At 56.6% G+C, this 41,157-nt stretch carries 43 protein-coding genes and 2 tRNA genes; 14 read left to right on the top strand and 31 right to left on the bottom strand.

The window, feature by feature from the left end; all coding sequences use genetic code 11:
* Positions 1-313: hypothetical protein (locus A5774_RS11630; RefSeq protein ID WP_231892302.1), on the top strand; the 313-nt coding region annotated here is incomplete at its 5' end.
* Here the strand turns inward: A5774_RS11630 and A5774_RS11625 are convergent.
* From A5774_RS11625 to A5774_RS01430, 3 genes are all read right to left on the bottom strand, one after another.
* Positions 314-811 (bottom strand): tyrosine-type recombinase/integrase, encoded by a 498-nt coding sequence (locus A5774_RS11625; RefSeq protein ID WP_255364698.1) that lies wholly within the window; start codon positions 809-811, stop codon positions 314-316.
* Positions 812-1,646: 835 nt separating this feature from the next.
* Positions 1,647-2,438, bottom strand: a complete 792-nt coding sequence (locus tag A5774_RS01435) for an enoyl-CoA hydratase-related protein (RefSeq protein ID WP_064833099.1) — start codon at positions 2,436-2,438, stop codon at positions 1,647-1,649.
* 65 nt (positions 2,439-2,503) lie between these two features.
* Positions 2,504-3,850, bottom strand: coding sequence for a glutaminase (locus A5774_RS01430; protein ID WP_021354081.1), 1,347 nt, complete (start codon positions 3,848-3,850; stop codon positions 2,504-2,506).
* 108 nt (positions 3,851-3,958) lie between these two features.
* Here A5774_RS01430 and A5774_RS01425 point away from each other — a divergent pair, with 108 nt between their 5' ends.
* Positions 3,959-4,543, top strand: a complete 585-nt coding sequence (locus A5774_RS01425; RefSeq protein WP_064833098.1) for a nicotinamidase — start codon at positions 3,959-3,961, stop codon at positions 4,541-4,543.
* 39 nt (positions 4,544-4,582) lie between these two features.
* Here the strand turns inward: A5774_RS01425 and A5774_RS01420 are convergent, their stop codons facing one another.
* Positions 4,583-4,864 carry a DUF3618 domain-containing protein gene (locus tag A5774_RS01420; RefSeq protein ID WP_021354079.1) on the bottom strand — a complete coding sequence of 94 codons (282 nt, stop codon included), beginning with the start codon at positions 4,862-4,864 and terminating at the stop codon, positions 4,583-4,585.
* A gap of 223 nt (positions 4,865-5,087) precedes the next feature.
* Here A5774_RS01420 and bcp point away from each other — a divergent pair, with 223 nt between their 5' ends.
* Together bcp and A5774_RS01410 are read left to right on the top strand one after the other, a co-directional pair.
* Positions 5,088-5,558, top strand: coding sequence for a thioredoxin-dependent thiol peroxidase (bcp, locus tag A5774_RS01415; RefSeq protein WP_064833097.1), 471 nt, complete (start codon positions 5,088-5,090; stop codon positions 5,556-5,558).
* Between the two features lie 75 nt (positions 5,559-5,633).
* Complete coding sequence (locus tag A5774_RS01410) at positions 5,634-6,254, top strand: TetR/AcrR family transcriptional regulator (RefSeq protein ID WP_021354076.1); 621 nt, start codon at positions 5,634-5,636, stop codon at positions 6,252-6,254.
* 37 nt (positions 6,255-6,291) lie between these two features.
* Here the strand turns inward: A5774_RS01410 and A5774_RS01405 are convergent, their stop codons facing one another.
* Genes A5774_RS01405 through A5774_RS01390 form a run of 4 tightly spaced genes read right to left on the bottom strand, consistent with a single transcriptional unit; the run spans position 6,292 to position 9,819 of the window.
* Positions 6,292-6,696 (bottom strand): holo-ACP synthase, encoded by a 405-nt coding sequence (locus A5774_RS01405; RefSeq protein ID WP_023018320.1) that lies wholly within the window; start codon positions 6,694-6,696, stop codon positions 6,292-6,294.
* A 4-nt stretch (positions 6,697-6,700) separates the two neighbouring features.
* Positions 6,701-7,378, bottom strand: a complete 678-nt coding sequence (gene bioD / locus A5774_RS01400; RefSeq protein WP_021354074.1) for an ATP-dependent dethiobiotin synthetase BioD — start codon at positions 7,376-7,378, stop codon at positions 6,701-6,703.
* Complete coding sequence (locus A5774_RS01395; RefSeq protein ID WP_082936044.1) at positions 7,375-8,895, bottom strand: adenosylmethionine--8-amino-7-oxononanoate transaminase; 1,521 nt, start codon at positions 8,893-8,895, stop codon at positions 7,375-7,377. Before A5774_RS01395 ends, bioD begins: the two co-directional genes overlap by 4 nt.
* Positions 8,896-8,898: 3 nt before the next feature.
* Positions 8,899-9,819, bottom strand: a complete 921-nt coding sequence (locus A5774_RS01390) for an SPFH domain-containing protein (RefSeq protein ID WP_021354072.1) — start codon at positions 9,817-9,819, stop codon at positions 8,899-8,901.
* A gap of 239 nt (positions 9,820-10,058) precedes the next feature.
* On the opposite strand from A5774_RS01390, the gene A5774_RS01385 reads away from it, so the two are divergent.
* Positions 10,059-10,880, top strand: a complete 822-nt coding sequence (locus A5774_RS01385) for an SDR family oxidoreductase (RefSeq protein WP_064833103.1) — start codon at positions 10,059-10,061, stop codon at positions 10,878-10,880.
* A gap of 134 nt (positions 10,881-11,014) precedes the next feature.
* Positions 11,015-11,626 carry a class I SAM-dependent methyltransferase gene (locus tag A5774_RS01380; protein ID WP_021354069.1) on the top strand — a complete coding sequence of 204 codons (612 nt, stop codon included), beginning with the start codon at positions 11,015-11,017 and terminating at the stop codon, positions 11,624-11,626.
* Positions 11,627-11,743: 117 nt separating this feature from the next.
* Here the strand turns inward: A5774_RS01380 and A5774_RS01375 are convergent.
* A tRNA-Leu gene (locus tag A5774_RS01375) sits at positions 11,744-11,825 on the bottom strand.
* Positions 11,826-11,897: 72 nt separating this feature from the next.
* Between A5774_RS01375 and A5774_RS01370 the strand changes: the two genes are divergently transcribed.
* Both A5774_RS01370 and A5774_RS01365 read left to right on the top strand, forming a co-directional pair.
* Complete coding sequence (locus A5774_RS01370) at positions 11,898-12,335, top strand: hypothetical protein (protein WP_064833102.1); 438 nt, start codon at positions 11,898-11,900, stop codon at positions 12,333-12,335.
* Positions 12,335-12,697, top strand: a complete 363-nt coding sequence (locus A5774_RS01365) for a DUF3817 domain-containing protein (protein WP_021354068.1) — start codon at positions 12,335-12,337, stop codon at positions 12,695-12,697. Before A5774_RS01370 ends, A5774_RS01365 begins: the two co-directional genes overlap by 1 nt.
* A 63-nt stretch (positions 12,698-12,760) precedes the next feature.
* Here the strand turns inward: A5774_RS01365 and A5774_RS01360 are convergent, their stop codons facing one another.
* From A5774_RS01360 to clpS, 8 genes are all read right to left on the bottom strand, one after another.
* Entirely contained in the window at positions 12,761-13,402 is a 642-nt protein-coding gene (locus A5774_RS01360; protein WP_064833096.1) for a non-canonical purine NTP pyrophosphatase, read from the bottom strand.
* Positions 13,402-14,181, bottom strand: a complete 780-nt coding sequence (gene rph / locus A5774_RS01355) for a ribonuclease PH (protein WP_064833095.1) — start codon at positions 14,179-14,181, stop codon at positions 13,402-13,404. Before rph ends, A5774_RS01360 begins: the two co-directional genes overlap by 1 nt.
* 29 nt (positions 14,182-14,210) lie before the next feature.
* A complete protein-coding gene (locus A5774_RS01350) occupies positions 14,211-14,984 on the bottom strand; it encodes an MBL fold metallo-hydrolase (protein WP_064833094.1) in 774 nt (257 codons plus the stop codon).
* A 68-nt stretch (positions 14,985-15,052) separates the two neighbouring features.
* Complete coding sequence (gene murI, locus A5774_RS01345; protein WP_021354064.1) at positions 15,053-15,886, bottom strand: glutamate racemase; 834 nt, start codon at positions 15,884-15,886, stop codon at positions 15,053-15,055.
* A gap of 162 nt (positions 15,887-16,048) precedes the next feature.
* Positions 16,049-16,759 (bottom strand): rhomboid family intramembrane serine protease, encoded by a 711-nt coding sequence (locus A5774_RS01340; RefSeq protein WP_064833093.1) that lies wholly within the window; start codon positions 16,757-16,759, stop codon positions 16,049-16,051.
* Positions 16,760-16,774: 15 nt separating this feature from the next.
* On the bottom strand, positions 16,775-17,860 hold the full coding sequence (locus A5774_RS01335; RefSeq protein WP_034645398.1) for a P1 family peptidase: 1,086 nt from the start codon (positions 17,858-17,860) through the stop codon (positions 16,775-16,777).
* Positions 17,861-17,874: 14 nt separating this feature from the next.
* Positions 17,875-18,408, bottom strand: coding sequence for a DUF2017 domain-containing protein (locus A5774_RS01330; protein ID WP_021354061.1), 534 nt, complete (start codon positions 18,406-18,408; stop codon positions 17,875-17,877).
* Between the two features lie 51 nt (positions 18,409-18,459).
* Positions 18,460-18,771, bottom strand: a complete 312-nt coding sequence (gene clpS, locus A5774_RS01325; RefSeq protein WP_031268667.1) for an ATP-dependent Clp protease adapter ClpS — start codon at positions 18,769-18,771, stop codon at positions 18,460-18,462.
* 224 nt (positions 18,772-18,995) lie between these two features.
* On the opposite strand from clpS, the gene A5774_RS01320 reads away from it, so the two are divergent.
* Both A5774_RS01320 and A5774_RS01315 read left to right on the top strand, forming a co-directional pair.
* Complete coding sequence (locus tag A5774_RS01320) at positions 18,996-20,339, top strand: nicotinate phosphoribosyltransferase (RefSeq protein WP_023018331.1); 1,344 nt, start codon at positions 18,996-18,998, stop codon at positions 20,337-20,339.
* Entirely contained in the window at positions 20,340-22,478 is a 2,139-nt protein-coding gene (locus A5774_RS01315) for an ATP-dependent DNA helicase (RefSeq protein WP_064833092.1), read from the top strand.
* A gap of 51 nt (positions 22,479-22,529) precedes the next feature.
* Here A5774_RS01315 and serB read toward each other — a convergent pair whose 3' ends face one another.
* The 3 genes from serB to nrdF all read right to left on the bottom strand — a co-directional run bounded on the left by serB (position 22,530) and on the right by nrdF (position 27,212).
* Positions 22,530-23,831, bottom strand: a complete 1,302-nt coding sequence (serB, locus tag A5774_RS01310; protein WP_064833091.1) for a phosphoserine phosphatase SerB — start codon at positions 23,829-23,831, stop codon at positions 22,530-22,532.
* 240 nt (positions 23,832-24,071) lie between these two features.
* Positions 24,072-25,814, bottom strand: a complete 1,743-nt coding sequence (gene ctaD, locus A5774_RS01305) for a cytochrome c oxidase subunit I (protein ID WP_027018046.1) — start codon at positions 25,812-25,814, stop codon at positions 24,072-24,074.
* A 414-nt stretch (positions 25,815-26,228) separates the two neighbouring features.
* Entirely contained in the window at positions 26,229-27,212 is a 984-nt protein-coding gene (gene nrdF, locus A5774_RS01300; RefSeq protein ID WP_064833090.1) for a class 1b ribonucleoside-diphosphate reductase subunit beta, read from the bottom strand.
* A 195-nt stretch (positions 27,213-27,407) separates the two neighbouring features.
* Here nrdF and A5774_RS01295 point away from each other — a divergent pair, with 195 nt between their 5' ends.
* Complete coding sequence (locus tag A5774_RS01295; RefSeq protein ID WP_064833089.1) at positions 27,408-28,148, top strand: FadR/GntR family transcriptional regulator; 741 nt, start codon at positions 27,408-27,410, stop codon at positions 28,146-28,148.
* Positions 28,149-28,200: 52 nt separating this feature from the next.
* Here the strand turns inward: A5774_RS01295 and nrdE are convergent, their stop codons facing one another.
* The 5 genes from nrdE to A5774_RS01270 all read right to left on the bottom strand — a co-directional run bounded on the left by nrdE (position 28,201) and on the right by A5774_RS01270 (position 33,477).
* The gene (gene nrdE, locus A5774_RS01290; protein WP_275434996.1) at positions 28,201-30,390 is read right to left on the bottom strand and encodes a class 1b ribonucleoside-diphosphate reductase subunit alpha; all 2,190 of its coding nucleotides are present in this window, start codon (positions 30,388-30,390) and stop codon (positions 28,201-28,203) included.
* A gap of 65 nt (positions 30,391-30,455) precedes the next feature.
* The gene (gene nrdI, locus A5774_RS01285; protein ID WP_021354051.1) at positions 30,456-30,896 is read right to left on the bottom strand and encodes a class Ib ribonucleoside-diphosphate reductase assembly flavoprotein NrdI; all 441 of its coding nucleotides are present in this window, start codon (positions 30,894-30,896) and stop codon (positions 30,456-30,458) included.
* A gap of 144 nt (positions 30,897-31,040) precedes the next feature.
* Positions 31,041-31,286, bottom strand: a complete 246-nt coding sequence (gene nrdH, locus A5774_RS01280) for a glutaredoxin-like protein NrdH (RefSeq protein ID WP_021354050.1) — start codon at positions 31,284-31,286, stop codon at positions 31,041-31,043.
* Positions 31,287-31,748: 462 nt separating this feature from the next.
* Positions 31,749-31,871, bottom strand: a complete 123-nt coding sequence (ykgO, locus tag A5774_RS01275; protein ID WP_021354049.1) for a type B 50S ribosomal protein L36 — start codon at positions 31,869-31,871, stop codon at positions 31,749-31,751.
* Positions 31,872-32,055: 184 nt separating this feature from the next.
* Positions 32,056-33,477 (bottom strand): sugar porter family MFS transporter, encoded by a 1,422-nt coding sequence (locus A5774_RS01270; RefSeq protein ID WP_081820605.1) that lies wholly within the window; start codon positions 33,475-33,477, stop codon positions 32,056-32,058.
* Positions 33,478-33,518: 41 nt separating this feature from the next.
* On the opposite strand from A5774_RS01270, the gene nadE reads away from it, so the two are divergent.
* Positions 33,519-34,373 carry an ammonia-dependent NAD(+) synthetase gene (gene nadE, locus A5774_RS01265; protein ID WP_082936042.1) on the top strand — a complete coding sequence of 285 codons (855 nt, stop codon included), beginning with the start codon at positions 33,519-33,521 and terminating at the stop codon, positions 34,371-34,373.
* A 7-nt stretch (positions 34,374-34,380) separates the two neighbouring features.
* On the opposite strand, the gene A5774_RS01260 is transcribed toward nadE, so the two are convergent.
* On the bottom strand, positions 34,381-35,139 hold the full coding sequence (locus A5774_RS01260; protein ID WP_064833087.1) for a fructosamine kinase family protein: 759 nt from the start codon (positions 35,137-35,139) through the stop codon (positions 34,381-34,383).
* Positions 35,140-35,196: 57 nt separating this feature from the next.
* Between A5774_RS01260 and A5774_RS01255 the strand changes: the two genes are divergently transcribed.
* Complete coding sequence (locus tag A5774_RS01255; RefSeq protein ID WP_021354045.1) at positions 35,197-36,039, top strand: hypothetical protein; 843 nt, start codon at positions 35,197-35,199, stop codon at positions 36,037-36,039.
* Between the two features lie 51 nt (positions 36,040-36,090).
* On the opposite strand, the gene A5774_RS01250 is transcribed toward A5774_RS01255, so the two are convergent.
* A complete protein-coding gene (locus tag A5774_RS01250; protein ID WP_082936041.1) occupies positions 36,091-36,633 on the bottom strand; it encodes a hypothetical protein in 543 nt (180 codons plus the stop codon).
* A gap of 96 nt (positions 36,634-36,729) precedes the next feature.
* Between A5774_RS01250 and A5774_RS01245 the strand changes: the two genes are divergently transcribed.
* The gene (locus A5774_RS01245) at positions 36,730-37,920 is read left to right on the top strand and encodes a cytochrome P450 (RefSeq protein ID WP_064833086.1); all 1,191 of its coding nucleotides are present in this window, start codon (positions 36,730-36,732) and stop codon (positions 37,918-37,920) included.
* A gap of 563 nt (positions 37,921-38,483) precedes the next feature.
* On the opposite strand, the gene A5774_RS01235 is transcribed toward A5774_RS01245, so the two are convergent.
* The 4 genes from A5774_RS01235 to A5774_RS01220 form a co-directional block, all read right to left on the bottom strand.
* A tRNA-Ala gene (locus A5774_RS01235) sits at positions 38,484-38,556 on the bottom strand.
* Between the two features lie 182 nt (positions 38,557-38,738).
* Positions 38,739-39,458, bottom strand: coding sequence for a thioredoxin domain-containing protein (locus tag A5774_RS01230; RefSeq protein WP_064833084.1), 720 nt, complete (start codon positions 39,456-39,458; stop codon positions 38,739-38,741).
* A gap of 65 nt (positions 39,459-39,523) precedes the next feature.
* On the bottom strand, positions 39,524-40,003 hold the full coding sequence (locus tag A5774_RS01225) for a MauE/DoxX family redox-associated membrane protein (RefSeq protein ID WP_064833100.1): 480 nt from the start codon (positions 40,001-40,003) through the stop codon (positions 39,524-39,526).
* Positions 40,004-40,046: 43 nt separating this feature from the next.
* Positions 40,047-41,157: ABC transporter permease (locus A5774_RS01220; protein ID WP_231892301.1), on the bottom strand; the 1,111-nt coding region annotated here is incomplete at its 5' end.

The following is a 41,157-nucleotide window of genomic DNA, read 5'->3' as shown; positions in this document are numbered from 1 at the left end:
GCCCGACAGTTTTCTACGCAATGCTACTCAACTGCTACAAGCCCAGCAGCACGCACCGAGAGAAATCACCATAAGCGACGAAAAGGAAGACCAAATTAAAAAGCCGCTTGAAAAGCTTGCATTCAAGCGGCTGTTTAACCCGATCGAGGATTCGATAGCCTTTTCTATCGACGACGGTCGTGATAATTCCGACCCGGTAAGACGCTTATACGGTACTAGGTTTCTCTATTCGCCTATTGGTGGACGTTTACACGTTACGCGAAAAATTACACGCCACCACATGACATGCATTATCACTGGCGACGACTCATAGCTAGCCCGCGATAGTCCACGCTGCCCTCGCCGCCGACTCGACCTGGTCGTCACTAGTAGATACGTAGATCTGAGTGGTCGCTATCGACGCATGACCTAGGGCAAGCTGAACCGCTCGCAGATCACGCCCGCCGTCCGAATATGCTGTTGATGCAAACCGGTGCCGAAGCTTATGCGGAGTCCAGCCCTCTGGCAGATAGCGGGTTACCCTTTTGCCTAGCCATGCTGGTGATATATGCCCGTGGTCATCGCCAGGAAAAAGCCACGCACCCGCTCCACTAATCCGTCGTGCTAAACGCGCTGGGCACGGAACCCGCCGTATGTGCCCGCCTTTCCCCTTTACCCTTAGCGTCCACCCCTTGCCTACCGGCTCGACATCACGCGCATGCACGCACGCGCATTCAGCGCGTCGAAGTCCACAGACTGCCATGATTTCGATTGCAAGCCTTACGTCATGGGGTGCTGCTTGTAGTGCATCTGCAATTAGTGCGTCTGGCATTGGGCGCGGTGTGGCACGAGGTATAGCAACCGCCGGAAGTTTAGCAGCAGGATTAGTCTCTAGCAGGCCATCATCTACGCACCATGAAAAGAACGCCCTTAGCGAAGCACGTGCCGAGCGTTTAGCAGATGGCCCTACGTCAAGGGAAGCTAGCCATCTCACAAGGTCGCTAGGCTCAAGCGATGTTATTGGCTTATTGGAAAATTCAAGGCAACGCCGTACATGTGAAGCTCTAAGGCTGATCGTGCCGCGCGCCCTACCCCCGGCAACCTGAAATTCCTTGAATGAGTCAATGACATCATTGTGATTATTACTTGCTAACACGGGATATCTTAGCAGTTAGTTAGGCTACCATCATTAAACAGTGGGTTCGGGGTTCGATTCCCTGATGGCGCACAATACAAGCAGGTCAAGCGGTTGTGAATTCAATCACTTGACCTGCTTCTTCGCTTTCCAGTGCACTTTCTCCTGCGCGGGGTATGCGAGGGTTAAACAACAAAATATGTTGTTTAAGCCGATTAATAACAGTAAGGCACTTGCAAAGTTAATAGCTTCAATCGCTAGCCTAATAGCTGCGGTAGTCGGATACCGTAACCTAGACAAGCGAAAGAAGTAACCTTAGATAAACCCCTAAGGGTCGGGATGTCCGGGAATACGGCCCGGGCACCTTTTATCCTAGCAAAGGAATTTTCACCATGGATCGCTATATTTATCTCATGACGGCAATCTGCGCTAGTGCCGTACTAATTACAGGTGCCAGCGCGTGGGTGCTTATCCCACTGGTCGCCGTGGCAGGGGTTACTTACGGTCGTGCCCAGGTTACTAGCCATAGTAGCTAAAACCTGGGCGCACGACGCTCCACGAAAGCCTGCACCCCCTCGCGGTGGCCGTCAGTGCGCAGCAACTTCGGCTGCTGGACCGCCTCATCCTCCAACGCTTGCGACAACTGCCCCAGGCAAGCCGCATTCACTCCGCGCTTAGTAGCAGCCAGCGCTTCCGGCGAAGAGTTGTACAGCACTGCCGCGCATTCACGGGCCACGGCCGAGGCAGCGCCATCGTCGGCAAGCTCCGCTAGCAAACCGGCGCTCTGGGCAGCAGGCGCCGGCAAAGGCTGCTGCAACAAGGCCATGCGCATCGTCACCGCACGCCCCAAAGACGCCGACAGTGTTTGCATCACGCCACCGTCGGGAAGCAAACCAATCCGACCGAAGGGCAGCACGAAAAACGCACTCTGGGCTGCTACCACTAAGTCGCAAGCTAAAGCCAACGACGCCCCCACCCCGGCGGCAGCGCCTTCCACCGCTGCAATGACCGGCACCTCGGCCTCAACGACGGCTCGGATCATGGCATTGAGCTCCCCCATGGACGTCTGGATTTGTTCGTCACTAGCACCAGTCAGAGATTCCCCTGCGGTCAAATCCAACCCGGAGCAAAAATGCGCTCCAGCACCGGTAATCACAATGGCACGAACAGACCCTTCGGCTGCTGCATCCGTGATGGATTTCGCAACCTCCCCGAAAGCGGTGTGCGTAAGAGCATTGCGTTTATCTGGGTTATGCAGCGTAATTATTGCCAAATTGTCAGCAATTTCTTGCTGCACGAGCTGCTGGGGCTGCTGTTCGGGCATTATGTTCACTCCTAGTGTGGGCTGCTTTGCACCACACCAGCAAAGAATTAGTGACCCAACACACATTAGCCTTCCCAGGCGGGAGGCTGCGGTCCTTCGTCTGGGTCCGGGCAATCGTCGTCATGATAACGATCGTCTTCCCGCTCAGTAGCAAACGGCGCAGATTCCTGCTCATTGACATGAATCTCCGTGCCATCCACCGTGCGGTAATCCGGCACATGATCGTCTGGGTCCACAATCGAGATTCGGAAACCTTTTTCTTCCAGCAGGTGCATACCTTCTTTGAGCAAGAACCGGCCCATGCGGCGAATACCCGACACGCGCGTCATATCGAAAATAACGTGGTCCCCGGAAATCTCGTGCTGCGACAACTCGTACAAGATGGATTCTGCAGAGTTGAAGTTAATCATGCCCTGCAACGTGACGACGGTGTCTTCCTGGTAGGTCACGATCGAGCGCACCGCATCCACTCCGGCGCGGTCATCCGCTGCCATCAAGTGCAAGCCCATGTCTTTCGAAAGCAGTTTAAAAATACGGACGCCACGAACAGAATTACCGTATTCATTCAAGCGCGGAGAATATGAGGCAAAGCCCAACTGCCCAGGCAAAGTACCCAGCAAACCACCCGAAACACCAGATTTTGCGGGAATGCCCACATGCGCCATCCAACGCCCAGCCTGGTCATACATTCCCGCTGAGCTCATCACAGCCAAGGTTAAGCGGCAGACATCTGGCTCCAGGACACGCTTGCCGTTCAGCGGATGCACGCCACCATTGGCTAACACTGCGGACATGAAGGCCAAATCGCGGGTCGTCACCATGACCGAGCATTGCGCGGTGTAACTAACGACGGCATCGTGGGCGTCGTCCTGAATAATGTCGTAATTGCGCAGCATGTGTGCCAATGACAAGTTACGGTCAGCATATTGCAGCTCGGAATCGCAGAGATCATAGTCCACCCGCAGCTGGCGGCAGGCCATCTCAGACAAGAAAGCGCGGATCATTTCAATCCGGTCTTCCACCGTAGCGCCAGTCCCGCCGATCAACTGGGTCACGGCAATCGCGCCCGCGTTGATCATCGGGTTTACCGGGCGGTGGCCTTCCCGGTCCAGGGAAAGCTCATTGAACGCTTCACCCGACGGTTCCATGCCGACGATCTCACTGACCACGTCGATGCCATGCTCTTGCACAGCCATCGCATAAATAAACGGCTTAGAGATCGATTGGATGCTGAATTCCACCTCGGCATCACCGGCGCTATAGATATGCCCTGAGGTGGTACACATCGCCGCACCCAAGGAATTTGGGTCTTTATTCGCCAGTTCAGGAATATAGTCGGCATTAGAACCCGCGTCTTGGTAGCGAACCTCGTCCAGGATGGTGTCGAGGTAGGAAGAAATTGGTGCTTTCACAATCACTCTCCTGGATAAATTAAATCTACTGAATCGGCAAAAATCTCGTGCCAGAATACGCCCCACTACAGGCGGGCAAACACCCGGGGAATACTAGACTGAGAAACTATGAGCAACAACACTAAGCAAAACCGCACTGCCCTGATAGTGGTGGACGTGCAAAATGACTTCTGTCCAGGCGGTTCTTTGGGTACTGCGCGGGGCAACGAAGTCGCCGAGCACATTGGCACACTGGCCACCGACGATTATGACTATGTCGTAGCGACCATGGACTGGCACATTGCTCCAGGCTCGCATTTTGCCCCAGAAGGCGAAGAACCGAATTTCACTACTACCTGGCCGGTGCACTGCGTGGCGGATTCCCATGGCGCACAGTTGCACCCGGCAGTAGCGGAGATGAAATTCGACGAGACCTTCCGCAAAGGCGAATACACCGCGGCGTATTCCGGTTTTGAGACTACGAGCGCTAGTGGCACCGGGTTGGCCGATTGGCTGAACGAACGTGACATCGCGCAGGTCGACGTCGTCGGTATTGCCACGGATTATTGCGTACGCGCAACGGTACTGGATGCCTGCACACAGACAAAAGCCCGCGTGCGCGTGCTACGTGAGCTGTGTTCACCGGTAGCGGAAGACACAGAACGCAGCGCTATCGAAGAGATGCGCAACGCGGGTGCAGAAATCATCGACTAACGCCGATTTTCACCAACACGACGTATAAAACCTAAGGTTTTATACGTCGTGTTCCACAATCATGCGCTTAAGCTCTTGAATGTCATTCTTGCGCTGACGCCCCTTGAACACGTTGAATGCGATGCCAGCAGCCACAACGGCACCCACACCAGCCAAGATCTTCTGCACCTGCGGGTCTTGCAGCTTTTCCAGGAGGTTGGACTTGGCATCGTTGACTAAGTTGCCAGGTTTGGTGCGCTGCGCAAGCTCGTCAAGCGTTCCCGCCAGCTGCTTACGGGTGCGTTCAATGTCACGCTGAATATCGTCAATTTTCCGTGCCACGTGGACTCTCCTAATTATTCACTGCGTTTTATTCACAACGTTTTATTCACTGCCCTAGTTCGCCGCACCGGTTCACGACACCGGTTCGCTGAGCCGGTGCGATACGCCGGTTCACAACACCGGTGCGATGCTCACAGTTTCCTGGCAATTGTGTTAGCTAGTCTACGTCAGACTACCCTTGCACGCCTACCCGGCGGCCTGCCAAGCCGGTATGGTGTTAGGTATGAGCAATATTCAACTTGGCGTAGGAGATGCTGCACCCGATTTCGAGCTGCCTAACGACGAGGGCGGCACCACGAAACTATCGGATTACTCGCGCGTACTGGTCTATTTCTACCCCAAGGCCAATACCCCAGGTTGTACAAAACAAGCCTGCGATTTCCGCGACTCCTTGAGCCAGCTCAATGATCTGGGCATCGACGTCGTTGGTATCTCACCGGACAAGCCAGAAAAACTCGCGCAGTTTAAAAAAGACCACGACCTGAATTTCCCGTTGCTTTCCGACGTCGACAAGAAAGTCATGGAAGCCTACGGCGCTTTCGGCGAGAAAAACAACTACGGCAAGAAGGTGCAGGGCGTTATCCGTTCCACCTTCCTCATCAACAACGGTGCTGTGGCACTCGCTCAGTACAACGTCAAGGCCACGGGCCACGTTGCGCGCGTAGTGCGTGATTTGCCAAAGCTGGAAAGCTAAACGGCGCCACATCGCTGGTTCTGTTAAGCAAACACTAAAAACTCACGTAGTAGACAAGTCAGGGCGTAGAAGCCGATGTCAGAGATTCTGGTGCCACGGCGTCGGCCGTCGCAAGCACGCAGCCGGGAGCGTTTCCATCGCATTTTGCAGGCCGCACGGGCTGTGCTTGTCGACGTCGGTTTCGAGTCCTTCACTTTCGATGAAGTCGCCCGCCGTGCCGAGGTACCCATCGGCACGATCTACCAATTCTTTGCCAATAAATACGCAATGATCTGCGAACTTGATCGCGTCGACACCGCAGAAACCGTTGGTGCTCTGCAATCATTTTCTGCACAAATCCCCGCTCCACAATGGCCCGAGGTGTTGGAAGGTTTCATTGACCACCTCGCACATATGTGGAGTGAAGATCCCTCCCGCCGTGCTGTCTGGCACGCCATCCAGTCCACGCCGGCTACGCGTGCCACAGCCGCGGATACCCAGCAAGAAATGCTGGCGATTATCGCACAAGCCCTGCGCCCGCTGGCACCAGAAATGGGGGAAACGGCCCGCCATGAGATGGCCGGGCTGCTCGTGCACACCGTGGTCTCCCTGATGAATTTTGGTGTACAAAGTGACGATGCCAAAGCTTTTTCCCGCACCGTCGACGAAACCAAACGGATGCTGGTCGCCTACCTATTCAGCGTGGCCACTCTATAGCGCTGCTAATAATCGCTGGGCAAACACGAGTTTTACGCTAGTAATAGAGCACGCAGCTCGCGGTGGCGTAATCACCATCGTGGCTGATGCTGATGCTGTGCTGAAACTGCCCGATCGCCGCCGTGATCTCATGCGCCAAATCCGGGGCGAAATCCAGTGCTAACCTGCCCCAGCGGTCCGGGCGCACCGTGATTGCCGACCAATCGATGTCTTCTTCCCGCAACCACGGCGCACTGCCATAACGAGCCTGCGCCCAGGCCTTCAAAAAAGCCTCTTTCGCGGCCCACCGCCCCGCCAAGTGCACATACTGCCCGTGGGCGCTGGCCTGGGCGCTACGCCACTCAAAATCACTGAATACACGACGGAAACGTGAACCAGGGATCTCTAATTGCTCACGCAATCCGGGCACATGAACCAGGTCCGTCCCAATGGAAATCTGCACTGTTTTACATCCCCAACATTGGTAGCCCGGCTACCGTATGAAACGCCGGAACCCCCAGCTTGTCGACGCGCTCGCGAAACTCTTCTGGGGAGCACTCCCCCATTGCTTCCGGCAGGCTAAACCACAATTGCTTGCCCGTTACCCGCGGCAATTCTTGCACGTTCAATTCCGTTGCCAAATCTGGCTGCTCCGGCATGCTCCCACCAATCAATCCGGCGACTTCCACCCCGGCGGCTTCTGCGGTGCGCACCGTCAACTCAGCCATGTTCAAGCTGCCCAAGCCGGTGCTCGTCACCACCACCAACTTTTCCCCAAGGTCTTTGGCCAGGTCCAGCACACTAAACTCCCGCCCATTGCGGTCATTGCCTAAGCGCACTAACAAACCTCCAGCGCCTTCCACTAAACAAATTCCGTGTTCCGCGCGGAAGTCAGAGATCCACTGGCCCACTGCGTCGCGGTCTGCCTGCGTGAGCCCGGCGCGCTTGGCTGCCAGGTTTGGTGCCAGTGGGTCTGGGTAACGCCGGTACACGTCACCGGCAATGCCCGTGAGTTTGGTGACCACGGCGGCGTCATCGTCGTCACCAGTTTGTAGTGGCTTCAGCACCGGTTGCTGCCAAGCCCATCCGAGCGTGGCGGCTGCGATGGTTTTGCCCACTCCGGTTCCAGTACCGGTAATGATCATGCGGTTTCCTTTGGCGTGGTTGGTGCGGTTGCTGTGGTCCGTGTAGTTGATGTGGTTGCTGGCGTTGTTTCCGTCAGCTGGGTTGTTCGCGCCTCGGTGTCGCGAATGCCGCGGGTGCCATGTGCGTCACCGGTGCCACAGACTTCAACAATGCGTGCGATGGCTTGGCAAATGGCAGTCAGCTCATCACCGTTGCAGATATACGGTGGCATGGTATAAACCAGGCGTCCGAAGGGGCGAAGCCACACCCCAGCAGACAGCGCAGCAGCAGTTGCTTGCGCCATGTCGACGTCCGCATCCATTTCCACTACGCCGATCGCACCGAGCACCCGGACATCAGCCACGCCAGGCTTGTCGCGTAATGGGTGCAACCCCGCCACGAGTGCTGATTCAATCCGTGCTACGTCGCTGCGCCACTCGCCTTCCCGAATCATTGCTGTCGCCTCGGTGGCAACTGCACAAGCCAGCGGGTTAGCCATGAACGTCGGGCCATGCATCAGCGCAGCAGGCTGCATGGTCTCCGCGACTTCTTTCGTGGCCAAGGTGGCTGCCAAGGACATAAATCCACCGGTGAGAGCCTTGCCGACGCACAAAATATCCGGGGTGATGCCCGCTGCATGGGTGGTAAACACCTCGCCAGTACGACCAAAACCGGTGGCGATCTCATCGGCGATTAGCACGATGCCGTGTTTGCTGCACAACTCGCGAATGCCTACGAGTAGTTCGTGATCATGAAAACGCATGCCCCCGGCTCCTTGCACCACCGGCTCGATGATCATCGCGGCAACCTCGCCATTCATGGCGTTTTCTACCACCTGCAGGTACTCTTCTCGCTCTTGCGCGCTCGTACCCCGCGTGGGGGGCGCGGGCACAAAGATTTGTTCTTTTACCGTTCCGCTCCACAAGGAATGCATGCCGCCGTCGGGATCGCACACGCTCATCGCCTGGAAAGTGTCGCCGTGGTAACCAGAACGCCAGGTTAACAGCTTGTTGCGGCTGGTTTCCTCATCTGCGGCCGGGCTCGCTCCACGGGCGTATTGCAGCGCCATTTTGATGGCAACTTCCACGGCAACTGACCCAGAATCCGAATAAAACACCTGCTGGTAACGGTTTTCGGTGAGCGCGAGCAAGTTTTCTGTTAGCTGCGCAGCTGGTTGGTGCGTCAGGCCGCCGAACATAACGTGACTCATCGCATCAATCTGATTTTTCGCTGCCGCCACCAAACGCGGGTGAGAATGACCAAAGCAGGCAGCCCACCACGAACTCATGCCGTCGATCACCCACTGCGAATCTGGTTGTGCTGCGCTTTCCGGATCGACTGAAGCTTCCACCGCTGGGCCGGGTGCTGCGGTGGTGACGGCGTCGGCAAGCTCCAAATAGCAACCGTCGGTCGAGCGAACCACCCTCGTTGGCTCGCCAGGTGCAGCATATGGGTGCCAAATATGCTGGGCGTCGATCCGAGAGATCTCCCGGCTAGACCTGAATTCTGGGGAAAAATGTGCTGGCGTGTCAGGCACGGGTTAGTCCTTTTTCTTGTTCGCAGGCTTGTTACTAGAGCTGAGCTGAGTTGAGTACAACACATTGCGCATGCCGTCGAAAAGCTCGCCCATGCCACCTGGGTTATTAGGCATAAACATCACATTCGAGCCCCCATTACCGGCAACATCGACCATTGCGTCCAAATACTGCGAAACCAGCATGAGTACCTCCGGAGATTCCTCAATGCCCGCCTCACGCAGCAGCTCATACTGCGCAGCAATGCCTTCCACAATTTCTTTACGCTGATCCGCCACACCCCGTCCCTGCAAACGACGGGCCTCCGCAGCTCCTTCAGCTTCCTTGACCACACGGATCTTTTCGGCTTCTGCCTGCGACACCGCGGCATCGCGCTCGCGCTGGGCGGCGTTGATGGCGTTCATGGAATCACGCACCTTGGAATCTGGGCGGATATCCGTGACCAGGGTATTGACAAAGTGCCAACCATATTCCGCCATGTTGTCGCGCAAGGATTCCGCCACATTGCGGGCAATATCGTCTTTGGAGGAAAACGACTCATCCAGCTTCATCCCAGCCACCGAAGAACGCACATTATCTTGCACATACGCGATGATTTGCTGCTCGTGGTTAGACAGCAGGTAGTAGGCCTCGCGCTCGCGACCTTCCACGACTTGGTACTGCACCGCGACGGGGATTTGCACAAAGACGTTGTCCTGGGTTTTCGTCTCGACCATCACATCAAGTTGCTGCACCTGCAACGAGATCCGATCCCGCACCCGGTCGACAAAAGGAATTTTGATATTCAGCCCGGCGTGCGCAACATGGTGAAATTTGCCCATGCGCTCGATGACAGCCGCCTGCCGGGTTTGCACAGTAAATATGGAGGACGTAGCTACCAAAATTAGCAGTACGAGGAGAATCCCCACCATAGAGAGCAAAATCATGTGCGCGTCCTTTCAGTTGCTGTGTTCGGAAGTCTGCTGTGTTCGGAAGTCGCCATCTCAGATTGAGATCAACAGAAGCACCGCGAGCACTTCTTTCCCATTTAAACGCATTTTCTTTGCGCGCGTAACCCCAAGCACTCCTGAGGACGGCAACCAGAACAAGGCCCCTGTTCTCCTAGGAACCACCAACAAGTGTTAAATGCAACACATGCCCGGAAATTGTGGCGTAGCCTATGAGCATGAACTCCACGCAACCACACCTAGCAACCGGCCAACACCCTATTCGCGTGACCCCACGCAGCATTTTTGTCTCCGGCGGCGCAACCGGAATTGGCAAAGCTGTCGCCACGAAATTCCTCGACGCAGGATGGGTCGTCGGCGCCTACGACATTGACGACGAGCGCCTGGCGGAATTCCAATCCGAATATCCACAACTCATCACCGGCCACCTGGATGTCACCGACGCCGAACAATGGGACGAGGCATTGGCGCATTTCACCGCTCATACCGACGGAACACTAACCGTCCTGGACAACAACGCCGGCGTGATCGGCTTCGGCGATATCACTGAGCAAGACCCTGACCTGATCGCAGCCCAAGTAACCATCAACTGCACCGGTGTCACCCTGGGAGCGCGCGCAGCACACCAATACCTAAAGAAGACCCCGGGAGCTCATCTCATAAACATGGGCTCAGCATCCTCGATCTACGGACAACCGCACATCGCCCCGTATTCGGCATCTAAATTTTATGTCCAAGGCTTCAGCCAAGCGCTGGAGCTGGAATGGGAAAAAGACGAGATACGTGTACTCAACATCATGCCGCTCTGGGCAAAAACAAAGCTGGCCAGCGGTAACGCGGAATCCATTAAACGCTTAGGCGTGCATCTAACTCCAGAACAGGTAGCGGACAAAATTTGGCAAGCCGTGCACTCCGCCAACAGGTTAACCCGGCATCGCATCATGTACTCAGTCGGGCTACCGTCGTTAGTCATGCGCTACGCCGCCAGGTTTGCCCCTTCCATTGTCGTGCGATGGATAAACAAGTTGATCGCACAGTAACCATCCCCGCCACGCAGAGCTCTTGAACCAGCCGCGTTGGCGCCGGGCGCTTGGAATCCCCGCCGCGCCAGGCCACTTGGTCGCGCAGACGAACGCCAGGCCACTTGGTCGCGCAGACGAACTAGAATGGAACCATGCCTACCTGGAATGACCTCACCCGCAACAATCCGTCACACTCTGAGAATTACGCTGCCCGGTGGAAACGCTTCGTCGCCGAAGGCAAAGACATTGATGGCGAAGCCCGCTTTGTCGACGCATTGAGCCCACGCAGTGCCAAAATCCTCGACGCAGGCTGCGGTACTGGCCGGGCCGGCGGGCCACTGATCGCACGCGGCCACACCGTTGCCGGAATCGACCTAGACCCGGTGCTGATTGAGCATGCCAAACACGACTTCCCTGACGCCGAATGGCACGTTGGTGATCTAGGCTCTGCCACGTTGTACGAACAGCCAGAGCTGGGGCACATGCGCGGCAGCTTCGACGTCGTTTTTAGCGTCGGTAACGTACTCGGCTTCATTGACCCAGCGGATCGGGAAACCGCCATTGCGAATCTCTATGAGCCATTGCGGCCAGGCGGTCGCGCAGTACTAGCATTTGGTGCTGGCCGTGGTTGGGGCTTCAGCGAATTCCTCGAATCGTGTACTGCGGCTGGTTTCGCCCAAGACCTCCTGCTATCTAGCTTCAACATCGAACCATTCGATACTGACTCTGATTTCCTCATCGCTGTGCTGCGTCGACCACGGTAGGTTTCAACCCGGGCATTTTTGACCCATTTTGACCGAGAACGAGCCCTCACGAACCCAAACCAGAAATCAAGAAACCCTCGCTTACCTGGAAAAACCTGGTGGCGAGGGTATAAAATGTGCGCCCGGTGAGACTTGAACTCACACGTCCGAAGACACTGGAACCTAAATCCAGCGCGTCTGCCAATTCCGCCACGGGCGCTTGCGAAAATATAGTTTAGCGCACACCGTCGCCAGTGCCAACTTTCGCCCCCAGTTAGGTAATCTTGAGGCCGTGAAGGACTCGCAGAATGACAAACGCGCCACGATCCGCGTGCGGTGGTGGCACCTCGTCCTGCTCGCTATCGTCGTCATCTGCTTCTTCGGGCTGGCCTGGTGGCAATGGACGCGATTCCAATCCGGTTCCGGCACCTTCCAAAACCTCGGTTACGCACTCCAATGGCCCTTGTTCGCAGGTTTCGCGGTATTCGCCTACCGCATGATTTTGCGCTACGAAAACGAGAAACTGGCCGAAGAAAACAACCCCGAAACAAGCAACCAGCCTTATGTCGCAGACAGGCACAAGCTAGAGCAAACCGTCACTGCCATCGACGACGATTTCCTGCCCACCCGACGCAATGACAACGTCGCGGCGTTCAACGAACTGGCAGACCCGGCAGCGCGTCGTCGGCAAGCACGTAAGCAGCACCCAACCCAGAAAAAGGACAGCTAGTGAGTACTCAGAAATCCATCCACCCCGAGCGGCAAAAACGCGTGCGCAGCGCACTAACCATTTTCTCGGCGCTGGCCTTTATCACCGGCTTCTTTTTGCTGTTTTTGGTCGGCCGCATGATCAGCGAATACATCCTGGGCCTCGAGATCCCCGTGTGGGCCCGCTATATCGGCGTCGCCCACGGTTGGGTTTATGCCGGGTTCGTGCTCAGCGTGATCAACCTGGGGCTGAAGGCACGCTGGGAGCCCCTGAAATGGCTCAGCACTGCCTTATCCGGCGTGGTGCCGTTTTTCTCCTTCTGGATGGAGGCCAAACGTCGCAAGGAAATTACCACTGAATTTCAGCTTGCCGACGTCCGGTAACAGTCAGGAAACTGTGAGTCACCGGCTAGCGCCAGTGTCACTGTTTTTCGCAGCTGTCACTGTTTAACGCAGCAATTCGGCCAATGTCGGCACCAGCTGCGCCAACGCCTTGCCCCGGTGCGAGGCGGCATTTTTCTCTTCCGGGCTTAGCTGCGCGGAACTGCGCGCCTGCTCGATGCCCCCGGCCTGGGCAATTTCTGCCTCCGGGACGAAGAGCGGATCATAGCCGAAACCATTTTCACCACGCGGGCTGCGCAACAACTGGCCTTCCCAGCGGCCTTCTACCACGTGTTCGGCTCCGTCCGGAGTAACTAGCGCACACACCGACACGAATGCACAGCTGCGGCGCTCATCCGGGACGTCGGCAAGCTGCGCTAAGAGCAGTGCATTATTCGCAGCATCATTGCCATGCTCGCCGCACCAACGCGCGGACAACACCCCCGGCATCCCGGCAAGCTCGTCAACCGCCAAACCAGAATCATCCGCGATGGTGACCAAGCCGGTGTTTTTCGCCCCGGCGCGGGCTTTGATCAGGGCGTTATCTGCAAAAGTGCGGCCGTCTTCCACCGGTTCCTCGTAAGCCGGGGCATCTGCGGTGCCGATGACCTCGACCTCGGCCAGATCAGCCAACTCCGGAGCCTCGGCAACAATCTTGCGCAACTCAGCGAGTTTCTTGGGATTATTCGATGCAACCAGGATCTGCACTAGGCATCGCCTCCCCGGGCACCATCCTGCGCAGCAGCGCCGCCAGACAGCGGCTTCGCCAAAGCGGCACGTTGCGCCTCAATCAACTCGTAGCAACCTTTTTGCGCCACATCCAGCATCTCGTCCAGCTCATCGCGGCCAAAGACGCCATTTTCGCCAGTGCCCTGGATCTCCACGAAATCACCGTGCGCATCCATCACCACGTTCAGGTCAACTTCCGCGCGAGAATCTTCCTCGTACGGCAGATCCAAGCACACGTGTCCGTCGATGATGCCCACGGAGATCGCAGCGATCGGATCCAGCAACGGCTCGCCCGGCACCACTCCCTGTTCTTGCAGCACAGCGATGGCGTCGGCAAGCGCCACGTAAGCGCCGGTGATCGCGGCAGTACGGGTACCACCATCAGCCTGCAGCACATCGCAGTCCAGGTTGATGGTGTTTTCGCCCAACTCGCCCAGATCCACCGCGGCACGCAGCGCACGGCCCACCAAGCGAGAAATCTCGTGGGTACGGCCTTTAACTTTGCCGCGCATGGACTCGCGCGGCATGCGCTCGTGGGTAGCGGAAGGCAACATGGCGTATTCGGCAGTCAGCCAACCTTCGCCAGAGAATTTTTTGAAACGCGGCACACCCTCTGAAACTGAGGCTGTACACATCACGCGGGTATTACCGAATTCCACCAACACGGAACCAGCTGGGTTGGAGGTAAAACCACGGGTGATGCGCACCGGGCGGAGTTCATCAAGGGCACGTTGATCAGCTCGCTGAAAATCAGACATGCTTGCCAGCATACCTACGTGCAGCTGACTTAGACTGTGTATTCATTACCGGGCAGTGCAACATGCACCCGACCGGAAAAATGATTCTCGGCTGCCCGCACTGTGGCAGCGCTATCGCCCCAGGGCTGTAAATGTGTCAGCACCAAATTGCGCACCCCGGCCTTCGAAGCCAGCACCCCGGCATCAGCGCCAGACATATGCATGCCAGAAATCTTATCGGCTGCGGTCACCCCCCAAGCAGCCTCGCAGAGGAAATACTCTGCGCCACGTGCACATTCCACCAGGTCCTCGGTGTAGGCAGTATCAGCCGAATAGGCAATCACCTTGCCACTGACGTGATCTTCAATCCGCAATGCGAACGTCTCTGTCGGGTGCACAGTACGAAACGGGGTGATCGTAGCTTGCTCAAAAACCTGCGGCACACCATGTTGCAAAGCGGTGAACTCGAAAGTATCTGAGAGATCATCTACCTCGTCCAGAAAATTCCCACTCATCCGGCCCAGGTGCGTGACCGTATGGCTCGGACCCAATAGGCGATGACGTCGGTGCGCATTGCGAGTGGGATGAAAACGTCGCCAAACCATCAACCCTGGAAAATCACTGCAGTGATCTGCATGCATATGGCTGATCACTAAGTGGCACGCCGAGGGTTCCGCAATCTCCTGCAGGGCAGCGAACACGCCAGAACCGAAATCTACTACTACCGAGGGCGCAGATGAATCACTAAACGTCAGCAAATAGCCACTAGCCGGGTTGCCCGGCGAGGGTACCGATCCAGAGGAACCAAGGACTGTGAGTTTCATGATGTCTATCCCAGTTGCATCACAGCTGCCAGTTAATCACCAACAACTTATTTTCTAATCCCCATAGTTTAAGCCTTGCCGACGCCAGTTGCAGATCGAGTGACTTCACCCACACCCAAACCTAAAAAGCGCTGGGAAAGCTCCGCGAATTTTTCTGGATCCCCCGTAGATTCAAAAATACGTTGTTGTTTTTTCCCAGTCGCCAACAGATCCAATTCCGTCAAATGCCGCAGAACATCCTTCGCGGTCTCTTCTGCCGAGGAAACCAAGGTGACGTTTTCGCCAATCGCCAACTGCAAAACTCCGGACAACAACGGGTAGTGCGTGCAGCCCAACACGAGCGTGTCGACGCCCGCCGACTGCAGCGGCTCAACATAGCCTTGCGCCACCCCCAAAATCTGCCGCCCGGAGGTAATGCCGCGTTCCACAAAATCCACGAATGCCGGACACGCCACCGCTTGCGCGGTCACCGCCGGATTCAGCCGAAACATGTCTTGGTAGGCACCAGACTTCACGGTTCCTTCGGTACCAATGACACCGATCTTGCCGTTTCGGGTAGTTGCCATCGCACGCCGCACAGCCGGCTGGATCACCTCCACCACAGGCACGTCGTAACGTTCACGCGCATCGTGCAGGAAAGCTGCGGTGGCGGTGTTACATGCAATAACCAGCATTTTGCAGCCACGTTCCACCAATTCATCAGCCACCCGCTGGGCATGGCTGCGCACCTGAGCAATAGGCAAAGGCCCGTAAGGCCCATGCGCAGTATCGCCTATATATAGCACCGATTCATTCGGCAGCTGATCCATAATGGTGCGCGCAACTGTCAAGCCGCCGACGCCAGAGTCGAAAATCCCGATCGGTGCTTCCCGGTCCAGCTGGCGCGGGGTGCGGTTGCTCATGGGCGTAGACAACGTGTTCTGTACGGGGCTCTCGCTGGTGGTCTCGGTTGTGCTCACGGGTTGTAGTTTAGCGGCTGCACAAAATCAGGTTGCTCAGTCTTGTCGATGCCTGCGCTTTTCGACGCCTGAGCTCGCTCGAGCCCACACGTGCATTGCCGCTGGCTATTTCGTGTTGCGCACCATGAATCCGGCAATGATGCCACCGATGAATCCACACAAATGCGCCTGCCAGGACACGCCCGGCATCGTCGGGAAGATTCCCCAGATTAATCCCGAGTACACGCTGGCAATGACCAGGCCGATAACCAGCTGGGTGAAACTACGATTGAAAATTCCGCGTACCAGCAAATAAGCAAACCAGCCATAGAGCACACCGGAAGTACCGATATGCACCGTACCCACGCCGCCAATCAGCCACGTGCCCATGCCTGCAACCAGGGTGATGATCAACGTCGATTTCAGCCACACGTGTTTACCGGAGGCCGCAATCACAAAAGTGAATAATGCCCCTGGGATGGTATTCGAAATCAAGTGCGCGAAATTGCCGTGAATCAGCGGCGCCGTAAACACCGTCCACCAGGCTGTGGTGTCCAGCGGGTGTACACCGTAGGCCAACAGCGATCCGCCGAGCACATACTGGTTGACGATGTGCACCGCCCAAATCACGACGACATAGGTCACGGCATAGGATGTACCCGCTTGTAAACGCCGACCGACGCCTAGCCGCGCAGGTCCACCACCACCGCGGCGGGCCGGTTGGTTCGACAGGTACGGCATCATCCCGCCAGTGTGGCCAGTATTTCCCGGCCCGGAGTAATTCGGGTTGTACTGCCGGAAGTTATCACGGGGTGGTCGGCGAAAACTTGGTTCCATCGGCTGGTCATTCTCCTAGTTCGCGAAATTCGCTGCCTTAGCCAGTTGCGAGTACGTCGGCAAGCCGTAACCGGGTTCCGCATGCACCACGGCATGCACGATGGCATCGCAGACCACCTGGGAACTTGCCGCACACAGGGCAGTCATCATTTCTGTGGTGATCGTTTCTGTAGTCATCGTTTCTGTGGTGGTCGCTGGATCGTCCACCATGCTAGACGAATTGTGGGGTGAATCAGCCGATTCTTTCGCAACTGTTTCTTTCGCAGCTGTCGAAACCGCAAACAGCGTGTCCCCGTCCAACGGGCTGTGGGCAGGCCGTACAGCCCAGGAAATCCCATCGTGGCCACACATCGCCAACCGGCGTAACTGCGCTTTGCTGAGCGGCGCGTTGGTGGCGATCACCCCGATGGTGGTATTCAGTGACGCGGCTGGACTGGGCAGATCCGCGAATCTTTCCGGGTCCACGGGTGCGCGCTCCGGGGCACCGAACAATCTACCCGTAGCTGCATCGACGACCTCACCGACGGGGTTGGCTACCACGGCGGCAGAGACTTGGTAGCCTGCAACTTCCCGGCTGGCTTGGCCGAACCCGCCACGTAGCTTTCCGGCGGTAGCTCCACAGCCAGCGCCGATGTTGCTTGTCGATGTCGTATTGGCAACGCCGTCGAAGTTTTCCAGCGCACGAGCCGTGGCACGCTGCCCGTCTGCCGCAGTCGGCCGGTGTTGCGGATCGCCTACGGCAAGATCAAAAATCACCGCCGCGGGCACGATCGGCACCACTGGCCCATCGCTATCCGGGCCGAAAACGCGAAAACCAGCCCCGCGTGATTCCAACTCCGCCATCGCACCATCGGCAGCTGCCAGCCCATACGCAGAACCGCCGGCCAGCACAATCGCTTGTACTGCACCGACGGTATTTTCTGGCGCTAACAAGTCTGTTTCTCGGGTTCCGGGGCCGCCGCCGCGCACATCAACGCTGGCGACCGCGCCTGCGCCAGAACCAGCTGCAGCGAAGCTCAGCACACTCACCCCGGTAGCACCGAGGCTGACATGTCCGATGCCCACACCGGGGCAAAAGTCCATTTCGGACCGATTAGACATACGCATCTAATCTTTTAGTCTTCCATCATGGCGCTAAGCAGCGAATCTTGGTTATAAGCCAACCATTCCACCAACGCGTCGCGGTCTGAGATCAGCTCTGAGACTTTCTTATCCGTATTCGCCAGATACAACCGGGCGTCATTCAGGCCCGCAACAAAGGCCTGCACCTCGGATTCATCCAAGTTAATTTCTACGCCCTCGTTGACCTTTTCGGAGACCAACTGCAGGTTCTGCAGCTTGGCACGCGCAATGTCATTTTCGTGCAGCGAGCGCAACAGGGAGCGATCGCCGTCGTATTCCTCGTCGCCTTCGCGCTGAAAATCCGGGAACAACCGCGCCAGTGCGGGATCGTCCGGCGCTTCTTTGTGGCCAGAAGGCATATCCATCATCTCAGCCAACTCGTCTTTCGGCGCAGACTGCGCTCGGGCGATAATCGCTTCCACGACAGCGGCGATAATATCGCCCATGGCTTCACGCTCAATGGGGTCGAGAACGGTCTGGAATTTCGGGCTGCGTCGCAGGCCCTTCTTCTTGCGCCACGGTTGCATGGTCTCGAAAGCTCCTCTAGTCCTTAATTACTCGGAATATCGCGCCGGGGATTAGCCCGCTTGCTGCATCGTCGCCCACAGCCCAGCGGTGTGCAGCTTTTTCACGTCGGCTTCCACCTTATCGCGCTCACCGGAGGTCACCACGGCTTTGCCTTCCGAATGCACCTGCATCATCAGCTCCTGCGCGCGGGATTTCGAAAAGCCCAGCACGGTTTGGAACACGTAAGTTACATAACTCATGAGATTGACGGGGTCATCCCACACGATGCACATCCACGGCAGATTCGCACTCGTAGCAACCTCAACGTCAATTTCTTCATCCAGCTCGGGGCTGGCCATTGGGCTAGATGCGTGCACTTCCATGGCGGAGGTTTCTAGTGGTACAGAAACTTCCGACTCGTGAGCCAACTCGTGAGCCTCAGACTTGCGCGTATTCATGACTGCTAGTTTACTGACTCGTTCCCGTGATTTCTGCATATTAGACACCCACGAAGTTCAAGCTAGACACTCACGAAGTTCAAAAGCCTACAATTTCTAGGGCCGTTGAACCTGCTCAGCCCTCCTGCGGCCACCAGCCGTCGGCAAGAATGCTGGGTGTATCCTTAGCGAGTGTGAATTCTTTGCAGCATCCTGCCGCTTCCACCGCGCTATTAACAGATAAATACGAGCTGACGATGCTCGAAGCCGCGCTTGCCGACGGCACCGCCCACCGCAACGTCACCTTCGAGGTTTTCACCCGGCGCTTGCCCACTGAGCGCCGCTACGGCATCGTCGCTGGCACGGCGCGAGTGCTGGAAGCAATCCGCGATTTCCGCTTCACTGAAAAACAACTGGAACAGCTCGATTTCCTGCAACCGGAAACCATCGAGTACCTGCGTAATTATCATTTTCGCGGCCAGGTAGATGGCTACCGCGAGGGCGAGCTCTACTTCCCGTCTTCACCCATTTTGACGGTCCGCGGGACTTTCGCCGAATGCGTCATCTTGGAAACCGTCGTGCTGTCCATTTTGAACGCGGATTCTGCTGTGGCCTCTGCCGCTGCCCGCATGGTCTGCGCTGCGGATGGGCGCTTCATGCTCGAAATGGGCTCGCGCCGCACACACGAATACGCTGCGGTAACTGCCGCCCGTGCGGCTTATCTCGCTGGGTTCGACGCCACCTCTAACTTGGAAGCCGCCAGCCGCTACGGCATTCCGGCGCAGGGGACAGCTGCGCACGCGTGGACACTGTTGCACGTCGACGAGAACGGCCAGCCGGATGAGAAATCAGCTTTTGCTGCGCAGGTGAAACGCCACGGTGCATCGACGACGCTGCTGGTTGATACTTTCGATATCACCCGGGGCGTAGAAAACGCGGTCGCTGTTGCAGGCACAGAGCTGGGGGGCGTGCGCATCGACTCCGGTGACCTCGGCGCACTCACCCGCCGGGTGCGCAAACAGCTTGATGGGCTCGGCGCGACCAACACCAAAATCGTAGTCTCTTCTGACCTCGACGAATTCGCCATCGCTGGTTTGCGCGGTGACCCCGTCGATGTCTTTGGCGTCGGCACTTCCGTGGTCACTGGCTCTGGCTCGCCGACGGCATCGCTGGTGTACAAGCTGGTGGAAGTCGAGGGCAAGCCTGTCTCGAAGCGTTCGTCCGGAAAGGTCTCCGACGGCGGCACCAAAGCCGGCGTGCGCACGTACCGTGAAACCGGAGTGGCTGTGGAAGAAATCATCTACCCGCTTGGCGGCGAGATACCTGCGCATTCCGGTGCAGAAATCCGCGAATTGACGGTTCCGTTGATCCGCGACGGCGAGATCGTCGATGGCTTGGATGACCTGCATGCCTCCCGCGAACTAGTCTCAGCAGGCATTGCCAGCCTGCCGTGGGAAGGTTTGGCTTTGGGCCGCGGTGAACCTGCGGTACCGACGCGTCTGGCTGGGTTCTAAATGGAGTCTGCCAGCACCAATACCAGCGCCACCACCGGGACCGGCAGCACTAGTACGGGTACCAATACCGGCAGCACCGAAGAACTTCTCGCCACTGCCGTGAGCGGTTTCGGCGGTGCAGATCGCCCAGGCCAGCGTCGGATGGCCAACGCCGTCGAATCCGCCCTAGGTTCCGGGCGTCACTTGGCAGTCCAAGCCGGCACCGGCACCGGGAAATCCCTGGCCTACCTGGTCCCGGCGTTTCGCCACGCGCAAGAAACCGATACGTGCGTCATCGTCTCCACTGCGACTCTGGCTTTGCAGCGCCAGCTCATAGAACGCGATCTGCCTCGGCTTGCCGACGCCCTGGAGCCGGTGATGGAACGGCGGCCAACTTTCGCAATCATGAAGGGCCGGTCCAACTACCTGTGCATGAACAAAATCGCGCAAGCACAACTGGAGCCGGAATTAGAGGCAGCAGCCGAGGACGCAGCTGCCACAGAGGCCGCCGGAGAAGCGGCTGCAGATGCCGCTGGAAAGGCCGCCACAGCTTCCGGGCACACAGCCGAACAAGCTGCTAGCGAAACGCCCGCACGCCCTGGCAACCCGCAACCAATCACCTGGCTAGGAAAACAAATCGCCAGCCTGCACAACTGGGCCCAAGAAACCGAGAGCGGCGACCGCGATGACCTTGACACCAGTGTCAGTGATGCCGCTTGGCGCCACGTTTCTGTCAGCTCCCAAGAATGCCTCGGTGCCTCGCGCTGCCCACACGGCGTGGAGTGTTTCGCCGAACTCGCCCGCCAAGAAGCCCGCGAGGTCGACGTCGTCGTCACGAATCACGCCATGCTCGCCATCGACGCAATCTCCGAGATCGATACCCTCCCCGAACACGATTGCGTCATCATCGACGAAGCGCACGAACTCGATGCCCGCATAACCTCTGCAACCACCGCAGAACTTTCCCCACGCTCACTGACCTTGGCAGCCAATCGCGCCGGGCCGCTTGGCGCGGAGGGCAAGGATTCCCGTTTGAAGGATCTCGCCGAGCAATGGCGGATTACCACAGAAGATCTTCCCGACGGGCGCTGGACGGAATTGGATCAGGCCGCCGATTCTGAACTCACCGCCATCGCAGATGCGCTGGCGTCGCTACGCGCCACACTGAAAGATGCCCCGGAGGGCGAAGCCAGCAACGAGCCAGAAACCGCCGCCGAACGCAATAACCTGCGCAATCACTTGGCGACGTTGGAAGAAACCGTGCACCGCATCCAAGAAGTCTTCGATACCGAGGACCCGGCCGCGCAAGACGATGTGGTTTGGTTGGACCGCAATGAACGCTACGGGGACACATTGCAGGTAGCACCCTTGTCGGTGGCAGATTTACTGCGCGACCGCTTATTCGGGGAGAACACCGTGGTGCTGACCTCGGCGACGCTGACTTTGGGCGGGCGTTTCAACGCCATGGGCGCGCAATGGGGTTTGCCCAAGGGCAAGTGGGACAGTTTGGATGCGGGCACCCCGTTTGATCCGGCGAAATCCGGGATTCTCTATGCGCCGAAGCACCTGCCGCAGCCGGGCAGAGATGGTCTGGCACCAGAAACCTTGGAAGAGATGCGTGAGCTGATTATGGCAGCCGGCGGGCGCACCCTCGGGTTGTTTTCCTCGAAGCGGGCGGCCGTGCAAGCGGCCGATGAGCTGCGCCCGAAGTTGCCTTTCCCCGTCTATGTACAGGGTGAGGATTCGATTGGTGCGCTCGTCGAAAAGTTTGCCACGAAAGAGCACTCTGTCCTGTTTGGCACTTTGACGCTGTGGCAAGGTGTCGACGTACCCGGCAAGGCTTGTTCACTAGTGCTGATGGACCGCATTCCGTTTCCGCGGCCCGATAACCCACTGCTGCAAGCACGCTCGGAGGCAGCGCAGGCGGCTGGGCGTAACGGCTTCATGGAAGTCTCTGCCACCCACGCCGCGCTATTGATGGCGCAGGGTGCAGGGCGTCTGTTGCGGTCAGCTACCGACCGTGGCGTGGTCGCGGTATTGGATAACCGGGTGGTCACTAAGCGCTACGGCCAGTTCTTGTTGTCATCTTTACCGCCGTTTTGGCGCACCCAAGATAAAAAGACCGTGCTGGGTGCACTGAAGAGATTGGTGCAGAGCTAGTCCAAAACCGGTCCAGTGCTAGTCCAGTGCTAGCCCAGAGCCAGCCCAGAGCTAGTCCAATGCGACGCGGTGGTAGCTGCCATCCTCCCGGTCGGAAGTATCGATCTCTGTGCGGGGAATACCCATGATGTAGAGCACTTCATCCAAAAATGGGTGGCTCACCGAGGTATCAGCAATTTCCCGCAATGCTGGCTTCGCATTGAAAGCCACGCCCAGGCCGGCAGCGGAGATCATGTCGATGTCATTGGCACCGTCGCCGACGGCCACTGTTTGCGCCATCGTCAGGCCCGAATCCGCGGCGAATTCCGCGAGGAAATTCGCCTTCGCGGCACGGTCTACCACCTGTCCGATCACCCGACCGGTGAGCTTACCGTCTTCGATTTCCAGGGTATTGGCCCGAACGTAATCGAGCTCGAGTTCTTCGGCGAGATCTTCTAGCACCTGAATAAAACCACCAGAGACCACCGCGGTGCGATACCCCATACGGTTCAGCGTACGCAGCGTAGTGCGCGCGCCCGGTGTGAGTTCGATGGCATCGGCGACTTCTTGCACCACAGACGCATCCAGTCCAGCCAAAGCCTTTACGCGCTCACGCAACGATTCTTCAAAATCTAATTCCCCGCGCATCGCCCGTTCAGTCACTTCGGCAACTTCCGCTTCCCTGCCTGCATAGGCAGCGAGCATTTCAATAACCTCGCCGGTGATTAGCGTGGAATCGCAGTCAAAGCACACCAGTCGTTTACCCCGACGGGCCAGACCTGCGCGTTCGATCGCAATATCCACCCCGAGGTTGCTGGTCAGCTGCGCTAGCGCCGCACGGAGATCTTCACTGGCACCAGGTGCTGGATTTGCTACCGACACAAAGATTTCTAGGCCAGTAACTGGGTAATCCGCTATGCCACGCATGCGGTCGATATTCGCACCGTGCTTGGCCAGGGTGGCGCCGATCGCTGAAATCGCCTGTGCCGTAACTGGGTTTCCCAGCACCACCACGACGTGAGTAGACCGTGGATCTGGTGCCGGAGTGTCGTTATCTTCTGTTCGGTACTCGATGGTGACCTGCTGGCCTAACGGGGTTAATGCAGCGGTCAGAGCTTCAGATAGCTCAGCGAAATGCTCGTCTTTGATGCCAGTAAACGCAGCCAATTGCAGGTGGCCCAAAAACTCAGACTGCTGCACGTCTAACAGCTGCACGCCATAATTAGCGAGCACGCGGAAAAATTCCGCAGAAACGCCTTTTTGGTCTTTCCCGCTGACGATAACGACGGCAGAGCGCAATCCTTTCTGCAAGCGGACGGTTGGTTCGGCTTGCCGGGATGCAGCGGGGGTCTGCTTGGGATCTGGTTGGTTCACAGGTTCCTCAATTCGGTTGCTACGTCGGTGAAACTAGCGGCGGCGTATACGCAGGGTGCCGTTTCTAGGATAAGCCAAACCCCCGCTACCCACTAGGAGTGGATGGGCGCGGGGGTTTGGATGGTTAGCAGGTAGTGGCTAGTTCTGGCGCAACCGCTGTGGCTGATTTCTCCAGAACTATGCTGTTAGAACTTTCGACCTGCTAAGAGCGTTCTTAAGCGTCAGAAGCACAGGCACGGACTAGTGCTTGGCGTGCGAAACCTGGCGTGGGTCTTCGTGTGCTCCGGAGTCGTGAGCGCCAGAGTGCGCTTCGGCACGCATGCGCTCGACCATGTGCGGGTAGTGCAGCTCGAATGCTGGACGCTCCGAACGAATGCGAGGCATCGAGACGAAGTTGTGGCGTGGTGGTGGGCACGAGGTTGCCCATTCCAGAGAGTTGCCGTAACCCCATGGGTCATCAACAGTGACGATCTCGCCGTAGCGCCAAGACTTGAAGACGTTCCATACCAGTGGGATAACCGAAGCACCCAGAACGAAGGCGAAGACGGTGGAGATCTGGTTGTAGATGGTGAATCCGTCGGAGTCCAGGTAGTCAGCGTAACGACGTGGCATACCCATGTTGCCGACCCAGTGCTGCACCAAGAATGTGCCGTGGAAGCCGATGAAGGTCAACCAGAAGTGGATCTTGCCCAGACGCTCGTCCAGCATACGACCAGTCATCTTCGGGAACCAGAAGTACAAACCGGCGAATGCGGAGAACACAACGGTACCGAACAAGGTGTAGTGGAAGTGAGCGATCAGGAAGTAAGACTCAGCCAGGTGGAAGTCCAGTGGCGGCGAAGCCAACATGACACCGGTCATACCACCGAACAGGAAGGTGGTCAGGAAGCCCATGGCCCAAATCATTGGGGTCTCCCAAGTGATGTGGCCCTTCCACATGGTGCCTACCCAGTTGAAGAACTTCATACCGGTTGGGATGGCGATCAGGAAGGTCATGAACGAGAAGAACGGCAACAGGATAGCGCCAGTCACGAACATGTGGTGTGCCCACACAGCCATCGACATGCCACCGATGGACAGCGTCGCGAAGACCAGGCCGATGTAACCAAAGACTGGCTTGCGGGAGAAGACCGGAACAATCTCGGAGATAACGCCAAAGAAAGGCAGAGCCAGAACGTAAACCTCTGGGTGGCCGAAGAACCAGAACAGGTGCTGCCACAGGATGGCGCCACCGTTGGCTGGCTCGTAGATGTGGCCGCCAAGCTGACGGTCATACAGAACACCCAATGCACCAGCGGTCAGAACTGGGAAGATCATCAGGGCCAGGATGGCGGCAACCATGATGGTCCAGCAGAAGACTGGCATACGGAACATGGTCATACCTGGTGCACGCAAAGTCAGCAGGGTGGTCAGCATGTTAATAGCTGAGGCGATGGTACCGACGCCAGTAGCGCCGACACCGACGATCCAGAAATCAGCACCCAAGCCTGGGGTGTGGATCGAGTCAGCCAACGGCATGTACATGGTCCAACCGAAGTCCGCAGCACCACCTGGGGTCAGGAACCCAGCCAACATGACGAAGCCACCGATGGTGGTAATCCAGAAACCAAAAGCGTTCAGACGCGGGAAAGCCACATCCGGTGCGCCGATCTGTAGCGGCAGGATGTAGTTAGCGAAACCCCACACAACCGGGGTAGCGAACAGCAGCAGCATCACGGTGCCGTGCATAGTGAACAGCTGGTTGAACTGCTCGTTGGACAGCATCTGCAGGCCAGGGGTGAACAATTCGGCACGAATCAACAGTGCCATCAAGCCACCGAGGAAGAAGAAGCTGAAGGACATGATCAAGTACATGATGCCCAGCTGCTTGTGGTCGGTGGTTGAAAGAATTGTCAACGCCTTAGACCCGGTGCGTTCATGCCCCGTTGGTTGGGGACGAGTTGGCTCGACATAATCATCAAGCCGTGGCGCCACAGCGGTCATAATTCCTCCTAATTACGAAAGCACTCGCCGACCACCAGCACAGCTAATCGGCGCGCACTGGAGGTACAGAAAATGCCAATTAATTACGAGTATTTATATTAGGTCACTGCGAGGTTTTTAGGTAACCACTGAACGTTTTTGTTTTCTCATTTCCCACCTGCGCCCGGCCCAGCATTAGTTAGGCTTAGCCAGGCTCTTTTCGACGGCCACTACCCCACTGGCATGGTGGCACGAGCCTTAGACGGCTTAAGTGCAGGAACACGAAAAACCCCACCAGTAACACGGCGGGGCGCACATAATCTGGAGCACATACTCCGTGAGCCACCCCACTGTAACTGTTGAGGTTTCTGTGAAAAGTTCAACGCCGGAAGGGGGCTGCTATTCCCCCGGTTGGTGTCATACTTTCGACGGGGTTTAGAAATCCCAGTCGTCGTCAGTCGTCAACTCTGCTTTCCCCATGACATAAGAGGAACCGGAACCAGAGAAGAAGTCATGGTTTTCATCAGCATTCGGCGCCAACGCAGACAGAATTTCTGGGGACACTCGTGTTTCGTCAGCCGGGAACATGCCTTCGTAGCCGAGGTTGTTTAGTGCCTTGTTTGCGTTATAACGCAGGAATCGCTTGACGTCTTCAGTCCACCCGAGCTCGTCGTAAAGATCCTCGGTGTACTGCATCTCGTTTTCATACAATTCGTACAATAACTCGAAGGCGTAATTCTTCAGCTCTTCCTGGCGCTCTGGCGACTGTTTTTTCACCGACTGCTGGTATTTATAGCCAATGTAATAGCCATGCACGGCCTCATCACGAATGATCAGACGGATAATGTCTGCGGTGTTGGTCAACTTCGCACGCGAGGACCAATACATTGGCAAGTAGAAGCCCGAGTAGAACAGGAAAGATTCCAGCAGCGTGGAGGCAACCTTGCGCTTGTCTGGGTCTTCACCGTGGTAATAATCCAGCACGATGCGTGCCTTACGCTGCAAACGCTCGTTTTCTTCCGACCAACGGAATGCATCGTTAATCATCGGCGTCGAGGCCAGAGTCATGAAGATATTCGAATAAGACTTGGCATGCACGGACTCCATGAACGCAATATTTGTCATGACTGCTTCTTCATGTTGCGTCTGGCAATCCGGCAACATAGCCACAGCCCCGACAGTGCCCTGGATGGTATCCAGCAGAGTAAGACCCGTAAAGACCCGCATGGTGGTCTCTTTTTCTTTCTCAGTCAGGGTTTTCCAGGTGGGAATGTCATTGGAAACGGGAACCTTTTCTGGCAGCCAAAAGTTACCAGTCAACCGATCCCAGACCTCTTGATCTTTATCATCGGGAATGGTGTTCCAGTTGATGGCTTTGATCGGTTTGTTCGGATCGTCGGGAGCAGTACCAGATGCCATGGGAGTACCTCGTTCTGTCGGGGATTTTCACTTAAAATTAGGCGTGCATCCCGCCTTTTAACTATCCAATCTAGCCTATTTTGCGCACTCATTTCGGCCTGGATTCGAGCAGTTCTGCACCTAGCAATTGCCGCTCATAACTAAGCTGGATACGGCGTTGCTAATCGACGACTCGTGACGAAAGGAACACCACCCGTGACCCCGCCGCACCACCCCCACGGCGCAACTGCCACTGCCCCACTGCTGGGGTCTGTCTTCGATGAACTTGGCCGCGAAATCGTCTCGGGTGAACACCCAGCAGGTACACAATTTACGCTGCGTGCAATCTCCGAGCGTTTTGGAATTTCTCGTACCGTCGCCCGCGAGACCATGCGCGCACTGGAGCACGTGGGCTTAGTAGCCGCAGGCCGGCGGGTTGGCATCACAGTCTTAGAGCAACGACATTGGGCTTTGTTCGATCCGGCTGTCATCAGCTGGCGCTTAGCAGCTCCCACTCAGCGCAGTGCACAGCTGGCTTCCCTCAATGAATTACGGATGGCGGTCGAACCGGTTGCTGCACGGCAAGCCGCGGACAATGCCAGCCCGCAACAACGTGCCGAAATCCTGGAACTAGCTAGCACCTTGGTGCACTTAGCAAAAATGCCCGCCGAAGCGGGCAGGCAGGAGGACGACGCAGCAGACTTCCTAGCAACAGATTTACGTTTCCACTCACTGCTCCTGGAAGCTTCTGGTAACGAGATGTTCGCGGCACTCGTACCGGTATTTTTTGCCATCCACAGTGGCAAAACCGTCTTCGGTGTAGGTGCAGATAAGCCAGTGGCCAACACCCTGGATCTACACCAGGAGTTGGCCCAGTACGTTAGCGACGGCGACGGCATTCACGCAGAGCGCACCTCGCACGCTTTACTGCACGAAGTGGCGCGCTCATTGGAGTAGCCGCCCCGGCGGGTTCAAACTTTAGTGGTTTCCCCGGCGGGTTTTTAGCGGCTTACAGCATGCAAGAAACGCAGCCTTCTACCTCTGTACCCTCCAACGCTTGCTGGCGCAGGCGGATGTAGTACAGGGTCTTAATACCCTTGCGCCAAGCATAAATCTGGGCTTTGTTGATATCGCGAGTGGTCGCAGTATCCGGGAAGAACAATGTTAAAGACAAGCCCTGGTCTACGTACTTCGTGGCTACCGCATAAGTATCAATGATCGCCTCGTAGCCGATCTCGTAGGCATCCTGGAAATACTGCAGGTTGTCATTGTCCATGTGCGGCGCCGGGTAGTAGACACGGCCGACTTTGCCTTCTTTGCGGATCTCGATCTTCGACGCAATCGGGTGGATCGACGAGGTCGAATTGTTGATATACGAGATGGAGCCTGTCGGCGGCACGGCCTGCAAATTACGGTTGTACAAACCGTGCTTGGCGACGTCTTGTTTCAACTGTTCCCAGTCTTCTGCACTCGGCGTGGTGATCGAAGAATTTGCGAAGAGCTCTTTGACTTTCTCAGTCTGTGGAGCAAATTCGGCTGGGTCGTAGCTGTCGAAGAAGACTCCGCTGGCGTAATCCGACTGTGGGAATTCCGCAAAGTGTTCGCCGCGCTCGCGGGCCAGTTTGTTGGAGGCCTTCAAGCTGGCATACATCACGGATGCGAAGTATGCGTTGGTGAAATCCAGGGCTTCTTCCGAGCCGTAGTAGATGTGCTCGCGGCCTAAGTAGCCATGCAGGTTCATCTGCCCCAGGCCAATTGCATGCGAGGTGTTATTGCCCTCACGCACTGATGGCACCGAGTTGATCGTGGTCTTGTCCGAAACAGCGGTCAACGCGCGGATAGCCATCTCAATGGTCTTTTCGAAATCCTGCGAGTCCATGGCCTTGGCAATGTTCAAAGAACCAAGGTTGCAGGAGATATCGTGGCCGACGGTGTCATAGCTCAGGTCGTCGTTCAGTACCGATGGACTGTTGACCTGCAAGATCTCTGAGCAGAGATTGGACATGTTGATCCGTCCGGTTTTGACCGGGTTCGCACGGTTCACCGTGTCTTCGAACATGATGTACGGGTAGCCGGACTCGAATTGCAGTTCGGCGATGGTCTGGAACAAGTGCCGCGCATTGATCTTGGACTTGCGGATGCGCGGGTCCTCCACCATGTCCTCGTAGTTGTCGGTAATCGAGATATCGGCGAATGGCTTCCCGTAGACGCGCTCGACGTCATAAGGCGAGAACAAATACATGTCTTCGTTGCGCTTGGCTAGCTCGAAAGTAATATCTGGAACGACCACGCCGACGGACAAGGTCTTGATGCGGATTTTTTCATCTGCATTTTCACGCTTGGTGTCCAAAAACGACAGGATATCTGGGTGGTGTGCGTTCAAGTACACCGCACCTGCGCCCTGTCGCGCACCCAGCTGGTTGGCGTAGGAGAAGGCATCTTCCAGAAGTTTCATTACTGGAATCACGCCGGAAGACTGGTTTTCGATGTGCTTGATTGGCGCACCGGATTCACGCACATTGGATAGCAGCAGGGCCACGCCTCCGCCGCGCTTAGACAACTGCAAGGCAGAGTTAATGGAACGGCCAATCGATTCCATGTTGTCTTCGATACGCAGCAGGAAGCAGGAAACCAACTCGCCGCGCTGAGCCTTACCGGCGTTCAGGAACGTCGGGGTAGCTGGCTGGAAGCGCCCAGACATGATCTCATCCACCATGGCCTTGGCGATCTCTTCGTTGCCGTCGGCAAGGAATAATGCGGTCATGGATACGCGGTCTTCGAAACGTTCTAGGTATCGACGGCCGTCGAAAGTCTTCAGCGTGTAGCTGGTGTAGTACTTGTAGGCGCCCAGGAAGCTCTGGAAGCGGAATTTGTAGGCATAAGCTTGCTTGAACAATGACTTGATGAATTCGAAGTCATATTGTTCGATCACGGACGGGTCGTAGTAAGAATTTTCGATCAGATAATCAATTTTTTCTTCCAGGTCATGGAAGAACACAGTGTTCTGGTTGACGTGCTGGATGAAGTATTGATTCGCGGCTTCGCGGTCTTTGTCGAACTGAATCTGACCATTTTCGTCGTAAAGATTCAGCAACGCGTTCAACGCGTGATAATCCAGCTGGTGATCGGTACTGACGGGTTCGGCGACAGTTTTGCCGACGTGATTGGTCACGGATGCAACCTTCCTGCTTTGAGACATTGTGAATTAAAAGGTGGTGAATTGAGGGGTTGTGAATTGAGTGGTTGTGGAATGAGATTCTGGAATTAGGATGCGAGATCTTCTACTAGGCCGAGCCGTTGTGCGTTATTGTCCAGACCTTGCCGGACTAGCTCCACGTCTTCGGCGGTTCCCATGAGCTCGAAGCGGTAGACATACGGCACGTTACATTTAGCGGCGATGAGGTCGCCTGCTTTGCCGTAGTCGGCACCGAAATTGCTGTTTCCACCAGAAATGACAGCCCGTAAGTGTTTTCGATTATCGGGGTCATTCAGAAATTTAATAACTTGGGGCGGAACTGGTTTAGCGGTGGCTCGAGTCAACGAAACCCCTCCCCCATAGGTCGGACACACCAGCACGAATGGTTCATCAACACTCAGGTGGCCTTCCTGTGCTGGACGCAGCGGAATGCGTTTGGAGCGATAACCTAGCTTGTCGACGAATCGCTTAGTGTTTTCCGTGGTGGAAGAAAAATACACGATCAACATCGTGGGCCACACTCCTGTCTGCACACGGCAAAAGAAATGACTTGGGTTGACTACCTGAAGGTGACTGCTGGGCTCATTGTTAGGAATGGCCGCTGTCTATGGGAGAGGGGGAAATATGCAGTTATAACGATGTTCTGTCAGCGATTAGGCCGAGGCAGTAGCCATGGTCTCCGCCAATGCGCTCAGGCGCTCTGGACGGAACCCGGACCAGTGCTGCCCCTCTGCTACTACGACAGGCGCTTGGAGGTATCCCAGGGCCATGACGTAATCGCGTGCTTCATCATCCATGGAGATATCGATAACGTCGTAGTCCAGATCAAGTGCGTCCAGCTTCTTTTTAGTCATGGTGCACTGCATGCAAGCTGGCTTGGAGTAAACGGTGATTGCCATGGGGAGACTTCCTTGTCAGTACGCATCGGGCGGGTTTTTCGAGTGTTTCTCGATGAAGTTGTGTGGCAAGCCCATCGGCTCGCTTCGACTTCATCGACACTATACGTTGTGCCAATATGTCGCAATTACACTACATATAGTAGTTACATCTGTGGAATCCCCTGCTGGAGGTATTCACAGCCCCCACATCTAGCTCGCGGGCGAGTGATTACTTTCCCAGCCGAGAACACCTTTTCCAGCCCCCGTCAGCATTTCCGCAGGACGACCCACCACACCGTTATCAAATCGTTATACACGGATGTAATTTCACAGGCTGTGACTAGGCTGTGTACAAAATGTGGAAACTCAGCACAGGACGAAAACAGAAATCAGAGCAGGGTGAAAACATAGCAAAACCGCCGCCCCACTCAGTTAAGAGTGAGACGGCGGCATGATACAAGCTTCGGAAGAAACCCAGGTGAATTAGCCCTGACGTGCCTTGAAGCGTGGATCTTTCTTGTTGATCACGAAGGTTTTACCGTGACGGCGGATGACCTGGGCGCCCGGTTTCTTCTTCAGCGACCGAAGCGACTTGCGGACCTTCATCGGGCGCTCCTTTCTGTACGCAGCTACTACACAGCGTGTAGACAATAATTATCAGCGACCGCCCAAAACGGCGATCATAACACAAGCTGACAGTCTACCTATCTCACACCAGTTTTCTCAAATCCCAGTGTTTTCGTGCACTCTCGCCCTGACAGGATAGCTCGTCAACACTTGCTAATGCGCTTTACTTAGCCCAGCGTTTTTCCATAACCTCGCCGACTTCCTCCAAGCTGCGCCCCATCGTCTCCGGGATAAACACCCGGACAAAGCCCAGAGCAACCACACCCAGCATGGAGAAGGCCACGAAGGTGCCGGAACCGCTCAGAATCTCTGTGACTGGCAAGAAAAATTGTGCGACAGCCCAGTTCGCCACCCACAGCGCAAGACCGGCGATGCCCATACCCAGACCACGAGCCTGCACTGGCACAATCTCCGAGATCAACAGCCAGGTAGTTGGGGAAACCGCAGCCTGCTGGAAAGCGATAAACACAGCCATCAGACCTAACGAAACCATCGCCCAGGTGAAGCTTCCGTCGGCAAGACTATAGGTCAGAGCCAGCACCAACAGGGAGATAATATTTCCGGTCAGCCCCCACGTCAGCAAGCGTTTCCGGCCGACGACATCGATGATCTTCAGGCCTACCCAACAAGCAATAACGGAAACCACACCAATGACGATCGAGGTATACACCGCATTGGTGGTCGAGATACCGACCTCACTCATCATCGTCGGCGCGAAATAAATCACGGCATTTACGCCCGTGATCTGCTGCGTCACGCCGATCAGCATGGCAATCAGAATGGTCACCCGGATCCAGCGCATCTTTTTCAGCGCCTGGAATTCCTCTGAGGTTTTCGCACCACCGGAAGCGGCGGTACCGGCGTCGTCAAGCTGTTCTGCCTCAACGACGATCGACAGCTCTTCCAACGACATCCCGGCGCGAGCAGCAACCTCGCGGGCCTGATCGGTGCGGCCTTTGCGTGCCAACCAGACCGGGGTATCGGACAAGAAAATCATGCCAGCGGTGAGCATGGCACCCGGAATCGCGGCCATTCCCAGCATCAGGTGCCAGTTGCCAGTCGGTGCCAACAAGGAGTTGACCAGGTACGCCAGCAGCTGGCCGACGACGATCATCAGCGTGTTCAGGGAGACCATGCGACCCCGTACCGCGGCTGGGACCTTCTCCGCGATATACATCGGAACCACGATCGAGACCGCACCGACGGCCACGCCCAAAAAGGTGCGCGCGGTGGCCAGTTCTGCGACGGATCCAGCCAACGCACACCAAATGGAACCAGCACAGAAGATCACACCGTTAACCAGCAGGGTCATGCGCCTGCCCCACCAATCCGCCACGCGGCCACCCAGCAACGCACCGATGGCGGCGCCAACCAGCAGCATGGCGGTAACGCGCCCTTCCTCGGCAGCGCTCATGCCAAATTCGGGGCTGATATATAACAGTGCGCCGGACATCACTCCGGTGTCGTATCCGAAAAGCAGGCCACCGATGGCGGCGAAAGCGGCGACCATTTTCACGTAACGACGGGTTTCGGTCGTTTCGGCACGGGAGGTATCGCGCGCACCAGTCTGATTATTCTCGGTCATTTTCACAAACACTCATTGTGTCAGGCGACTAGGCTAAAACCATGCCGAAAAATCCCAGCATGAAGCAGCAATCGATCATAAAAGCCCTGGGTGTTAAGCCCTTAATCGATCCAGAAGAAGAAGTTGCCCGGCGCGTAAATTTCCTGGCGGAATACCTGAAAACCACCGGTGCACGAGGTTTTGCCCTCGGTATCTCCGGCGGCCAGGATTCCACCCTGGCAGGCCGTTTAGCACAGCTAGCAGTAGAAAAACTGCGCACAGAAGGCCACAGCACAAAAGGCCACCAGGTGGAGTTTTGGGCACTGCGACTGCCGCACGGCCAGCAGCACGACGACGCCGATGCGCAGATGGCCCTGGAGTTTATTCGCCCCGACCACCGCGCCAGCATCGATATCGCTCCCGCCACCGCCGCGATGGATCAGGCTGCTGCCGCTGCCGTCGGTGAGACTAGCCTGAGCGATTTCAACCGCGGCAATGTCAAAGCCCGCCAGCGCATGATTGCGCAATACGCAGTCGCAGGTGCACGCGGCCTGTTGGTTATCGGTACTGATCACGCCGCGGAAAACATCACCGGTTTCTTCACTAAATTTGGCGACGGTGCTGCAGACGTCTTACCACTGGCTGGGTTAAATAAACGACAGGGTGCAGCACTCTTGCGCCACCTCAAGGCCCCAGATGCTACTTGGCAGAAGGTCCCCACCGCTGATTTAGAAGACGACCGCCCGGGGCTTGCCGACGAAGAAGCCCTCGGACTGCGGTACTCAGAGATTGACGATTACTTAGAGGGTCGAGAAGTCAGCGAAGAGACGTCCACGCGCATCGAGCGATTGTGGGATGCCGGCCAGCACAAGCGCCACTTACCGGCCACGCTTGCCGACGACTGGTGGCGCGGCTAGACCAGAATTAACCCAGCAGCTGCGCGGTCACCTGAGCTGCGCGTTGTAGTGGCCCCGCATACGCCGACCCATGCGTCAGCGAATGTACCGCCAGTGGGTGCAACTGATGCATCGGGATGAACTCGCGCCAATTTTTCGGCAGCGGCGAAACCTCGTGATAACCGGCGACAATCTCGTCGAAATGCGGGGCGCCAAATAGATCCAGCATGGCCAGGTCAGTCTGCGGATGCCCGCCGTGTGCCGCGGGATCAATGAACGCAGGCCCGTCGCTACCGAACAGCAGATTGCCCGTCCACAAATCACCGTGAATGCGGGCGGGCTTCACCGACCACTCCGCAGCGCGGATCGCCTGGCAAGCGCGTAGTACGTCGGCAAGCTCGTCGTCGGCAAGCGTGCCTGCCTGGGCTGCGGCGCGGGCAAATGGCTCGACACGCTGGCGAGTATAAAACTCTCCCCAATCGTCTGTAGGGATGCAGTCCTGTTGCTGGGTACCGATATAGTTCGGGCCCTGCCAACCAGCCGGGGGTGCGCCAAAAGCAGGCGCTCCGGCGGCGTGGATGCGGGCTAATTCGGCACCAGCTCGGCGCGCGGTCTTAGCAGTCGGGGCCACCGATTCGATGTATGCCGTCTGCAGCTCATTGCGCTGCGTGTCCACGGCAACGACGCGGGGCACGCATTCGCTGGCTTCACCCAGCCACTGCAACCCTGCAGCTTCAGCCTCGGCAGCACGGTGTTCGTTCGGGCGTTTGGTGAAACTCTGCGTCATATCCCCCGATGGTACGGAAAGGGATCTGGACAGTTCATGGTGCTATAAAGGATCGGTATGAGCGAGACAACCGCAGACGGCACGCACGGGCACAACTTCGGGGATGCAGATCCCTCACAGAAAACTAACTCCCCGCAAGACACTGAGTCCTGGCAGCAAGAACTGCCCAGTTTCATGCGCAATTTCGAGCGCTTCGACTGGATTCTGTGGGGTCTGCTCGCTGCCTCAGGCATCTATGGTTTTGCACTGCTGCCATTCCGCGCGATGCTGCTGGTGGATCACCCCTTTTTATATTCCGCACTGAGTGGTTCAAGCCTGTCGGTGCTCGCGCTAACAGCAGAAAATGAAAACAACACCGGGCTGATCGTCGCCACGGTACTGGTCGCGGCTGTAAGCATGGTGAAGTTTTTGCCGCTGTTTTTCTTGATCGGCAAGCGCTGGGGCCCATCGTTTATCGATTACTCATTTATGGGCCATCCCCCGTTGTGGTTCCGGAAGCTGGAAAACTTCATCTACCGCCACCCGGGTTTTTGTCTGCTGCTGTCGTATATTCCGTTTTCGCCGATCCCAGCGACAATCATCGTCGTCATCGCCGGCATTAAACGCACCAAGGGCTGGATCATCGGCGCCTATGTGTTGGTTTATGCCATTGCACTGAAGTGCTTCTACGTCTATTTGGGTCTGACCTTCGGTGCCACGGTACGCGAGACGCTGGTAACCATCGAGCGTTACGTCACCTGGATTACCTTCGCCCTGCTGGGATACATGTTTTTCACGATGTGGCTGAAATCCAAGCGGAAGAAGGCACGTTTGCACACCATGGACGACGCCCAGGGGCTCAGCAATACGGACGGCAGGGCTGAGAAAGACGACCGGATCACGAAAGACGACGCGAGCTAGTGGGGGAGCTCGGTGCTAGTCCGCCGACGGGGGCGACCCGACTAACAACAGCTAGCCCAGAGCCTGCGGGTTTTTCGGCAGCAACCGGCGAGTAACTACCACCATGAACGTGATCAGCAAAATAAACAACGCAGCATCAGCAGCAACGTAGAAATAGTGCGTGGTCGAGCCACCTGCAAAATTTCCGGCCAGCACGGCATCGGTACGGATATTGAGGATCGGGCGAATCACCAGAATTTTGATCGCCAGCAGCACGCTAATCGCGATGCCCAGGCCCCAGAGTTTCTGCCGCGACGGCCGACCCAGCAGCCGCACCAGCGTCGTAATGAGTACGACGGCCAGGATGACCTCGACGATGTTCATCGCGAAAAACACCCGTCGGCCAATGCCTAGCCCCAGTGGAATCGTAATCCCTGGGGCGGTGAATTTCAGCGGTGCCTCGATCAGGGAAATGCCGATGATCAGGCCCAACCAAATCGCAGGCAGGAAAAACAGTAGGCTCCGTTTTCCGCGGCCACCTCCGATGGGTTCCGAAGCCAGCTTGCGCGCACTGCTTTTTCCGGTGCTTTTGTTCGAACTAGCAGTCTTTTTCATGCCTCCAGTTTAGCGGTTTGCCCTACTGCTATTGGCCAGAATTTTCTATTTCACATTTCTTATTTCAACAGAAAAATTTCTGTTAACCTCGAAATTGTGTCTGAAAAACTAGCTACTTCCCCTGACAAACTAGACATTCGCACTTCCGACCCGGCCGGGCGTGATCCGTTGGCTTATTCCCACGACGTCCATGCCCACGGCTGCCCGATTGCGCATGACGACGCCGGAGATATCGTCGTTGTTGGTCACGCAGAAGCCACCCGCGTCGCCCAGGATGCCGAAACCTTTAGCTCCGCGGTCTCGCGTTATTTGCAGATCCCGAACGGGCTGGATGGCGACAAGCACAGCGCTTTCCGACGCTTGCTGGATAACTACCTAAATGCCGACGAGGTTGCCCGTTACAGCGCAGATTTTCACCGGGTGGCCCGCGAGGTCATCGACGGTTATCTTGCCGACGCCCCCGCTGCCGGGGATGAAGTAAGCGTCGATGCCGTGCAAGATTTGGGCTACGATTTTGCGGTGCGCGCCATGGTCGCATGGCTGGGATGGCCGCGTGCGATTGAGCCCCGGCTGAAAGAATGGGTGGAGAAAAACGCGGCTGCCACTCGCTCTGGGCAGCAGCACCGCACCGCCCGGGTGGCCCAGGAATACGACGAGATCATCAACGAGGTCGTCGGCGAGGTTCGTGCTGCCGGGCAAGATTGCGTGACCTACCGCTTGATCAATGACACCAGTTTGGGCCGCGAGTTGGAATTCGAAGAGATCGTGTCCATCCTACGCAACTGGACCGGCGGTGATCTTGGTTCGATGGCGAAATGCGTGGGAGTTTTGCTGCACGCGCTCGCAAATAACACTGCCGTACAAGAGCGCATCCGCTCCGGCGTATCTTTCGAGGAGCTGGTGGCGCTTGTCGACGAGATCTTGCGCATTGACGATCCGTTTGTTTCTAACCGGCGGGTCACCACCCGCCCAGCAACGGTGGGTGGCAAGCAAGTCGACGAAGGCCAGCGAGTGTATTTGCACTGGACTGCTGCAAACCGTGACCCGGAGACATTTACCGACCCAGACGGCTTCGATCCAGAGGGGAATGCCGAGAAGAATCTGGTCTGGGGCACCGGGCCACATGCGTGCCCCGGCAAAGATCTGTCGATGGTGGAAATCGGCGCTTTTGTTGAGGAGCTGCTAGCTGTAACCACCGTGCAGGCGAGTTCGCAGGCAGGCGCAGAACGCGATGAGCACCCGGTCGGCGGCTGGAGTAGCTTGCCGATTACTCTGCAACGGCGCTAAAAGGATAAGCCAGAATCCCGGCGCCCCTGCCTAGACTGGCTCCACGACACTTAGCGTCACCATTGCTATCGCCGCTCGCTTAGCGCTTCTGCGCGTTAGCTATTTGGCTATAGACCCATTCCGCGCAAAGGAAGACAAGCAACGAAATCCCCACTGGCCATACGCCGCCTATCTTTCCCGTCAACGCTAGCACCCCAAAAATGGCTGCACTAAGACCAGAAAGAAAAATAACAGCGGCGCATAGCTGCTTCTTTAACTGAAGCATTGGTTGTTGACCTCCGTGATTCCTGAGGAGTCTCGTCCACGCACGAACTTACAATGTGTGCCGGTAACACAACAGACCCCTGCTCGGCTGATTGGCTGCCGCTTTCCGTATCTGTCCAAACCGGCTATTGCTACCTGCCATGAGTGGCATCACGACCGAAAAACGTGTCTCCATTGTGTCGAATATAAGTCGATGCCGGTCCCCTACAGTCTGTTTTACACAAACAAGAATACCCCGAATAACCAGCGTAGATACAGCAAAACCCCCGGTCATTAACAACCAGGGGAAATGCAAAAAGTGGAGCTAACGGGACTCGAACCCGTGACCCCCACACTGCCAGTGTGGTGCGCTACCAGCTGCGCCATAGCCCCAGTTTGAAACTCACAGCGATGATTGGGTGTTCCTCGCCGTCTGTTCAACGGTTGTTTAGTCTACACTTTCACCTTATGCGCAAACAAATCCCGCGCTCAGCATAGGTTTTCGGTTTTACCGAAAGCCCACCCGACCGCGGGATGCACCCGGTAATCGTGCAGATTACCGGGTTTAGCGCGCATTACTTGGACGCAACAGCGACCTTCACCCAGTCGTTGATGTCTTCAACTTCCAAGTCTTTGCCATCCATCAGAACGCGTGGGGTGGAAACGCGACCGACCTTGGATTCCAGGTCTTTAGCATTGGCCTCGCCAGCTTCGCGGGCCTTCTCCAAGAACTTGCCATTGCGAATCTCCTCGACAGCCTCGTCAGATGCTTCCATCTGCGCAGCCGCATCAGCGAAATCATCAGGGCCCCAGCTACGGGCAATATCCTGCTGGTTTTCGAACATAGCTTCACGCAGGTTCCACAGGGCGTTGACGTCGTCATGCTCTGCTAATGCCAGCAGAGCGGCAACTGCCTGGGTGGAGTGACCGTCGCCCTGGTTATCCAGGAAAGTCATAGGGTGAATCGATACGGCCAGGTTTCCAGCGTTGATTTCTTCCAGAGCCTCAGCATCCGTGGCTTCTGCCAAGTGTGCACAGTGTGGGCAGGAGAAATCCTCATACAGATCAACGTGTGGAGCCTTGTCGGCAGCACCAAACGTCAGGGTGTTGCCGTCAAAACTCGTTTCTGCGGAAACTTGCTTGATCTCCCAATTGGCAAATTTTTCTGCTTTCGCGCCCTGTCCATTGATGACGATATAGGCAATCACTGCTACCACGATGGCCAGCACCGCGGCGATGGCACCGATAAAGCCTGCGCTCGATTTCTGGTTCGGGTTGGTTACTTTCTTACTCACTCATCCACCTTGTTCTTCGTTGGTTCTCGCTAGCGAGAAGGTCTCAGTTAAGGATAAACGGCCGCCTACGGATAAATAGCTAAGCGTCGGAAAGGCCTGCGCGCAATCCACACGCTTAAGAAGATATAAAACACATCCCGCAGGATTGTGCGTAAATAGTTCATAGCCTGATCCGATTCGCTGATGTCGACGGTGAAGCAACCGCAATCGATCATCAGCCCACGCGCCCAAGCGGACCCTACACCGATAATAAACAGCACCAGCACCGTCGTCGATACCCAGGCTGCTGGTTTCAGGAACAAACCAAGAAGCAGGAATACTCCCCCTGCGATCTCCAGCGGGCCAATCAGATGTGCCAACGCCGAAGACCACTCCGGGGTGAAGATTTCGTAGCCCTCAATGGTCTGTGTCACGGACAGGTGCTGGTTTAGTTTTGCCGAACCAGCACTGATCCAGATATAGGCCATATAAAACCGAGCGAAAGCGCTGATGGCCTCGAGCACCCAGAAACCTAGAGAGCGCCCCTTCCAGGTGCGTTTCACCATACCAACATCCTTGGGTTCGGTCGTGCTGTCCATATCGCTCATACTAGTCCGCGATAGCTTCCAGCGGTGGTGTCTTAGCAGCCTTGCGTGCTGGCCACAACGCGGAAACCACGCCCACGACTGCCGCACCACCCAGCATGATCAGCACCTGATTCCACGGAATGACCGCACCGCCGAGGCCTTCACCTGCCAGCACATTGATGAACGACCAGCCCAGGCCAAGCCCCGCAAGAATGCCCATGATGGCACCGAATAGCGCGATCTGGACGGCCTCAACAATGATCATCGTGCGAATCTGTCCCCGGTAAGCACCGACGGCGCGCAACATGCCGATTTCTTGTCGACGCTCAATCACACCGAGTGTCAGCGTATTGATAATGCCCAGCACCGCGATGATCACGGCAAGTGCCAGCAAGGCGTACAGAATCGACAGCATCTGATCGATCAGCTGGCTAGCCTCGTCAGCATATTCAGCACCGGTTTTCACCTGGATGACCAGGAATTCCTTGACCGATTCCACCAGCCGCTCGCGCATCTCATCTTCCCCGACAGAATCATCGGTGTTTACCGCGATCATCTGGATCGGAGCAGTATCGCCTTCCATGACTTCATCAACGGCAGATTGTGAGACCAGCAGGTTTTCAAAGATATCGTTCTCGCTGCTGTAAATGCCGGTGATGGTCACTTCGGTTGCGTGCCCAGGTTCCACAGCGACTGGTTCGCCAGATTCATCGGAGCTTTCGGCGGTCTCGAGCGTCGTCAGTGGGAGTGCCTGGCCGACGGTCCAGCCTTCCGCCTTTGCCAGTTCATCACTGACCAGCACTCCAGGCTGGGCAACCAAATCCGCCGAGCCTTCCAGAATTTCCATATCGACGAAATCCTGCGGGCTGCCGTCAATGCTGTTGGTAAAGGTATAGCCCGGACCATAGTTGTATCCGGCCTGCCCGGCGATCTGCACTGGCGCCATGCGCATGGTCACTGTGGTTTCCACGCCATCGGTTTCTGCCAAAGCCCCCGGAACCGCTTGAGGTACTGGGAAAGACCCATCCTGTGGCCCGGTAGCCAAGAAATCTGCGGTGACCCTGGGAATGATGCTGGTAACCGGCATTGGCATGCTGGGTGCGACCATGAAAAACAGCATTGGTGACATGCTG

The organism is Corynebacterium sp. EPI-003-04-2554_SCH2473622 (genome assembly GCF_001665955.1).
GTDB classification, from domain to species: domain Bacteria; phylum Actinomycetota; class Actinomycetes; order Mycobacteriales; family Mycobacteriaceae; genus Corynebacterium; species Corynebacterium pseudodiphtheriticum.
This window is presented reverse-complemented; position numbering and strand designations above follow the sequence as displayed.

What these genes read in the sequence shown, in the direction of transcription:
- A5774_RS01425 (WP_064833098.1), top strand. Translation starts at nt 3,959, where the DNA reads ATGAGCAACAACACTAAGCAAAACCGCACTGCCCTGATAGTGGTGGAC.
- nrdF (WP_064833090.1), bottom strand. Translation starts at nt 27,212, where the DNA reads ATGGCATCTGGTACTGCTCCCGACGATCCGAACAAACCGATCAAAGCC.
- A5774_RS01255 (WP_021354045.1), top strand. Translation starts at nt 35,197, where the DNA reads ATGAGCGAGACAACCGCAGACGGCACGCACGGGCACAACTTCGGGGAT.
- nrdE (WP_275434996.1), bottom strand. Translation starts at nt 30,390, where the DNA reads ATGTCTCAAAGCAGGAAGGTTGCATCCGTGACCAATCACGTCGGCAAA.
- nrdI (WP_021354051.1), bottom strand. Translation starts at nt 30,896, where the DNA reads ATGTTGATCGTGTATTTTTCTTCCACCACGGAAAACACTAAGCGATTC.
- bcp (WP_064833097.1), top strand. Translation starts at nt 5,088, where the DNA reads ATGAGCAATATTCAACTTGGCGTAGGAGATGCTGCACCCGATTTCGAG.
- bioD (WP_021354074.1), bottom strand. Translation starts at nt 7,378, where the DNA reads ATGATCATTACCGGTACTGGAACCGGAGTGGGCAAAACCATCGCAGCC.
- A5774_RS01260 (WP_064833087.1), bottom strand. Translation starts at nt 35,139, where the DNA reads ATGACGCAGAGTTTCACCAAACGCCCGAACGAACACCGTGCTGCCGAG.
- A5774_RS01320 (WP_023018331.1), top strand. Translation starts at nt 18,996, where the DNA reads ATGCTGGGTGTATCCTTAGCGAGTGTGAATTCTTTGCAGCATCCTGCC.
- clpS (WP_031268667.1), bottom strand. Translation starts at nt 18,771, where the DNA reads ATGGAAGTGCACGCATCTAGCCCAATGGCCAGCCCCGAGCTGGATGAA.
- murI (WP_021354064.1), bottom strand. Translation starts at nt 15,886, where the DNA reads ATGAGCAACCGCACCCCGCGCCAGCTGGACCGGGAAGCACCGATCGGG.
- A5774_RS11625 (WP_255364698.1), bottom strand. Translation starts at nt 811, where the DNA reads ATGCCAGACGCACTAATTGCAGATGCACTACAAGCAGCACCCCATGAC.
- ctaD (WP_027018046.1), bottom strand. Translation starts at nt 25,814, where the DNA reads ATGACCGCTGTGGCGCCACGGCTTGATGATTATGTCGAGCCAACTCGT.
- A5774_RS01385 (WP_064833103.1), top strand. Translation starts at nt 10,059, where the DNA reads ATGAACTCCACGCAACCACACCTAGCAACCGGCCAACACCCTATTCGC.
- A5774_RS01335 (WP_034645398.1), bottom strand. Translation starts at nt 17,860, where the DNA reads ATGTCTAATCGGTCCGAAATGGACTTTTGCCCCGGTGTGGGCATCGGA.
- A5774_RS01315 (WP_064833092.1), top strand. Translation starts at nt 20,340, where the DNA reads ATGGAGTCTGCCAGCACCAATACCAGCGCCACCACCGGGACCGGCAGC.
- A5774_RS01410 (WP_021354076.1), top strand. Translation starts at nt 5,634, where the DNA reads ATGTCAGAGATTCTGGTGCCACGGCGTCGGCCGTCGCAAGCACGCAGC.
- A5774_RS01380 (WP_021354069.1), top strand. Translation starts at nt 11,015, where the DNA reads ATGCCTACCTGGAATGACCTCACCCGCAACAATCCGTCACACTCTGAG.
- A5774_RS01390 (WP_021354072.1), bottom strand. Translation starts at nt 9,819, where the DNA reads ATGATTTTGCTCTCTATGGTGGGGATTCTCCTCGTACTGCTAATTTTG.
- nadE (WP_082936042.1), top strand. Translation starts at nt 33,519, where the DNA reads ATGCCGAAAAATCCCAGCATGAAGCAGCAATCGATCATAAAAGCCCTG.
- nrdH (WP_021354050.1), bottom strand. Translation starts at nt 31,286, where the DNA reads ATGGCAATCACCGTTTACTCCAAGCCAGCTTGCATGCAGTGCACCATG.
- A5774_RS01225 (WP_064833100.1), bottom strand. Translation starts at nt 40,003, where the DNA reads ATGGTGAAACGCACCTGGAAGGGGCGCTCTCTAGGTTTCTGGGTGCTC.
- A5774_RS01350 (WP_064833094.1), bottom strand. Translation starts at nt 14,984, where the DNA reads ATGAAACTCACAGTCCTTGGTTCCTCTGGATCGGTACCCTCGCCGGGC.
- rph (WP_064833095.1), bottom strand. Translation starts at nt 14,181, where the DNA reads ATGTCTGATTTTCAGCGAGCTGATCAACGTGCCCTTGATGAACTCCGC.
- A5774_RS01340 (WP_064833093.1), bottom strand. Translation starts at nt 16,759, where the DNA reads ATGGAACCAAGTTTTCGCCGACCACCCCGTGATAACTTCCGGCAGTAC.
- A5774_RS01330 (WP_021354061.1), bottom strand. Translation starts at nt 18,408, where the DNA reads ATGCAACCGTGGCGCAAGAAGAAGGGCCTGCGACGCAGCCCGAAATTC.
- A5774_RS01435 (WP_064833099.1), bottom strand. Translation starts at nt 2,438, where the DNA reads ATGCCCGAACAGCAGCCCCAGCAGCTCGTGCAGCAAGAAATTGCTGAC.
- A5774_RS01270 (WP_081820605.1), bottom strand. Translation starts at nt 33,477, where the DNA reads ATGACCGAGAATAATCAGACTGGTGCGCGCGATACCTCCCGTGCCGAA.
- ykgO (WP_021354049.1), bottom strand. Translation starts at nt 31,871, where the DNA reads ATGAAGGTCCGCAAGTCGCTTCGGTCGCTGAAGAAGAAACCGGGCGCC.
- A5774_RS01250 (WP_082936041.1), bottom strand. Translation starts at nt 36,633, where the DNA reads ATGAAAAAGACTGCTAGTTCGAACAAAAGCACCGGAAAAAGCAGTGCG.